This window comes from Pelatocladus sp. BLCC-F211 (assembly GCF_041928655.1).
GTDB lineage: Bacteria > Cyanobacteriota > Cyanobacteriia > Cyanobacteriales > Nostocaceae > Pelatocladus.
Map to the genome: position 1 here is coordinate 1 of NZ_JBHFLM010000010.1, position 55,697 is coordinate 55,697.

The 55,697-nt window shown below is 40.2% G+C and carries 54 protein-coding genes and 1 CRISPR repeat array; of the genes, 30 read left to right on the plus strand and 24 right to left on the minus strand.

The annotated features are described in order from the left end of the window. Positions 1–560 precede the first annotated feature (560 nt). The 3 genes from glgP (at position 561) to ACE1AT_RS00660 (ending at position 4,195) form a co-directional block, all read left to right on the plus strand. On the plus strand, positions 561–2,774 hold the full coding sequence (gene glgP / locus ACE1AT_RS00650; protein WP_374865413.1) for an alpha-glucan family phosphorylase: 2,214 nt from the start codon (positions 561–563) through the stop codon (positions 2,772–2,774). A 6-nt stretch (positions 2,775–2,780) separates the two neighbouring features. After that, a complete protein-coding gene (locus ACE1AT_RS00655; RefSeq protein WP_374865414.1) occupies positions 2,781–3,089 on the plus strand; it encodes a GxxExxY protein in 309 nt (102 codons plus the stop codon). Between the two features lie 311 nt (positions 3,090–3,400). After that, positions 3,401–4,195, plus strand: a complete 795-nt coding sequence (locus ACE1AT_RS00660) for a Tab2/Atab2 family RNA-binding protein (protein ID WP_374865415.1) — start codon at positions 3,401–3,403, stop codon at positions 4,193–4,195. Positions 4,196–4,206: 11 nt separating this feature from the next. Here ACE1AT_RS00660 and ACE1AT_RS00665 read toward each other — a convergent pair whose 3' ends face one another. Further along, positions 4,207–6,723, minus strand: a complete 2,517-nt coding sequence (locus tag ACE1AT_RS00665) for a putative PEP-binding protein (RefSeq protein ID WP_374865416.1) — start codon at positions 6,721–6,723, stop codon at positions 4,207–4,209. Between the two features lie 643 nt (positions 6,724–7,366). Here ACE1AT_RS00665 and ACE1AT_RS00670 point away from each other — a divergent pair. Together ACE1AT_RS00670 and ACE1AT_RS00675 are read left to right on the plus strand one after the other, a co-directional pair. Continuing rightward, positions 7,367–7,846 (plus strand): MgtC/SapB family protein, encoded by a 480-nt coding sequence (locus ACE1AT_RS00670; protein WP_374865417.1) that lies wholly within the window; start codon positions 7,367–7,369, stop codon positions 7,844–7,846. Between the two features lie 251 nt (positions 7,847–8,097). Beyond that, entirely contained in the window at positions 8,098–8,496 is a 399-nt protein-coding gene (locus ACE1AT_RS00675) for a hypothetical protein (RefSeq protein ID WP_374865418.1), read from the plus strand. Between the two features lie 132 nt (positions 8,497–8,628). On the opposite strand, the gene ACE1AT_RS00680 is transcribed toward ACE1AT_RS00675, so the two are convergent. Continuing rightward, the gene (locus tag ACE1AT_RS00680; RefSeq protein WP_374865419.1) at positions 8,629–9,066 is read right to left on the minus strand and encodes a peroxiredoxin; all 438 of its coding nucleotides are present in this window, start codon (positions 9,064–9,066) and stop codon (positions 8,629–8,631) included. Positions 9,067–9,210: 144 nt separating this feature from the next. Here ACE1AT_RS00680 and ACE1AT_RS00685 point away from each other — a divergent pair, with 144 nt between their 5' ends. The 3 genes from ACE1AT_RS00685 (at position 9,211) to ACE1AT_RS00695 (ending at position 11,638) form a co-directional block, all read left to right on the plus strand. Next, positions 9,211–9,615, plus strand: a complete 405-nt coding sequence (locus ACE1AT_RS00685; RefSeq protein ID WP_374865420.1) for an Npun_F0494 family protein — start codon at positions 9,211–9,213, stop codon at positions 9,613–9,615. 291 nt (positions 9,616–9,906) lie between these two features. Next, positions 9,907–11,385 (plus strand): cobyric acid synthase CobQ, encoded by a 1,479-nt coding sequence (gene cobQ, locus ACE1AT_RS00690; protein ID WP_374865421.1) that lies wholly within the window; start codon positions 9,907–9,909, stop codon positions 11,383–11,385. A gap of 13 nt (positions 11,386–11,398) precedes the next feature. Next, positions 11,399–11,638 (plus strand): 2Fe-2S iron-sulfur cluster binding domain-containing protein, encoded by a 240-nt coding sequence (locus ACE1AT_RS00695; RefSeq protein ID WP_017311526.1) that lies wholly within the window; start codon positions 11,399–11,401, stop codon positions 11,636–11,638. A gap of 123 nt (positions 11,639–11,761) precedes the next feature. On the opposite strand, the gene ACE1AT_RS00700 is transcribed toward ACE1AT_RS00695, so the two are convergent. From ACE1AT_RS00700 to ACE1AT_RS00720, 5 genes are all read right to left on the minus strand, one after another. Next, the gene (locus tag ACE1AT_RS00700; RefSeq protein WP_374865422.1) at positions 11,762–12,208 is read right to left on the minus strand and encodes an SRPBCC family protein; all 447 of its coding nucleotides are present in this window, start codon (positions 12,206–12,208) and stop codon (positions 11,762–11,764) included. A 47-nt stretch (positions 12,209–12,255) separates the two neighbouring features. Beyond that, positions 12,256–13,695 carry a 9,9'-di-cis-zeta-carotene desaturase gene (gene zds, locus ACE1AT_RS00705; protein ID WP_374865423.1) on the minus strand — a complete coding sequence of 480 codons (1,440 nt, stop codon included), beginning with the start codon at positions 13,693–13,695 and terminating at the stop codon, positions 12,256–12,258. Positions 13,696–13,914: 219 nt separating this feature from the next. After that, positions 13,915–14,085, minus strand: coding sequence for a ribbon-helix-helix protein, CopG family (locus ACE1AT_RS00710; protein ID WP_374865424.1), 171 nt, complete (start codon positions 14,083–14,085; stop codon positions 13,915–13,917). Positions 14,086–14,429: 344 nt separating this feature from the next. Next, complete coding sequence (locus tag ACE1AT_RS00715; protein ID WP_374865425.1) at positions 14,430–15,533, minus strand: hypothetical protein; 1,104 nt, start codon at positions 15,531–15,533, stop codon at positions 14,430–14,432. 1,008 nt (positions 15,534–16,541) lie between these two features. After that, a complete protein-coding gene (locus ACE1AT_RS00720; protein ID WP_374865426.1) occupies positions 16,542–18,188 on the minus strand; it encodes a hypothetical protein in 1,647 nt (548 codons plus the stop codon). A 390-nt stretch (positions 18,189–18,578) separates the two neighbouring features. Between ACE1AT_RS00720 and ACE1AT_RS00725 the strand changes: the two genes are divergently transcribed. From ACE1AT_RS00725 to ACE1AT_RS00735, 3 genes are all read left to right on the plus strand, one after another. After that, positions 18,579–18,938 carry a HesB/IscA family protein gene (locus ACE1AT_RS00725; protein ID WP_374865427.1) on the plus strand — a complete coding sequence of 120 codons (360 nt, stop codon included), beginning with the start codon at positions 18,579–18,581 and terminating at the stop codon, positions 18,936–18,938. A gap of 140 nt (positions 18,939–19,078) precedes the next feature. Next, on the plus strand, positions 19,079–19,501 hold the full coding sequence (locus ACE1AT_RS00730; protein ID WP_374865428.1) for a tetratricopeptide repeat protein: 423 nt from the start codon (positions 19,079–19,081) through the stop codon (positions 19,499–19,501). Between the two features lie 82 nt (positions 19,502–19,583). Then, positions 19,584–19,826 (plus strand): hypothetical protein, encoded by a 243-nt coding sequence (locus tag ACE1AT_RS00735; RefSeq protein ID WP_374865429.1) that lies wholly within the window; start codon positions 19,584–19,586, stop codon positions 19,824–19,826. A gap of 309 nt (positions 19,827–20,135) precedes the next feature. Here the strand turns inward: ACE1AT_RS00735 and ACE1AT_RS00740 are convergent, their stop codons facing one another. The 3 genes from ACE1AT_RS00740 to ACE1AT_RS00750 all read right to left on the minus strand — a co-directional run bounded on the left by ACE1AT_RS00740 (position 20,136) and on the right by ACE1AT_RS00750 (position 23,273). Then, complete coding sequence (locus ACE1AT_RS00740; protein WP_374865430.1) at positions 20,136–21,542, minus strand: NAD(P)(+) transhydrogenase (Re/Si-specific) subunit beta; 1,407 nt, start codon at positions 21,540–21,542, stop codon at positions 20,136–20,138. Between the two features lie 84 nt (positions 21,543–21,626). Then, a complete protein-coding gene (locus ACE1AT_RS00745) occupies positions 21,627–21,917 on the minus strand; it encodes an NAD(P) transhydrogenase subunit alpha (RefSeq protein ID WP_096675630.1) in 291 nt (96 codons plus the stop codon). A 192-nt stretch (positions 21,918–22,109) separates the two neighbouring features. Continuing rightward, positions 22,110–23,273: a Re/Si-specific NAD(P)(+) transhydrogenase subunit alpha gene (locus tag ACE1AT_RS00750; protein ID WP_374865431.1), complete on the minus strand. Its 1,164-nt coding sequence runs from the start codon at positions 23,271–23,273 to the stop codon at positions 22,110–22,112. Between the two features lie 773 nt (positions 23,274–24,046). On the opposite strand from ACE1AT_RS00750, the gene ACE1AT_RS00755 reads away from it, so the two are divergent. The 10 genes from ACE1AT_RS00755 to ACE1AT_RS00800 all read left to right on the plus strand — a co-directional run bounded on the left by ACE1AT_RS00755 (position 24,047) and on the right by ACE1AT_RS00800 (position 31,587). After that, on the plus strand, positions 24,047–24,559 hold the full coding sequence (locus ACE1AT_RS00755; RefSeq protein WP_374865432.1) for a DUF2808 domain-containing protein: 513 nt from the start codon (positions 24,047–24,049) through the stop codon (positions 24,557–24,559). A 213-nt stretch (positions 24,560–24,772) separates the two neighbouring features. Then, entirely contained in the window at positions 24,773–24,907 is a 135-nt protein-coding gene (gene rpmH / locus ACE1AT_RS00760) for a 50S ribosomal protein L34 (protein ID WP_374865433.1), read from the plus strand. Between the two features lie 24 nt (positions 24,908–24,931). Next, entirely contained in the window at positions 24,932–25,351 is a 420-nt protein-coding gene (rnpA, locus tag ACE1AT_RS00765; protein ID WP_374865434.1) for a ribonuclease P protein component, read from the plus strand. Continuing rightward, on the plus strand, positions 25,338–25,730 hold the full coding sequence (locus ACE1AT_RS00770) for a PH domain-containing protein (protein ID WP_374865435.1): 393 nt from the start codon (positions 25,338–25,340) through the stop codon (positions 25,728–25,730). The genes rnpA and ACE1AT_RS00770 overlap by 14 nt, the downstream gene beginning before the upstream one ends. Before the next feature lie 305 nt (positions 25,731–26,035). After that, entirely contained in the window at positions 26,036–27,244 is a 1,209-nt protein-coding gene (gene yidC / locus ACE1AT_RS00775; protein ID WP_374865436.1) for a membrane protein insertase YidC, read from the plus strand. Beyond that, positions 27,244–27,762, plus strand: coding sequence for a protein jag (locus ACE1AT_RS00780; protein ID WP_374865437.1), 519 nt, complete (start codon positions 27,244–27,246; stop codon positions 27,760–27,762). The genes yidC and ACE1AT_RS00780 overlap by 1 nt, the downstream gene beginning before the upstream one ends. Positions 27,763–27,907: 145 nt before the next feature. Beyond that, a complete protein-coding gene (locus ACE1AT_RS00785; RefSeq protein WP_374865438.1) occupies positions 27,908–28,414 on the plus strand; it encodes a DUF177 domain-containing protein in 507 nt (168 codons plus the stop codon). Positions 28,415–28,858: 444 nt separating this feature from the next. Then, a complete protein-coding gene (locus tag ACE1AT_RS00790; RefSeq protein WP_374865439.1) occupies positions 28,859–30,373 on the plus strand; it encodes an AAA family ATPase in 1,515 nt (504 codons plus the stop codon). Positions 30,374–30,608: 235 nt separating this feature from the next. Next, a complete protein-coding gene (locus ACE1AT_RS00795; protein WP_374865440.1) occupies positions 30,609–31,145 on the plus strand; it encodes an SH3 domain-containing protein in 537 nt (178 codons plus the stop codon). A 265-nt stretch (positions 31,146–31,410) separates the two neighbouring features. After that, the gene (locus ACE1AT_RS00800; RefSeq protein ID WP_016863191.1) at positions 31,411–31,587 is read left to right on the plus strand and encodes a hypothetical protein; all 177 of its coding nucleotides are present in this window, start codon (positions 31,411–31,413) and stop codon (positions 31,585–31,587) included. Positions 31,588–31,751: 164 nt separating this feature from the next. Here the strand turns inward: ACE1AT_RS00800 and ACE1AT_RS00805 are convergent, their stop codons facing one another. Together ACE1AT_RS00805 and petN are read right to left on the minus strand one after the other, a co-directional pair. Continuing rightward, on the minus strand, positions 31,752–31,913 hold the full coding sequence (locus tag ACE1AT_RS00805; RefSeq protein ID WP_016863190.1) for a hypothetical protein: 162 nt from the start codon (positions 31,911–31,913) through the stop codon (positions 31,752–31,754). 7 nt (positions 31,914–31,920) lie between these two features. After that, the gene (gene petN / locus ACE1AT_RS00810) at positions 31,921–32,010 is read right to left on the minus strand and encodes a cytochrome b6-f complex subunit PetN (protein ID WP_071589177.1); all 90 of its coding nucleotides are present in this window, start codon (positions 32,008–32,010) and stop codon (positions 31,921–31,923) included. A 213-nt stretch (positions 32,011–32,223) separates the two neighbouring features. Between petN and ACE1AT_RS00815 the strand changes: the two genes are divergently transcribed. From ACE1AT_RS00815 to ACE1AT_RS00825, 3 genes are all read left to right on the plus strand, one after another. Continuing rightward, complete coding sequence (locus ACE1AT_RS00815) at positions 32,224–32,700, plus strand: hypothetical protein (protein ID WP_374865441.1); 477 nt, start codon at positions 32,224–32,226, stop codon at positions 32,698–32,700. A gap of 260 nt (positions 32,701–32,960) precedes the next feature. Next, entirely contained in the window at positions 32,961–33,503 is a 543-nt protein-coding gene (locus ACE1AT_RS00820) for an exonuclease domain-containing protein (protein WP_374865442.1), read from the plus strand. Between the two features lie 158 nt (positions 33,504–33,661). Next, positions 33,662–34,024, plus strand: coding sequence for a BON domain-containing protein (locus ACE1AT_RS00825; RefSeq protein WP_374865443.1), 363 nt, complete (start codon positions 33,662–33,664; stop codon positions 34,022–34,024). Positions 34,025–34,367: 343 nt separating this feature from the next. Here ACE1AT_RS00825 and ACE1AT_RS00830 read toward each other — a convergent pair whose 3' ends face one another. Further along, positions 34,368–35,285 carry an alpha/beta fold hydrolase gene (locus ACE1AT_RS00830; protein ID WP_374865444.1) on the minus strand — a complete coding sequence of 306 codons (918 nt, stop codon included), beginning with the start codon at positions 35,283–35,285 and terminating at the stop codon, positions 34,368–34,370. A gap of 118 nt (positions 35,286–35,403) precedes the next feature. On the opposite strand from ACE1AT_RS00830, the gene ACE1AT_RS00835 reads away from it, so the two are divergent. Then, positions 35,404–35,634, plus strand: a complete 231-nt coding sequence (locus ACE1AT_RS00835) for a DUF433 domain-containing protein (protein WP_374865460.1) — start codon at positions 35,404–35,406, stop codon at positions 35,632–35,634. Beyond that, positions 35,631–36,002 (plus strand): DUF5615 family PIN-like protein, encoded by a 372-nt coding sequence (locus ACE1AT_RS00840; RefSeq protein WP_374865445.1) that lies wholly within the window; start codon positions 35,631–35,633, stop codon positions 36,000–36,002. The genes ACE1AT_RS00835 and ACE1AT_RS00840 overlap by 4 nt, the downstream gene beginning before the upstream one ends. Positions 36,003–36,012: 10 nt before the next feature. Continuing rightward, positions 36,013–37,634: a CRISPR direct-repeat array (repeat unit 37 nt; unit sequence GTTTCAATCCCTAATAGGGATTAGTAAAAGTTGCAAC). Positions 37,635–37,887: 253 nt separating this feature from the next. Here ACE1AT_RS00840 and cas2 read toward each other — a convergent pair. The 4 genes from cas2 to cas6 all read right to left on the minus strand — a co-directional run bounded on the left by cas2 (position 37,888) and on the right by cas6 (position 40,804). After that, on the minus strand, positions 37,888–38,160 hold the full coding sequence (gene cas2, locus ACE1AT_RS00845; protein WP_374865446.1) for a CRISPR-associated endonuclease Cas2: 273 nt from the start codon (positions 38,158–38,160) through the stop codon (positions 37,888–37,890). A 105-nt stretch (positions 38,161–38,265) separates the two neighbouring features. Next, positions 38,266–39,270 (minus strand): type I-D CRISPR-associated endonuclease Cas1d, encoded by a 1,005-nt coding sequence (gene cas1d / locus ACE1AT_RS00850; protein WP_374865447.1) that lies wholly within the window; start codon positions 39,268–39,270, stop codon positions 38,266–38,268. Between the two features lie 63 nt (positions 39,271–39,333). Next, positions 39,334–39,927 (minus strand): CRISPR-associated protein Cas4, encoded by a 594-nt coding sequence (gene cas4, locus ACE1AT_RS00855; protein WP_374865448.1) that lies wholly within the window; start codon positions 39,925–39,927, stop codon positions 39,334–39,336. 25 nt (positions 39,928–39,952) lie between these two features. Beyond that, the gene (gene cas6, locus ACE1AT_RS00860; RefSeq protein WP_374865449.1) at positions 39,953–40,804 is read right to left on the minus strand and encodes a CRISPR-associated endoribonuclease Cas6; all 852 of its coding nucleotides are present in this window, start codon (positions 40,802–40,804) and stop codon (positions 39,953–39,955) included. Positions 40,805–40,849: 45 nt separating this feature from the next. Between cas6 and ACE1AT_RS00865 the strand changes: the two genes are divergently transcribed. After that, complete coding sequence (locus ACE1AT_RS00865) at positions 40,850–41,254, plus strand: hypothetical protein (protein WP_374865450.1); 405 nt, start codon at positions 40,850–40,852, stop codon at positions 41,252–41,254. Here ACE1AT_RS00865 and cas5d read toward each other — a convergent pair whose 3' ends face one another. The 7 genes from cas5d to cas3 all read right to left on the minus strand — a co-directional run bounded on the left by cas5d (position 41,255) and on the right by cas3 (position 49,901). Further along, entirely contained in the window at positions 41,255–41,968 is a 714-nt protein-coding gene (cas5d, locus tag ACE1AT_RS00870; protein ID WP_374865451.1) for a type I-D CRISPR-associated protein Cas5/Csc1, read from the minus strand. A gap of 5 nt (positions 41,969–41,973) precedes the next feature. Next, positions 41,974–42,987 (minus strand): type I-D CRISPR-associated protein Cas7/Csc2, encoded by a 1,014-nt coding sequence (gene cas7d, locus ACE1AT_RS00875; RefSeq protein ID WP_374865452.1) that lies wholly within the window; start codon positions 42,985–42,987, stop codon positions 41,974–41,976. Positions 42,988–43,063: 76 nt separating this feature from the next. Continuing rightward, positions 43,064–46,399, minus strand: a complete 3,336-nt coding sequence (cas10d, locus tag ACE1AT_RS00880) for a type I-D CRISPR-associated protein Cas10d/Csc3 (RefSeq protein ID WP_374865453.1) — start codon at positions 46,397–46,399, stop codon at positions 43,064–43,066. Further along, on the minus strand, positions 46,396–46,779 hold the full coding sequence (locus tag ACE1AT_RS00885) for a DUF5615 family PIN-like protein (RefSeq protein ID WP_374865454.1): 384 nt from the start codon (positions 46,777–46,779) through the stop codon (positions 46,396–46,398). The genes cas10d and ACE1AT_RS00885 overlap by 4 nt, the downstream gene beginning before the upstream one ends. Beyond that, positions 46,776–47,036 (minus strand): DUF433 domain-containing protein, encoded by a 261-nt coding sequence (locus ACE1AT_RS00890; protein WP_374865455.1) that lies wholly within the window; start codon positions 47,034–47,036, stop codon positions 46,776–46,778. The genes ACE1AT_RS00885 and ACE1AT_RS00890 overlap by 4 nt, the downstream gene beginning before the upstream one ends. Beyond that, a complete protein-coding gene (locus ACE1AT_RS00895) occupies positions 47,029–47,523 on the minus strand; it encodes a hypothetical protein (protein WP_374865456.1) in 495 nt (164 codons plus the stop codon). The genes ACE1AT_RS00890 and ACE1AT_RS00895 overlap by 8 nt, the downstream gene beginning before the upstream one ends. A gap of 269 nt (positions 47,524–47,792) precedes the next feature. Continuing rightward, positions 47,793–49,901: a type I-D CRISPR-associated helicase Cas3' gene (cas3, locus tag ACE1AT_RS00900; RefSeq protein ID WP_374865457.1), complete on the minus strand. Its 2,109-nt coding sequence runs from the start codon at positions 49,899–49,901 to the stop codon at positions 47,793–47,795. A gap of 97 nt (positions 49,902–49,998) precedes the next feature. On the opposite strand from cas3, the gene ACE1AT_RS00905 reads away from it, so the two are divergent. The 3 genes from ACE1AT_RS00905 (at position 49,999) to ACE1AT_RS00915 (ending at position 55,411) form a co-directional block, all read left to right on the plus strand. Continuing rightward, positions 49,999–50,856, plus strand: coding sequence for a WYL domain-containing protein (locus ACE1AT_RS00905; protein WP_374865458.1), 858 nt, complete (start codon positions 49,999–50,001; stop codon positions 50,854–50,856). Positions 50,857–51,283: 427 nt separating this feature from the next. Beyond that, a complete protein-coding gene (infC, locus tag ACE1AT_RS00910; RefSeq protein ID WP_017311489.1) occupies positions 51,284–51,817 on the plus strand; it encodes a translation initiation factor IF-3 in 534 nt (177 codons plus the stop codon). A gap of 576 nt (positions 51,818–52,393) precedes the next feature. Further along, on the plus strand, positions 52,394–55,411 hold the full coding sequence (locus tag ACE1AT_RS00915) for an MFS transporter (protein ID WP_374865459.1): 3,018 nt from the start codon (positions 52,394–52,396) through the stop codon (positions 55,409–55,411). The last annotated feature ends 286 nt before the right edge of the window (positions 55,412–55,697 follow it).

The window sequence follows — 55,697 nt, forward strand, 5'->3', positions numbered from 1 at the left end:
GAAAAATAATTAACTATAGTAAAGTTTTGTAGGTTGGGTATAGCGACAGCGAAACCCAACATTATAGTCTGGTTAATGTTGGGTTACACTCCGTTCCACCCAACCTACATAATGTCCTTTTTGAAAAACTCCTCTTTTCAATATGGACGAGGTTTAATTTTAAAATTCACAATAAACTTAATTTATTTTTGCTTTTTTAATTCAATTTTATTTTTTAGGACTCTCCTGGATAAGAGTTCCTAGCTTGAATGTTGTGGAATCTTGACTTTGGGTTATTTCAAATCAGAAAATAATTAAATAAAACTTAAAAATATCAAAAATAAGTTAAAACAATGTCAATAAAATTGAAGTATAAACCTATGAAAATCGGCACAAAAAGCAGGATGATTTAATTTAAGGTAAAAACGAAACAGCAGAGACTTTGATGAAGGTTTTTTCGATAACTGATTGTATGACAAGAGATAGGTTAAAAGGTGAAATGCTCCCCGATGACTGATTAAAATAGTCGCTTTAATTGTCGTGATTGACTAGTAAACTTACAAAACTAAACAAACAATAATATGACTAAAAGGATTGCAATGACCGCAGCGCTTCGCTTGAGTGAAAAATTGCCTTTGCCACTGCGACGCTTGGCAGATTTGGCATACAACTATTGGTGGTCTTGGACTAGCGATCGCATCGCGTTATTTCAAACTATCGATCCCCAAGAATGGGAACGTTGCGGACATAACCCAGTAGCAATCTTAGAATCAGCAACCTACGAACGCCTCACCCAGCTAGCAGAAGACCCGTTTTACCTCAAGCAAATTTCTGCCCTCGCCAAAGACTTCGACGAATACATGACGCAAAAGGACACTTGGGTGAACCGAGTCGCACCGCAAGTTTCCAGCGAACATCCCATTGCTTACTTTTGCGCCGAATTTGGTATTCATGAATCCTTACCCGTCTACTCTGGCGGTTTAGGCATTCTCGCAGGCGATCACCTCAAATCTTCATCCGATTTGGGCGTACCAATGGTCGCTATTGGCTTGCTGTATCGTCAAGGTTACTTCCGACAACGGTTGAACCGTGGTGGCTGGCAGGAAGATTATTATGTGGATAATCTCTTCCACCGTATGCCCATAGAACTAATTAAAAACGAGCAAGGGCAACCACTCACCATCGAACTAGAAATTCGCCAGCGTTGGGTGAAAGTACAAATTTGGCAAGTGCGAGTTGGGCGAGTCACCCTCTATCTTTTAGATAGCGATCGCGAAGACAATGATCCCATTGATCGTTGGTTAACTGGACACCTTTATGGCGGTAATCAAGAAACTCGCATCGCCCAAGAAGTCGTTTTAGGAATTGGTGGCGTCCGTGCTTTAACAGCTTTGGGAATCCAGCCATCCGTCTATCACCTCAACGAAGGACACGCCGCCTTTTGTACCTTAGAAGTTGTCCGCCAAGAAATTGAACGTACCAATAAATCCTTCTACGACGTCGAAACAGATGTACGTAAACGCTGTGTCTTCACCACCCATACACCCGTTCCCGCCGGTCATGATGTCTTCTCTCCAGATTTAATGGACTCGTTCTTCGCCCACTACTGGCCCCAACTAAGCCTTTCCCGCGAACAATTCTTAGCATTAGGCGCACGGCGACTTGGCGATCCTTGGGAACCCTTTGGTATGACTGTTTTAGCATTGCGGATGTGTCGTACTTCCAACGGTGTCAGCGAGTTACACGGACGAGTTTCCCGCCAAATGTGGACAGTCATGTATCCCAACCGCACTGAAGATAACGTCCCCATCGGCTACATTACCAACGGAGTCCATGCACCAACTTGGACTGCTCCCCTAATAGCAGATTTGTACAATCAATATTTGGGATCTGATTGGAAAACCCATGCAGTTGATCCCAAAATGTGGGAAAAAGTAGACGATATTCCCAACGAAGAACTCTGGTGGCGACATCAAATTCTCAAAGAAAGACTTGTCGCTCACACCCGCTATAAAGTTAAAAAAGCTAGAGAAGGACGAGGCGAAGAATACCAAAACATTCAAGCCACCAACACCCTACTAGATCCCCAAGCACTCACCATCGGATTTGCGAGACGTTTCTCACCATACAAACGCGGTCATTTACTCCTGCGTGACATGGAACGCGCCCTAAGAATTTTTGGTAACGCTGACCGACCCGTACAAATTATCTTCGCCGGTAAAGCACACCCCGCCGATGAAGAAGGTAAGCGAATTATTCAACGCTTAATGGAGTGGTGCAAACACCCAGCCCTCACCAACCGCGTTGCTTTCATCGAAGACTACGACATCTACACAGCCCAAAAACTCGTCCAAGGCGTCGATGTCTGGTTAAACAACCCCCGTCGTCCCCTAGAAGCATCCGGTACAAGCGGACAAAAAGTCTGCTTCAATGGTGGTATAAATTGCAGCGTCCTCGATGGCTGGTGGTGCGAAGGCTACCAAGCCGACGCCAACGGTAAAGGCATCAACGGTTGGGCAATTGGCGAAGATGCCCACACCAGTGATCAAGAACTACAAGACCGTATTGATTCAGAATCACTGTATAAATTGTTAGAGGAAGAAATCACTCCCCTCTACTACAACCAAGATGCTAACGCCATTCCCCACGGTTGGATACAGATGATGAAAGCTTCCATCAAAACCAACGCACCACTATTTAACACCGATCGCATGATTGCTGACTACGTTTCCCAGGTATACGTCCCAGAAATTGCTGTCACAGTACCGCCAATTTTAGCGAAAGTATTGGTCTAAGAATTAATGAACCACCCTTCGGGTTCGCCACCTTGCCAAGTTCCCTCCGGGACGCTACGCGAACGTGACGGGAACCGCCAAGACGGCAAGTGGACTCACCAAGACTCTAAGACACAAAGAAAACCTATTTCCAAGGAATTGGATCAAGTGGCTACACAAGTTGTTGATGCAGCTTTTCAGGTGCATTCTACTCTAGGGCCTGGTTTGCTAGAGAGTGTCTATGAGGTTTGCTTGGAACATGAATTGATCAAGAGGGGATTTAGTGTTGAAAAGCAGGTTCCACTACCAGTACTTTGTAACCATTCCTCTGCCTAAAGGCGAGAGGCTTTATCCCCCTCCCAGAACTACCAGCAAATAGGGTGCTTACTCGTTCTGCTTGCGGAACTACGGGCGAGATGAGAATGAAACACCAAGGCTCCAAGTCACCAAGAAATCTTCGTGTCTTTGTGGTTCATTTTTTTAACATGAATGAAACACCAAGGCTCCAAGTCACCAAGAAACCTTCGTGTCTTCGTGTCTTTGTGGTTCATTTTTTTTAACATGAATGAAACACCAAGGCTCCAAGTCACCAAGAAATCTTCGTGTCTTCGTGTCTTTGTGGTTCATTTTTTTTAATATGGTGAATTATGGTAATTTGGCAAGCTGATTTTTATCATCATCGCCAACAACAGGCAGCAGGACAAGTTTTATGGGAGTTGTTGATTTGCGATCGCGATCGCAGTTTTCAGTATGAAGCAATTTGTCCTCAATCTCAGGTGAATTCTAGTTGGGTTACTGCTCAGTTGCAATTGGCTGCGGATGGGAAATTACCAGATGTAATTCAGGTGTTTCGCCCGCAATGTTTGGGTTTAATTGCGGAAGCTGGACGCAGTTTAGGTATCAATGTTGAACCGACTCGCCGCACTTTTGCACTGAAGCAGTGGTTGCAAGAAAAAAATTATCCCACGGTAGTAGACAAACCACCTCCCACACCATTACCGGAAAATCTCTGGGGGGAAGAATGGCGATTTGCAACGTTGTCAGCAGGTAAGGTGATGGAAGCGTTTGCAGAGCAGCCTATTCCCATTTTGGTGATACCAGAGTTTTTGCAACCGATTAATTTGGGTTTGGCGTCAACGGTGTCAGTTCCTGGTGTGATAATTTATGGGGGACGGCAATCAATGCGTCTAGCACGATGGTTACAACAAGCGCGTCCTGTGGAGTTAAGTTATGTTGCGGGTGCGCCGGATGGGTTGGTATTGGAAGCTAGTTTGGTAGATAGATGGATTTTAGCGACGTTTAGCGATTTAGAAGTAGCAGTCGCAGCTAAGGTTTACGAACAGCGCAAGCAGGAAAGTCAGGGGTTACATTTTTTACTGGTGCAGCCTGATGATTCGGGAATGACTTTCAGTGGTTTTTGGTTATTGCTTGGCGAAGGTTGATTAACAACTAACTATTGCATTTGTCGCCGTGCGGCTTCTAAAATGAGGCGTTGTTCAGCACGTGCGATCGCTTGATATGTCCTTGCTACTGCTTCTGGTTCTACGGAAATAGAGGTTATACCCCATTCGATGAAATGGTCTATAATTTCTGGATACAATGCGGGTGCTTGACCACAAATAGAGCAAGGTATTCCTGATTCTCTGGCTGTGTGGATTAATTGAGCTACAGCATTCATGACTGCTGGGTGACGTTCGTCAAATGCTTTTGCGAACTGTCCTTGCTCTCTGTCTATGCCTAATAGTAGTTGAGTGAGGTCATTGGTGCCAATTGAAATTCCTTGGACTCCTGCTTTGATATATTCTGGTAGCAGAAATAACACGCTTGGGACTTCTGCCATGATCCATAGTTGAAAATTGGGTATTCTATTTAACCTTGCTTCTGCTACTTTCTGACGACAAAAGTTAAATTCTTCGACTGTACGTACAAAGGGCAAAATTAAATGAATATTGGTATAACCAGATTGCTGTACATTTGCTAAAGCAGCTAATTCTAATTCAAAGACAGCTGGATTGACTAAGTAGCTGAATGTACCACGCTCTCCCAGCATAGATTGGGGTGAAGATTGTAAATTCTCGCTAGTTGATTGTAATTCACGCGATCGCCAGTCCAATGAACGATAAAAAACAGGTCGTGGGGCAAAAGCCTGGGCAAATTGTAAAATTTGTTCGTACCATCGCTCTAATAGTACATCTTGACGTCCATTGGTTAGCCAATTTAGGGGGTGCTGTCCTTCTAGAATATTGAGTACCATCAATTCTGAACGCAATAATCCTACTCCATCAATGGGCAAAGAAAGCACTTGCTCGATCAAGCTAGGCTGACTTAAGTTAACTAGCAGCCGGGTAGCAATCATGGATTCCTTTGTTGAGGAGTTAGTTGTAGATGAAGCAGAATTATGGTTTCTTGTTGGAGTATGGTGAAAACCACTATTCAAACCTGCGGAGGATTCGCCGCCATTTTGTAAAAGTGGGGAAAATCCTGCACGTAAATAATTTCTATTCTGTAAACGTTTCGCTGTTTCCCTTAGAGATGCAGACTGTTTTGAAGGTGTCGTGTCATGGGGAAAAGAGAGAAAAGACAATAATTGATCTGATTGTCTCCTGTCAGTTTCCTGTTCTTGTACCTCCGTACCGAGGCGGTAAATTTCTCCTTTATCACCATCTATTAGCAGTTGTTCACCATGATGAATCACAGTCGTAGCACTGGCTGCATTGACTACTGCTGGAATACCTAATTCTCTGGCTAGAATCGCTGCATGGCTTGTCAGACCTCCATGTTCAGTGATAATACCTGCCGCTTGTTGCAATATTGGCAACCAATTTGGTGTGATGGCTGGTGCGACTAAAATTACTCCTTTGGGTAGTTGTTCTGGTTTTTGTTGAGAATGGATGACATGAGCCGATGCTGTGATCCGTCCTGTTCCTGCCCCTAGTCCTTTGATAAAATGAATATCGGAAAGTCCTGATTGGGGTAGGTTAATTTGCGTTATGTAAAGTGTTCTCGATGAAGTTTGTTGAGAAATTGTCCACTCTAGAGTGAGGTGTTTACCTAGTTCTTTGACAAGCTGATTTGTCAATCTGATGAGTTGTTGCAAATATTCTTCTGGTAAAGCATAGGCTTGTTGTTGCGTTTCAGTCAGTAGATATACTTGCAAACCAGAATCATCTTGTTTTGGTAGTGATATTGATGTGGATTGCAAATCAACACCAGAATTTTCATGATTAATGCAATAGGCGAGTAGCTTGTATCCCAACTGTTGCTCTTGAACAAAGCTAGTTTCTGGTTGAATATAGTAGACATCTGGCAAAACTTCACCGTGGGCGATCGCAATTCCCAACCCACAAGAGGCTTGAATTTCCCAATGGGAAGAGTTGGTATTCACTAAGCCACTGGCAAGTGCATTGTGGATTGGTTGCACTAAAACTGCTAAATTAATCTGTTGGAGATCAATTCCTGCTTGTTGCCAACATAAAAGACTTCTAGCACGAAACAACTGACTCCAAGTCCGCTTGAGTGCTGAGGCGATCGCTTCTTGTTCGCAGTGACAAATTTGTGAGTCCAGCAAGCCAGATATATTCGCAACTCCGTGCTTACCTGTGGGTAGTGTTAAACTTGGGCGAAAAATCAGACACTGAGTTTCCCATGTTTGAGTTGCTTGTAAGATAGCAGTTAATAACTCAGGTGATACAGTTGCGCTAATAATTTCTTGGCGTAAACGTTCAGCTACCTGCTGAAGCTGACGCCAATTACCAACATCCAAGTGCAATGAAGAATTTGGTAAGTCAGCAATTAATGCTTCTGAACTGTTGAGATTTTCTAGAAATTCTCGCAAAACTGATGCTGGGATGACAAAACCAGACAGCACCGGATAACCACGCTGCATGATTCTGCTTAAATAAAAAGCTTTATCACCAACTTCGGCGCGATCTAGCAGTTTAATTTGCTCAAGCCAGTAGAGTTTGTCCACTCAATTAGTCAGTTGTTGGTTGTCGGTTGGTGGTTGGTGGTTGGTGGTTCCATAGACGCACTAGCAGTTTTCGTTGGAACTACCAAACAATCAACAAAGAACAAAATCCTATTAAAATTACATTTCAGCGTCTACCTGTTACTAGGACTAGCGCTATACTTTCTAGAAGTCTATCCAAGCTGAACAAATAGACAACTTGTTAACAGGTTTTCTAGCTTTCAGTGTTGCGGTTGAGTTTATAGTGAAAAATACTAAAGATTAAATTTGTATAACTTGCGTTATTATCTCCCAAAATCGCCGCAGCTTTTTCATTATTGTTAGTTAACATAATTTGTAAACTAAACAACATCTAAGCATATTCACTTATCATTAAGTTTTAATTTTTACTGCTGTAGCTTGCTGGGCATTTTAGAAACAAAAATCTACATTAAAAATCTTACCACAACACTACTATTGGCAAAGCTTTTAACACACCATTACCCAAAAGGATTATACCGTGCTAGAGAAAAACAACTGCCGAAAAATTTGGAAAACATTAACTGAACAATACCAAAAATTTGAGTATCAGCCGTTAAATTTGGTAATTTAGTTAAAATGGCTACGCTTACATACTGCAAATTATTGCTGACATCAGTATAGGTGCATGATATCACATTTTTTAGTATCACCAAATACATTTTTTCTTGCACCTAATGATTGGGCTAACATTGCTTTTAGACTATGCCTAGCAGTATTTTTTGGCGGGGTAATTGGCTTAGAACGTGAGCGCAGACGCAAACCAGCTGGCTTAAGAACTCATATGTTGGTAAGTGTTGCTTCAGCAATGTTTGTCCTCGTCATCTTACAAATAGACGAACCGCGAGATTACAATGGACTCAGCCGCGTTATTCAGGGTATAGCTGCGGGTGTAGGATTTCTGGGTGCTGGGGAAATTTTGCGAGAAAATTCAGACGAACAATCCTCAAGAATAGAAGTTCGTGGACTCACTTCCGCAGCAGCTATTTGGACTTCGTCTGGCTTGGGGATTATAGCTGGCTGTGGTTTGTGGCAATTAGGACTACTTAGTATTCTTGTGTCTTTTTTTATTCTTTATATTATGAAAAAATATGAAAGGCATATATAAACCAATACGGTTCAGTTAAGAAGAAATGTAGGTTGGGTTTCGCTTGCACTCAACCCAACCTACGCTAGTTTTAGTTTTTAGCCTTAACTGAACCGTATTGATATATAAACTATATGGTGAATAGCTCTCAAACTCTTCCCTCTTTGATTCCCCAGTCTTAGAACTGAGTCCTTACCGACAAACAAGGATTTGAGTTATTTAAAATAGAAATATGATGAAGTTAATTAAAACTATGTGGGGGGTAAATCTGCATGAAAATCTCATTTCTGCCACTCAAACTACTTGTTGTTAGCACTTTAGCAGGAATTGGCTTTATTTCTGTGCTGATGCCAAAACCTAGCCTTGCTGAACCAAGCGAAACACCAAACTTCCAAAATTACGATCCGCAGAACAACACAGACGACCCATACAATAGCAACAATAATCCTTTTTCTAGCTCCAACACAAATGATGGTTTTGGTGTGTTCAATTTAATTCATCGTGCTAATTTGAGTGTGCCGGATTTAGATGTAAATGCACAAAACCAACAACTTGATGAAGCAGCAGCAGCTTTTAAAGCTAGACAAAGAGCATTAACACAACAAAATAAACAGCAGACGCCTGGTTTGCAGATAATTAGTCCAAGAGTGAATACTACTCCTACTCCATAAAAATTAGAGCTGTAAACTTTATTTGGTTTGTTTTAGGCAAGTCAAGAGTCCATAGTTTGAACTCTTGACTTTTAGAACACTAAGTAAAATTGTGTAGTAACACTAGTTCTTTTTAAGTCTATGTGATGAAATTTACAATCCCAAGGCAGCTAGAACATCACTGGCATGGGTAGAGGTATTGACACTAGAGTCAACATAAACAATTTTACCGTTGCCATCAATGATGTAGGTAACACGCTTGGCATAACCACCACCATCAACATCGTAGGCTTTAATTAAGCTGCCGTTGGTATCAGCTAGTAATGGAAAGTTGAGATTATATTTTTGGGTGAATGCTTGGTGCGAGGCTTCATCATCTGCACTTACCCCTAGTACGACGATATCTTTGCTTGTATACTGCTCGTTAGCATCACGGAAACTACAAGCTTGCTTGGTGCAGCCTGGAGTGTCGTCTTTGGGGTAAAAATACAGAACTACTGTTTTACCTTTGAAATCAGATAAAGAAACTGTGTTGCCGTTAGTGTCTTTAACGGTAAACGCAGGTGCATCTGTCCCAACTGCTAGAGGCATAGTTTACCTTTCCTAAATTTGAAATTACTGATGCACTTGAAATTTTACAATAATTTACAATCATTACAGGACAATAAAAAAAGAAATCAGTTACTAGTGATCAATTTGTAACTGTTAACTGATAATTGATAACTGGAAACCAAAATGTCTGCTGTTGATGCTCAGAATCAGAAAACCCTGACATATCCACCTAAGACCATAGAAAGAGCCAAGCGATCGCTACTTTGTTGTCCTTTTAACTTTGGTTTATTTGCAGCCATGCTTTCACAGAGGGTAGCGATGAGTGAAATTGTTGGCAATTCTGGTGTTAACAAAGGCTACACCAAAGCTTCTTTGTCTGAATTAAGAGCAGACAACACCTTAGCATGGTTAATTCAAGTAGGTGTACTGCGACGTGAAGTTGATGGTCAAGGAATAACAGATAGTTTTCGCCTCACACCCCTTGGTCGTCAGATAGTAGAACAATGGAAACACCAACCATTGCCGACTGTAACATGGGGCGATCGCATTTTAAATTTTGTGGCTCGTTGGTTCAGACTGCCATTTTAGCTCTATCCACCAACCAATTTTCAGGTGAAAAGTTAGGAGTCGCACTGAGACGGGAACAATATGTACGGAAGTCTCAACTGCATTTATGAAGTCTTTACTATGTCTTTGTAAAGTGATGTGAGATATTGCGTAAGATTGACGTTTGCCCTACGTCATTAGTCATTTGTACAACACTAATGACCAATGACCAATGACCAATGACTATTTAAGAGCAATATCATCACTCAACCAGCATAGCCATATCAGGCTTCATGCTTTTAATATCACACCGGATTGGAAAAACAGTTGAATATGAAAGCAATTATGGTAGTGGGAACAACATCCCACGCAGGGAAATCACTATTAACGGCGGCTATTTGTCGTATTTTGTCGCGGCGCGGCTGGCGAGTGGCTCCCTTTAAAGGTCAGAATATGGCTTTAAATGCCTATGTCACAGCTAATGGTGGAGAAATTGGTTACGCTCAAGCAGTACAAGCCTGGGCGGCTGGGGTTATACCTTGGGTAGAAATGAACCCGATTTTACTCAAACCCCAGGGTGATATGACTTCCCAGGTGATTATTAAGGGTAAAGCTGTGGGAAAAGTCAGTGCTGCGGATTATTACGAGCAATATTTTGAACTGGGATGGCGGTCAATCGAAGAGTCTCTACAGCATTTGTCAACAGAATTTGACTTGCTGGTTTGTGAAGGTGCTGGGAGTCCGGCGGAAATCAATCTCAAGCACCGTGATTTAACTAATATGCGAGTAGCAAAATATTTAAATGCCCCAACTTTACTAGTAGTTGATATTGATCGGGGTGGTGCTTTTGCTCATGTAGTTGGAACCTTAGAATTGCTGGAACCAGAAGAACGCGCTCTGATTCGTGGTGTCGTGATTAACAAGTTCCGAGGACAGCGATCGCTGCTGGAACCTGGTATAAAATGGTTAGAAGAACGGACAAAAATTCCGGTAATTGGTGTAATTCCATACTTAGAAACTGTCTTCCCCGCAGAAGATTCCTTAGATTTGTTAGAACGTAGATCATATAAATCCAGTACAGACCTAAGTATTAGTGTGATTCGCTTACCCAGAATATCTAATTTTACCGATTTTGATCCGTTGGAATCGGAATCAACAGTGATGGTAAAATACTTAAGTCCCAAGCAAGAATTAGGACATCCAGACGCCGTAATTCTCCCAGGTACGAAAACATCAATTGCTGACTTGCTGTTACTACAAAGAACTGGTATGGCAGAGGCAATTCAAAACTATGCGGCAGCAGGTGGTACAGTTTTGGGTATCTGCGGTGGTTTTCAAATCCTTGGTCAAATGATTGCTGATCCAGAAGGTATAGAAGGGCAAGCAGGAAGATTTCAAGGTTTAGGACTATTACCTATTAAAACAGTCATCACAGGACAAAAAATTGCTCGCCAACGTCAAGTCACCTCAAATCATCCCCAAATGGGTTTACCCGTAACTGGGTTTGAAATTCATCAAGGGCGATCGCGCATCGAAACCCAAGGTATAGATTCCCAATCCTACTATCCTCTATTTGACGACCCAAATTTAGGATTAGTGGATAATTGCCAATCAGTTTGGGGTACTTATCTCCACGGAATATTTGACAATGGCCCCTGGCGTCGTGCTTGGTTAAATCGCCTGCGTCAACAACGAGGTTTAAAATCTCTCCCCACAGGTGTTGCCAACTATCGAGATCAGCGCGAAAATCTACTAGATTCCCTGGCTACAGAAATTGAACAGCACCTAGATTTGACTCCTTTGTTGTCGTAGTAAGCTAAAAATTATGACTGTGCGCGTTAATTTTTTACCAGATGATGTTACAGTTGACGCCCAAGTGGGAGAACCCTTGCTCGATGTTGCTGATCGAGCAGGGGTGATGATTCCCACTGGTTGTCTGATGGGTACTTGTCACGCTTGTACAGTAGAGCTAGACAATGGAGAAATCATTCGTGCTTGCATTAGCGCAGTTCCAGACGGATGCGAAGAATTAGAAATCAATTTGTTTAGCGATCCAACGTGGTAAAGAAGCATGAAGGATGCAGACGCCCTTGAAGGCGGCTTCCTGTAGGTGATAATGAGGTTTGAAGTATTTTTGATCTTTAATTTTTTACTCTTCATCTCATGTTTAACCTTCAGCTTTTAACCTTCATCCTTCAGCCTTTGTTTTTAAAGCGTATTGCTTAAATCGCTCTAAATCGGCGTGCAGAGTTGATTCTACTATTCGTCCCAAAAATAAATTATCCATGATTTTGCCAAGGATACCAGGGATAGCATAGGCAGCAGTAAGTTTAACAATACTACTGGTATGGCGATCGTAAAAACGAATAGCTCCCCGATTCGGTAAACCATCGACAGATTCCCATTGGATGATTTGATGAGGAATTACCTTGAGAATTCGGGATTTCCAAGTAAATTCAAAACCCCCAGATTTCAATGTCCACAATGATATATCTGGGTTATCTTCAGGAACTTTCACTGAATCAATCCACTTCATCCAGCGAGGCATTTGCTCCAAATCAGACCAGAGACCCCATGCTAAATCTATAGGAACCTCTACTTCCACTTGCACCGTATGTTCTAACCAATCAGACATTATATTTTAGATTTTAGATTTTGGATTTTGGATTTTGGATTAGCAAACTATTGTTTCATAGTCTCCAAAATAGCTTTTGCTGCAAGCATTCCCGAAATCGTTGCTCCTTCCATGCTATCGATATAATCTTGCTGTGTATAACTCCCTGCTAAGAAGAAATTAGCCACAGGGGTTTTTTGACGGGGACGATAAATATCCATCCCTGGTGCTTCTCTGTACAAAGACTGAGCCAGCTTAACCACACTGTACCAAGTCATATTTAGTTCCCTTGATGATGGGAACAACTCATGTACTTGTGCCAAAACGTGTTGAGCAATTTCTTCATTGCTTTTTTTAATAAACGGATCTCCCGGCGTCAGCACTAACTGCAACAAAGACCCTTGCCCTTGTCGATAATAATCAGCAGGGCTAGTTAAAGCTAAATCAGCAAAACAAGAAAAATCTGCATCGGCAGTATATAACAAATTATCAATTCCTGCTGCGTGATTTAGCTGTTTGCGTGCCTCTACATCTTGCAGTTCTGTTACCCAACCATCAAACCGTAGCTGCACCGTTGCTACAGGAACTGCATCCAACTTGTAAATATTGTCAAATTCTGACCACTGACGCCATTGTTGAGGTAACAGACGCTGAATTCCAGGCAGATCACAAGCTGCTACATAGGCATCTGCGGTAATTTTTTCTTCTGTGTCACCGTCAGCAATAACTAAACCAGTGACACAGGTTTGTTCTTTTTCCTCAGCAAATAGAACTTCTCGTACTCTGCGGCGAGTATGAATTTTTGTTCCTCTCGCTTCTAGATATTCCAAAATCGGTTTATGCAAATATTCATAGGGCGATCCTTTCAGCATCCGCAGTTTTGAGGCTTCGGTTCTCACTGCGAATAACTGAAAAATCGTCAACATACAACGAGCAGATATGTTCTCGCAATCAATAAAACCCAAAGCATAAGCAATGGGGTTCCACATCCGCTTAATACTGCCGTTGCTACCACCATGACTACGGAACCACTCAGCAAAGCTAACTTTGTCTAAGTTGCGGATATCTTGCATTGCACCTTCAAAGTCAACTAAACCCCTGACAACTGGACTAGTCGAAAGTGCTACAGCATTCTGTAACTTATCTAGTAATGAGAGTTGAGAGGTAGTAAAAAATGCCTTTAAACCATTGAAAGGCGCACCCACAAAGAAACGAAAATCAAGCGCACCAGTCTTTCCTCCTTTATTGATGAAGTTATGAATGTGTTCTTTAGGAAGCAGGTTTTCAAAGGCTCCCATCTTCTTCATCAATTTCAACAACTGATTGTAGTTGCCAAAGAAGACATGCAATCCCATTTCGATATGGTTGCCATCTCCATCTACCCAGCTGCTAACTTTACCACCAACAAACGGACGGGACTCAAAAATCTGGACTTCACAGCCAGCATCAGCTAAATCTACAGCGGTTGCTAGCCCAGCCAGTCCCGCACCTATGATTGCAACGCGCATTCCGTCCTTCCTTTTCAATTTCTTTACAAATTGTAACTGGGTTGGTGTCGGAATTTGCTACTCGTATTCTATTTAGAGTCCTAGAGTCAAAAGATTCAAAAAGCACCCTGCCAAGTTTGTAAAAGAGTCAAACAAAGTAGAAAGTAGAAGACAAAAACAAATTTTCTCTTCTTGATTATTCTTTTTTCCTTGTACTCTTAATCTATAAATTCTGCCTGCCTATCTATCGCCATCTTTTGTATCTTCAGCTACAGATAATCCTCGGATCAACTCCCGAATCACATCAGTTGCTGGTCTACCAGTTTGCTCACAATACTTTTCCAGTTTTTCGGCCTCCTGTGCTGCTAAATTCACAGTGATACGTTTTACAGCCCATTTTTTATTAGTCATTTGATTGTGTTATTTGCTGCTTATCAACATTGTGTACAAAATGTTAGTGAGGATGAAAGAGTTAAGAATATCAGAGTTTTTGTCAGGAAACAAGCAATCCTTTGTGTAAAAAATTTGCTTTGCTTGAAGTATTCTTCATTTTTTATATAGAATCAAAAAAACAAATGAACAAAGTGTTGTTGTGTCAGAAGCAATAGCGTATATTATCTATTACACAACAGAAACTATCTCAAGGAAGAATCAAGCTTGAACAAAAATTTTATTACCTGGCAAAGATAATTGCTGCTAGCTAAAGAACTATTTATTAGACAATAGCAATGTCAAAGGAACTTGACCTATCTCTATCACCCAATTTGACCAAATATGTTTGGGGAAAACATGTGCCATAACACTTGTAGATATGGTATTAATGTGTTCGCTTGTTTGTGATTTAGATGCTGAGATATTTCTTGCTCTAGCAAGTGCAGCATACAGCGAATAATTTCCCAGTGAACTTTTAATCTTGGGTAGAGCATTGCACACAATGGGAACAATTCTTGTTGAATAGCATTCACGCTTCCCTCCAAACTACAAACCCAAAGATAAACTTGGAACATTTCTATATCCCTGAGACTGGAAGGTCTAACTAGGGATTCACTTAATAAACCAGACCGGGAATGATAACTAGGGTAAAGATTAATTATCTTTTGGCAAATTTTATTGGCTATTTGTGTACTCACAGGCAAAAGCTGTTGAACTGCTTTTAAAGAATGAGAATCAAAATCATGTTCCGCTGCTGCATTATAAGCACGTTGTAGTGGCATATACAGATGGTCATCTATGACTTTTAAGTAACTGCCAAGTACAATTTGTTCCAAAGGCGAAAGAGTTTGTAGTAAGCCAAGGTTAGTATAGTGAAACTGCAAACTCACAAAGGCAATCACTCTAGGATCATTTTGTGTATATTTCTGTCGCAGCAAACCAACATTTGTGCTGATGATTGTTGCCGTTTGAGTTGATGCACCATGCAGTGCTTCCATCTGCTGAATGTTTTCAAACGATGGGATTTGTATAGGTGAGCTTTGACTTGATACTTGCTGAGTGTATAGATGCAATGCTTGTTCGTATATCCCAAAAGAATCTGCTGTTATTTCCCAAGGATTTATTAATTTGGGGTCAATACGATGCCTTTTGATTTCTTCTGATAACAATGCTTCTGTTTTGTTCCAAGCTTGTAAACTCACAGTACGCAAAGAATTCATCAGCTTTTGCGATGTTGTTTTTCTGCCTTCACAAGATAATATCTTTTTCAAGCTCACAGCATCTTGCTTATCTTCATACAAGTAGTTCAATTCTAAATTATGCAAATACTTTTTAGCCCATTGTTGAGCTAAATATGAAACAGTAGATTCTTTTTCTAGTTGTAGTAAACCATTGGAATTACTATCTGAATTGTCGTTCATCTCCATATATTAATAATGTCGATATAGCGTATAAACACCCTGTTTATTAATGTACTTATTGTATATGTTTTACCGCTTGTTTCTATGGCTTTATTGAAACTTTAACGAAAATCTACTGAAAGTTAGAGTTGGATTTTTGTAAAATCTTTAATAAGAAATAGTAAAAAAATTACATTTAATTATGTAGATAGCAAAAACATCCATAAGATCGAAAAAATAACAATCAGAAAAAATATGATTTTATAAACCATATTAAGTTTGGATTTATATTAGTTGTAAAACATTTTAAGTCTATTTTTATACTTTATTTTTCTCAAAAAATGGATTAAACAGTTACTGTAAATAGCTAATTTGTAAATATTGTTACTTGTTTTCTCAAGTGTTTTATGGAAGAATAGTTAATTTTATATACAGAGAGTTTAAAAAAAGCAAAATACACCTTAATATTAAGTAAAACAATGAAAATTTTAGACGTATTCAAGTAAATAGTAAATTTTGTTTAAGTTGCGATTCTTAATAATTAATTTTTAAAATGTTTAAATAATAAACTTTCAGACAACAAGCAAAATAGAATACACAACCATGTAAAGTAGGTTGAACGCTCAAGACACCTTACAATTCAGCAAAATTCTTGTAAGGTGAAGATTTCCCGTTCATCTAATACCAATTTGAAAAAAGAATGCGACAGATAGACTTACATAACCTTATGCACAAAGAGTTTCCCAATCCAAAATCTATAGACGCACGAAGTGCGGCTACCTTTGGTAGGTGCGTTAGCGACAGGCGTGCAAGTAGACAGGGAGTGTCTACTCGACAGAGTAATCTAAAATCCAAAAATCCAAAATTGTATAAGTTGGAAAGATTGGAGATATTAATTTTGAATCAGTTTGGTTATGTCAAGATTAGGGCTGCTACATAAGTGTTAAATAAGCCCATTAATTGCTCACAGCTATTCATTATGATTGAGCAAGACAAAACTTGTGTTTTGAAGCACAAAGCTACATGTTCAGTTTGCTATTCAAATTGCAGTTGCGGCATCAGCTGGAGAGTACCAATGCCTAAGTCTTTAGGTGAAAGCGATCGCGCCTCAAATAAAGCCATCATATCTCGCAACTGAGGATTACCACGAGCTGCGCCAGTCAGTCCTTTGGCAATAATTAAACCGCAATAGCCTTTGGTATTTTTACAGCGTTGATTCCATTTTTTTCTGGCTTCAACGTGAGTGGGGTCATCATCTAAAAATTCACCAAACAAAAACAATTCCCCATTTTGAGTTTGTAGTAAACCCAAATCATAGCGATCGCCACCAAAAGGATCTGCACCAGGATTAAAACAAATAGCTTTGAGACCTCCAGCTTTTTCTATATTTTCAATTACGGTCTTAGCCTTGGGACGGGAAGTTTGAATTAAAATTACTGGCAGACCATCACCTACTGGCTCAATTTCCCCTGCTTGATGGTAACTAACTCCTTGACGTAAGTACTCCAACATTTCCCAAGACACCACACCTAAACTAAGGAAAGAGTCTTCTGGGATTAAGTCATCTCGCAATGACCTAAACATCGGCGTAGAATCCGATTCGATGTCCTCCTCGTCTTCTTCATCCTCGTAGCCTGCCATTTCCTCTAACTCTGCTGCCAACTCCGGCATACTAGAAACAGTAATAGATACTGATTTGTTTTGTTCTTCACAAGAATCTGGTAGGGAAATGCGATAGCGACGACTCAAAGCAGGAAAAGAATCCCTATCCAATTGACGACGGTGATCGCGAATAAAACGGTTGAGGCTTTCTAGGGCAACATATACTATCAGTGCCTCTTCATCGTATAAAACTGAGCGTAGACCCTCTAGAGGATGAATATTGCCAAAGGTGGGTTCAATTTCAGACAATGGTAGTTCTGCTAAATCTTCAAATTCTTCCTCTTCATCTGTTTCGTCAGCATGTTCAAAAGTCAAAAATAGACAATCTTGTTTCAGGAAAGCTTCTTCTAAATGCCCTTGTGATTCGTCTTCTCTTAAAATTGTGGCGCGAAAATGCTTCAGTGAATCTTCGGAACGATACAAAAGTATGCCATATTCCATCCCCAGCATCCCCATCATTGAGGCGTAGAGTGTACCAACATCCCACTTATTGATCTCTATTGACAAAATTTGCTGTTCTTCTAACAATTCCCAAGGAGCAGCTTGCCAAATTGCTAATGCTTTTTCTCGCAAAGCTTTTGCATACTGCGGAGGTAATTCGGGAACTTGAGAGTCGAGAATTTCGGCAAACCCACGAAACAGTTCATCAATCAGAGGTAAATCAGGTGAGTAATCAATAGCAATATCTAAATCTTGCAATACTCCACGTAAGTAGAATTGTATTTCTCGGTCTCTGACCACAATTCTTTGGGGACGAGCAGGTTTAGCAGGACTATGGGGATTTTCCATTGCTCGCATCAAAGTCCGAACAATAGCTTCTGGCCCACTTTCTGGAGGTACTACGTCCATTCCCCGTACGATACCTTGTGTACCATCCACCCAAAGAATACATTCGCCTTTAGTCTCGGAGTCTGATAGCTGGGTTGGTGATGACAATGGACGACGATCGCCCTCCCATAAAGAAGGAATTTGAGTTAATTTCCGCAAACGACGGCTGGTAGAGCGATTAAAACTTGTCATAGAGTAAGTGGATCAAAACAAGCGATTTGCAATTAGACTTTTAAGTTAGGGCTAGCCTCCGATGAAAACTCTTTTAGCTTTTTAATTAAGAGTAATCGTGATTGTGGGCTGCCAAAGGTCGAAACTCCAAAAATAGCGAATCTCTAAAACACATTGAATCTCTCAATTCTAGAATAAAAATCTTTGCTTGCTTTTGACGGAGTCTTTACAATTTGGCAACCTGGAACATCAATATCGCTAAAATGGATAAACAAAGTTATTTACAGACGTGTGGTTGGAAAGCGTTTGTGAAAATTTTCGGGGCTACCCAATGACGAAACTTTTGGGTTAAAGGTTCCCGCTTTGCTTGTATAGGGTAATCGATAACCGCACAAGGAGTTAAAAAAGCAGATGACACAGGCAACTCAGTCTTCACAACGGGGAATTCAGTTAAGCGAAACTGCATTGCGGCAAGTGAAATTGTTGCAGGAAAAACAAGTTGGTAAAGACTTGTGCTTGCGAGTGGGAGTACGTCAAGGCGGTTGCTCCGGAATGTCTTACTTGATGGACTTTGAAGACCCCAGCAAGATTACACCAAATGATGATGTTTTTGATTATGACGGCTTCAAAATAGTTTGCGATCGCAAAAGCTTATTATATCTCTATGGGTTAATGCTTGATTATAGCGATGCCATGATCGGCGGTGGCTTTCAATTCACTAACCCCAATGCCAGCCAAACCTGTGGTTGTGGGAAGTCATTTGGGGTTTAGTCAAGTGTCAAGTGTCCATTGTCAAATGTTCAGAGTTGTAAAAACGCCTCAAACAGCGCGTCTATACATTTAGTTTATTGATCATTGACAATTGACCACTGACCATTGACCATTGACAATTGACCATTGACAATTGACCAATGACTAACACAGTTGAATCCCTGTTTGATACAGGTTTAGAACGCTATAAAGCTGGGGAATCAGCAGAGACTTTGATTCCTATTTTTAAAGAGGTTTGCGATCGCGCTCCCAAAAGTAGTGCTGCTTGGACTTGTTTAGCGTGGTTGTATTTGTTGGATAACAAACCCAACTCCGCTATTAAGGCTGCACAAAAAGCAGTAAAGTTAAATCCACAAGATGCACAAGCAAGGGTAAATCTCGCCCTTGGGATGTTGGAAACTAATCAAAAAGGCTTACGGCAACACATTGATGCTGCTAGTAAATTATTAACTCTTAGCCCCGAATGGCAAGAGGAAATTAAAGACAGCATTGAAGATGGTTTTAAAAGAAAACCAGATTGGCAGAGTTTGGCAAAAGTCAAAAATTGGCTATTTGAAAATTAGGAGTATTGTTGTTTGTTGGTTGTTGCTGGTTATTAGTTCCAAACAACCAACAAACAACCATTAATATTATTCACATTAAGCTATGAAAGCAAAATTTTTAAGTTGGCTTAACCTAATTTTGGTAGTGGATGTCTTTCTTGTTCTGTTTGGTTTTGGGTGGTTAGCGATCGCTGCGATCGGTAAAGCATCAGGGGTACCCTTGGGTTTAGATTTATGGTATAAACTCTGGCAACCTGTTTTCAACCCAGCAATTGGCATCCTCATGGGTGGTGCAATTCTCAGTGGTATCATCAATTGGATTTCACGCAAATTCCAATCTAGTTAGTGCATACTAGTAGTCTGGCAAGTCAACTTTGCTAGGTTTGTAGTGTAGACGCTCGTAAGAGCGGCTACTTTCAGAAGCCACTTTGTGTCTACCCGCAGGGTGGACTTTAGTCCTCATTTAAGCACCAAGCGTGCTTACTACGAACTCCTTTAGCCTTTTATTGCTGTAACTTCTCTGCAAGGGGATAAAAGCAGGAGTATTCCAAATTTTTCAAAATACGAAAATTTATATAGCGAAAAAAATTGTAGAGACGTTGCATTGCAACATCTCTACAAATCAAGAAAGCAGATCAATAACCTTAACTGAACCCTATAACTGCTTCACCTCAGAAACCAACTTCGCCACCATATCTTTGGCACTACCAAAAAGCATTGTGGTTTTATTTTTGTAGAACAACTCATTATCTACGCCAGCAAAACCTGCACTCATCCCCCGCTTGATCACAATTGTTTGCTTCGCCCGGTCTACTTCCAAAATCGGCATTCCGTAAATTGGGCTGTTGGTATCGCTGCGTGCAGCTGGATTTACCACATCATTTGCCCCAATTACCAGCGCTACATCTGTTTGCTCAAACTGGGGATTGATATCTTCCATATCGTGCAGTTGCTCATAAGGAACGTTGGCTTCTGCTAGCAAGACGTTCATATGTCCGGGCATTCTGCCAGCTACAGGGTGAATGGCATACTTAACATCAACACCCATACGTTCAAGTTGATCTGCCAATTCGCGTACACTATGCTGTGCTTGCGCTACCGCCATTCCATAACCAGGAACAATCACTACAGAACGGGCATAACCCAGCATCATCGCGCCTTCTTCTGGATCAATACTGCGGACGGCTTGATCAGTTTTAGCACCACCAGCTGCACCGACGCTTGCACCTCCACTGCTGCCAAAAGCATCAAACAAAACGCTGATCAAAGAGCGATTCATCGCTTTACACATAATTTCGGTGAGGATAATCCCAGATGCTCCCACCAATGCACCAGCGATGATCAGCATGTTGTTCATCACCACAAAACCAGCAGCAGCCGCAGCTAAACCAGAAAAAGAGTTTAACAGCGAAATTACCACTGGCATATCACCGCCACCAATGGGAATGACAAACATCACACCCAAGATTAGGGAAACTACAACAATTCCCAAAAATGCAGGTAGATTGTGTGGTTGCATGAGTAGAAAACCACTACCCACTACATAGGAACCCAACAACAAAGCGTTGAATGGTTGCTGCAAGGGAAATGTAATTGGCGAACCACTCATAATCCCTTGCAGTTTGGCAAAGGCAATCATACTACCCGTGAAGGTGACGCCACCAATTAACACATCCAATAACATAGAAATGTTGGCATCCAGGGGTACTGTCTGGGCATGTTGTAGCAAGCGCCAAAATTCTGCAACTGCCACAAGGGCAGAAGCAGAACCGCCTAAACCGTTGAGCAAACCCACCATTTGTGGCATGTCTGTCATTTGGACTTTATAGGCTGCGATCGCACCGAGTACCGATCCAATTGCCAATCCCACCAAAATCATCTCGTAGTTCAACACATGCTGATCCAGCAATGTTGCCACAATTGCTAACAACATTCCCACAGCCGCGACAACATTACCTTTTCGTGCTGTCGCAGGTGAACCCAGTTGCTTCAAACCCAAAATAAATAAAGACGCAGCGACTAAATAGGTCAGTTGAATCCCAGTCGGAAGAAAATCAGTCATAAATTAAGTGCGGTAATTGGTAATTGGTAATTGGTAATTGGTAATTGGTAATTGGTAATTTTCTTTCCCATTACCTATTACCTATTACCCATTTGCCTTCTTCTTAAACATTTGCAACATCCGATCTGTGACGAGGAAACCACCCACCACGTTGATAGTTGCTAGTACAACGGCGATCAAACCGAGAATGACTGATACATTCCACTCTCTGGCACCGGAAGCAACAATTGCTCCTAATACAGCAATTCCAGAAATCGCGTTTGAGCCTGACATCAAGGGCGTATGCAAAGTTGGCGGTACTTTGTTGATCACTTCAAATCCGGTAAACGATGCCAAGACAAATACAAACAAAGCTGCAATTAATGCTTCTGTCATCTTGAAAAATCCTTGAAGATTGGGGAAAGGGGATCGGGGAAGGTGGGGCCCCCTCTGGGGATAAGGGGCAACGGGGATCGGGGATTGGGGACACGGAGGACAAGGAAGCCCTTCGCAGGGAGCAGGGAGACGCACTAGACGCGGAGAAAAAAACCAATCAATGCTCAACGCCTGATCCCCGCTCCCCGATCCCTAACTGACTGCTGAACTTATAGCTTGCAACGCTTCTTTAATTCGTGCAGAGCGAATTTCACCGGCGTGGGTAATACAAGCTGCATCAACAATGTCGTCGGCAAAGTTGATTTCTACAGCTTTATCTTTGATGAGTAGTTGCATTAAAGATGTCAAGTTCTTTGCATACAACTGACTGGCGTGGACTGGTTGAGAAGATGGTAAATTAATTGGGCCGATGACGGTGACGCCGTGAGCAACAATGTCTCTACCAGGATCAGTGCAAGCGCAGTTACCACCTTGTTCGGCGGCGATATCTACAATTACTGAACCTGGTTTCATCTGCTTAACCATATCTTCTGTGACTAGAAGAGGGGCTTTTTTGCCAGGAACTTGAGCTGTGGTGATGACTACATCAGCATTTTTGATGTGTTCGGTGACAAGTTCTTGGGTGCGCTTTTTGCTGTCTTCGGAAATTTCTTTGGCGTAACCACCAGCGGCTGTTGTTTCTTCGTCTAATTTAACTTCTACAAATTTTGCTCCCAGACTTTGCACTTCTTCTTTGACGGCGGGACGAATATCAAAAGCTTCTACCACTGCTCCCAGACGTCTGGCGGTGGCGATCGCTTGCAAGCCAGCAACACCAGCACCCATAATAAATATTTTGGCGGGGGCGATCGTACCAGCAGCAGTTGTCAGCATGGGGAAATATTTTGGTAGTGCTGCGGCGGCGATGAGTACGGCTTTGTAACCTGCGATTGATGCTTGTGATGATAAAGCATCCATACTCTGCGCCCTAGTAGTACGGGGAATCATCTCTATACTCAAGGCTGTGACTTTGCGATTTGCCAGTTTCTGAGCTATGACTGGATTTCCTAAAGGATTGAGAAAGCTAATTAGTACAGCCCCTTCTTTGAGTAAGTCTATTTCTGAGCGCCCGTCTTCTCGCTCTTGTGGCGGGCTAACTTTGAGGAGAATGTCTGCTTCTGACCATAATTTGTTAGTATCGGCAATTATTGTGGCTCCAGCAGCTTCGTAAGCAGCATCATTAAAGAATGCTCGTTCACCAGCATCAGTTTCTATCCAAACCTCTAAACCTTGTTTAACCAACCGCGCTACGATGTCGGGAACTAATGCCACACGACGTTCACACACTTCAATTTCTTTAGCAACTGCTATTCTCATGTAATCTCCTTGAGATTAAATACTTATTTCTGATGCAAGTTGTGAAACTTTTGCAATGAGTATTTAGACGTACTCTTAACTTTGGGGTGGGGCTATCAGCTATTGGCTTTTCTTAATTTAGTTACCTTTACGCTTTCCCACTCTGGCTATCTAGACAAAGCCTAACTGTGCCGTTCTCTGGATGTTGCAATTACATATACTTGCATTTATAGGTTATTTATTGCACATCCTATGCTGATCCCCAGCTTTTACATCTATGTCTTCAAATTCTTTTAGGGATTGCAAAATATTGTTGTGTCTTGTTTACATAGTGCAATATCGATTCATTTCTCACCAAATAATTCCTCACATGATTAGAAATTTTTTCTGCTGTGAGTAATGCTTACTGCCACCAATCTAGCTTAAGTTTGCTGGCGATCGCTCTATTAAATCGCATAATTTTTATAACAAAAATCTTAATTTTAGATAAACTTGTACATATTTAGAAATATAAGTTGACTTTAATGACTTTTTGATCGCTGGTAAAACTATCAGCAAACAAGTAATGATTAAAACTTTCTATATCTCAGAATATCGCTAGACTTTCAGTAGAGTTTTTTGTAAATTAAAATACTATTTTCAAAGTAGGGATTTTCCTAAATCTAGACAGGACGGCACTTTTGTTGAGGATTTGACGTCTAAAATCTAAATAAAGTCAGTAGTAAAGTTTAGTTGTGAACCTTTACTCCCAGTTACTGAAACATCACCTTTATTTATGCCACAGGAGCTTGACTATGCGACGTTTATTTTCTGCCTTAGCGGTGACTGGCTTGTTACTGACAGGTTTACCAGCAATGAGTTGGGCGCAGAGTTTGCCAGGTTTTACGCTGTTTAGCGGTGTCAAAAGTGAAAATCAATTGCCTTTCCGATTGGACTTTGGTGGACAAACCAATGCTTGGGACAGGTACCGTTTAAAAATCCCCGCTAAAAAGATGAAATTCGCCGCTTCCCAATTTGTTGTTAACTATCCCAATTACTACAAAGGAACCATAGATCCCAAGAAAATTGAAGTCCGCGTCAAAGACAAAAAAGTCCCACTGTCTGATGTGCAATGGGATAGAGAAAATCGCGTGATTCAAATTTACCCTCAAGAAGCCATCCCAGCAGGTAGCAATGTTGAAATAGTGTTATCAAATGTCAAAAATCCAGCTTTTGGAGGCATTTTCTATTGGAACTGCTCGATTCAAACTCCTGGTGATGTCCCATTAGCGCGTTATTTGGGAACTTGGATTCTTAGTATTAGTTAGTGAATGTTTAGGGGTGTGTGGGTTTAGGGGAGTAAGGGTGTAGGAAGAAGATGTTGTATCCCTACATCCGACACGGTACAGCCCCCCTACTTGTAATATGTATTCCCCTACACCCCTATACCCTTACCCCTCTATACCCCTATTTCTTGACAAAAAAGTGATACGATTATAGATTGTGGCTTTTTATAAAATTTTGCCGAAGAGGATAAAGGTATGCGGAGAACTTTAGAAGGAACAAACCGAAAGAGGAAGAGAACATCTGGTTTTCGTGCCAGAATGCGAACACCAGATGGTAGAAACGTAATTCAAGCTAGAAGAAAAAGAGGACGTTATCGCCTAAGCGTATAGGCTAAGGAAACTTAGACAGCAGTTGTGGCTTTGCCCAAAGCAAATCGGCTTAAATCCCGAAAAGACTTTCAGGCAGTTTTCCGGGAAGGTACTCGCCGTCATGGTTCTTATTTCACCTTGAGAGCCTTACGGCCATCATCTATGAAAAAACCTTCTCCTGATACTGCCCAAACTAATGTAAAACTAACAAACTCGGTGCTTTTTCCAGTCAAAATTGGTATTTCGATTAGCACCAAAGTCAGTAAACGAGCAGTAATTCGTAACCGCCTCAAGCGGCAAATATCGGCAGCTTTGCATAAATTGTTGCCTCAATTGTCACCAGGATGGCGGTTAGTTGTAGTTGTAAAACCAACGGCCGCAGAATCTAAGTGCGTAACCCAACAATTTCTGCAAGAATTAGAGCAGTTGTTGGCACAAGCTGAGGTATTAAATGGGCATTCGTGAAGAAGTTTATTTTGAAGGTGGCCCCCATATCGGGGATTTAATAATCAACATACTTATTGGCTTGACGATTGTAGGTTTACCGTTGACGGTAGGAGCAATTGTAAGAGCATTGTGGCTGCGTTATAGGATCACCGATCGCCGAGTTTCTGTAACTGGTGGTTGGATGGGACGCGATCGCAGCGACGTTATTTACTCAGAAGTTGTCAAAATCGTCAAAGTTCCCCGTGGTATTGGCATATGGGGAGATATGGTATTAACCCTCAAAGATGGTAGTCGTCTAGAACTACGGGCTGTTCCTAAGTTCCGGGAGATTTATGACTACATCACTGAACGAGTCACCGCCAAAAATCCCAATTTTAATGTTACTGCGAAAAAATAATGGGAATTGGGCATTGGGGATCTCCAATCCCCAATGCCCAATTCCCAATGCCCAATTCCCAACAATGTGCGGCTATCCGTAGTTGAGTTACAGTCGCAGACAGATCCTGATTTTCGATAAATTATATTCAGTCAGCCGATTTTCAAATTTTGGTGATTAGTTGCTGCTTAATTGTTGATGATTGGTAGTTGATAGTTGGTAATTGTCAATAATTCTTCCAACCAACAACCAACAACCAACAACCAACCAACAATCAATATAAAATCGGTAGTTAATTTACATTACCTCAGGTTGAATTCAGAATAATGGATTTTGGTATCGGGTTTTTTTCAAACAACGTAATGTTGCCAATCATAGACTTGTTCTATAGTATTGTGCCGAGCTATGGATTGGCGATCGTTGCTTTGACGTTAATTATTCGTTTTGCACTATATCCTCTAAGTGCTGGTTCAATTCGCAACATGCGACGGATGCGAGTCGTCCAACCTTTGATGCAAAAGCGGATGCAAGAAATTAAAGAACGTTTTAAAGATGATCCGCAAAAGCAGCAAGAAGAAATGATGAATGTCCAAAAGGAATTTGGTAATCCTTTAGCTGGATGTTTACCATTACTGTTGCAAATGCCAGTGTTATTAGCACTATTTGCGACCTTGCGGGGTTCGCCTTTTGCTGGTGTTAACTATACTGTTAACTTGCAAGTTCTTCCTGCTGAACAAATCGAAAGAATTCAACCCCAAGCCTTTGTCACTCCTCCCCAAAACATCTATGTTGCTGATGGGGAACACCTTAAGGTAAGTGCCATTCTCCCTGGAGGTAGCAAATTAGCCGTAGGAGAACATACCAAGATTCAATATCAGACTCCTGAAGGTAAGCCATTTCAGGAGTTATTGGTAGAACACCCAGATACCAACTTAGTTCCCCAATGGAAAATTACCAAAGGGGAAGAAAGAATCACAATTGATGAGCAAGGTAATATCGAAGCCCTCCAGCCCGGAGATGTCACCATCACTGGAACGATTCCAGGGCTAGCAGCAGACAAAGGATTTTTGTTTATTGAGGCTTTAGGTAGAGTCGGAGCTACTGATCCGGATGGCACAATTCATTGGGATATTGTGGCGATGGTAGTATTGTTTGGTATTACTCTCTACGTCAGCCAAATCCTTTCGGGGCAGAATTCTAGTGGTGGGAATCCCCAACAGGATACAGTCAACAAAATCACTCCCGTAATCTTTTCCGGGATGTTTTTGTTCTTCCCCTTGCCGGCTGGGGTGTTGATGTATATGGTGATTGGTAATATTTTCCAAACTCTACAAACTTACATCCTTTCGCGTGAACCCCTGCCAGAGGAACTACAAAAAATTGTAGATACCCAAGAAAAGCAGACGGAAGCACAACAAAAAACATTACCGTTTGAGCCAAAAAGTTCTAAGAAAGTTGAACCAAAGAGTTCTAATGAACCAAAAAGTTCTAAGAAAGTTGAACCAAAGAGTTCTAAGAAAAAGGCTACAGGTTGATGATGACTGACTCTCCGATGGAAAGAGGGCAGCAGTGGTTAAAAACACTGCTGCAATTTACTGGGATAAATACTGAAATTAAAGGCAATTTAGAAGTAGCGAAGATTGCTGAGGGCGAGTCTCAAGAACCAGATAATTACTGGTTGACTATTGATCATATCAATATGACAGCAGAACAAATTCAGGTTTTGATTGGGCCTGATGGTGTAGTGCTAGATGCAATTCAGTATCTAGCAAATTCTACTCTCAACTTAAATCAACCTCATGAGGGACAAGCCTCATACACCGTGGAATTAAACGGTTATCGTATTAAGAGACAAGCAGAAATTCAAGCGATCGCTGAAGCTGCTGCTGAACAAGTGCGGGTAACAGCACAAGAAGTGGAAATAAAATCCCTCAGTTCGGCTGAACGTCGCCAAGTCCATACCTTTTTAAAAGAGTTTAGGGATCTAGAAACCTTCAGCCGGGGTAAAGAGCCACATCGTAATTTGGTTGTACGCTTGGCATTTCCTGAATAATCAAATTGTTGATGGTTGATGGTTGCTGGTTGATGGTTCCAAACAACTAACAACTAACAACCCAAAAAAGTTAGACTAAAGGAGTATTATCAGCTATTTTGCTGATAGAAAAGCTCATTTTCGGTGAGGATGTCTCACAAATCCTATGGACGCAATTTATATTCCGCAGCTAACCAAAGCGCCGGAGCGGACAGAGGAGATCCAGGTTAAAGAGTTTCTGTCTGGTTTGGATACCTTGACACCAGTTCGCGGGCGTGTTCGTGTGCAACATCAGGGTAATTACTTAGAATTATCTGGAAAAGCAGAAACAATTATTACTTGTACCTGCAACCGCTGCTTGCAAAACTACAATCATCGTTTAGTGGTTGATACCTCCGAAATCATCTGGTTAGACGAAGCCGCAGAGCAAGAAGTATCTTTACCCCTAGAACGGGAAATAGCTGTGGAAGATTTAGTAGAAACTTTATCACCCCACGGATATTTTGACCCTGGTGAATGGTTATATGAGCAAGTATGCCTAGCAATTCCTCAGCGCCAACTCTGTGATCAAAATTGTCCAGGTATTCAACCAAGTCATGATCAAGACTCTACTCGCGCTGTAGATCGTCGTTGGGCTTCTTTGGAAGCTTTGAAAAAGCAACTTCCATCTTAGTCATTGGTCATTGGTCATTGGTCATTAGTCATTAGTCATTAGTGATTTGGCTATTTCTTCGTTCCCAGTCTCTGGCTGGGAATAATTTTTGGGAGGCTCTGTTATACGATTTTGGATTTTGGATTACTCTCCCTTGAAGCCACCCATAGACGCCTTGCGGCTACCTACGGGAGCCACTCCGTGTCTACCCGTTAGGGTAGGGCGTCTATGGGTTTTGGATTGGGAAACTGTTTGTGCATAAGAGTTTTGTAAATCTATCTGTCGCATTCTTGTTTCAAATTGGTATTACTTGAAGTGAAACAGAAGCGATCGCTTTTGATATATTCACTTTATATAGAGAAAAAAAAGATAAATAAAGATCAAAACAGTTGTGAAGAGGAGTACAAACCTTAAAAATGAAAGAACTACATCAAATAACAACTCACTAATAACATCCAAAATATCATGAGCTTTCGTGAAGAGTTCAAACTACTGCTCCGCGCTCGCTATCCGCTCATCTATATTCCCACCTACGAGGAAGAACGTTTAGAAGGCGCAATTCGGGAAGAAGCAGCAAATCAGGGTAATCGTCCGGTTTACACTTGGGATTTTGTCGATGGGTATCAAGGAAACCCCAATGATCAAGGTTTTGGGCGACGTAATCCTTTGCAAGCTTTAGAATTTGTCGAAAAAATTCCCGCCACAGCACCGGGAGTATTTATCCTGCGGGACTATCATCGTTTTTTAGACGATGTGGCTATTTCTCGCAAACTCCGCAATTTAGCGAGACTCCTCAAGTCACAACCAAAAAATATCATCCTGTTGTCGCCGAGAGTTGCGATTCCAGATGATTTAACCGAAGTTTTGACAGTTGTAGAGTTCCCTTTACCCAGCGCCGCCGAAATTCGCTCAGAAGTAGAACGCTTGTTAATCGCTACTGGTCATTCTCCCTCCAGCAAATTTTTAGATGACTTGGTGCGCTCTTGTCAAGGGCTATCAATGGAAAGGATACGCCGGGTATTAGCAAAAGCGATCGCCACTCACGGTGAATTACAACCGGAAGATGTGGATCTGGTTTTAGAAGAAAAACGCCAAACTATCCGCCAAACCCAGATTCTCGATTTTATCCCCGCAACCGAGCAAATTTCTGACATCGGCGGATTGGATAATCTCAAAGATTGGTTACTGCGTCGGGGAGGTGCGTTTACAGAACGAGCGAGACAGTACGGATTACCGCACCCGCGTGGTTTGCTGTTAGTAGGTATCCAGGGAACTGGTAAATCATTAACAGCCAAAGCGATCGCTCATCATTGGCACTTACCTCTACTGCGCTTGGATGTGGGACGATTATTTGCAGGTTTAGTGGGTGAATCAGAATCCCGCACACGCCAAATGATCCAAGTAGCCGAAGCCCTCGCCCCTTGTGTATTGTGGATAGACGAGATCGATAAAGCCTTTTCGGGACTAGGTAGCAAAGGTGATGCGGGAACAACTAGCCGTGTTTTCGGTACATTTATTACCTGGTTAGCCGAGAAAACCTCACCCGTATTTGTAGTTTCTACCGCTAACGATATCCAAGCCCTACCGCCAGAAATGCTAAGAAAAGGGCGATTTGATGAAATTTTCTTCGTTGGTTTACCTACCCAGGAAGAAAGAAAAGCTATTTTCAATGTGCATTTATCAAGACTACGGGCCCATAACATTAAAAGTTATGATATCGACAGGTTGGCGTATGAAACACCCGATTTTTCTGGTGCAGAAATTGAACAAACTTTAATTGAAGCCATGCACATCGGTTTTAGCCAAAACCGCGACTTTACTACCGATGACATTTTAGAAGCTGCCAGCCAAATCATACCCTTAGCCCGCACCGCCACCGAACAAATTCAACAACTACAAGAATGGGCCGCAGCTGGGAGGGCGCGTTTAGCATCTAAACACAGTCCTTTGAGCGATCGCATCCAACGCCAGTTAAAATAGCTAGTTGTGGTTTGGTTAGTAGGTAGTTGGACAAAATTAAATTCATTCGTGGAGATAGGGAACAGAAAAACAATGTGTGTAATTAATTCTGTCTAAGTACTTATTTAGTGGTTAGTTGTTAGTGGTTAGTGTTATTTGTTAGTGGATGATAGTTAACCACTATTCCCGATCCCTGATCCCCGATCCCCCAAAAACAACACGAAAAATACATTTATTTATGCCGAAGTTCTAAATTATGGTGATTCAAGTATTTAAATATATATTCGGGTTTATATTAGCGATCGCGATTTTAATTGGTGGCGGGTTTGCTATGGCGCTGTATTTTATGAATCGAGTTTCTGCACCTCCGCCTAAACCAATTTATGCCAATGATCAACCTCTGGTGAAGACACAAGCACCAAAATCTCAAACATCAAAAACGAATCAAGTCTCTTTAGAAAAATCTTCATCAACTCCCGATGCTCAAAAAACTCCCAAAGAAACGCCTAAGCCAGAGGAATCACCAGAAGCACTACCACCAGGAGCATATAAAGCGCGTGTAACCTGGAAACAGGGCTTACGTCTGCGAAAAGAACCAACTCCCGACGCTGAACGTGTTGGAGGAGCTGCTTTTAATCAAAAAGTCATAGTTTTAGAAGAAAGCAGCGATAACGATTGGCAAAAAATTCGTTTAGAAAATAGTGATCAAGAAGGTTGGGTAAAATCGGGTAATGTCGCGAAAATTGACGAACAAGATGATACTCAAACAACAGACGACACAGAACAACAATAGAGAGTTTACTGCTTAATTGCATTAATTATGATGGGTAAATGCGTTTGTAGTTAGGACTTTAGTCCTACAATATTCAAGCACTAAAGTGCTTACTACAAACTCTAATTAAATTTTGCCTTAAGTTTTATTTACTTTGTAAGCAAAAGTAAAGCTTAATTGCGATATTTATTAAAAGGTCAAAATCCCAAAAACCGGATGTTACTTTGAGGGAGATATATACAGCTTGAATTGAATCAATTCATCCTCAAAGATCAAAGATAAAATTATGTATAATCGCAATTCCAAATCTGACTTAGTTACTGCTGCTGTTACTGCTGCTTTGGGTGCTGGTGTAGTTACATCCTTTGCAGTCAGTCAAGGACAAAACCCTCTCCATGCTTTGGCAATTACTGGTTTAGCAGTACTGATTGCATTAGTTTGGGATTACTACCAGAAGCAATAATTTTCAGCAATAATTTTTGTCTATCAAGCAAAATCTACTAGCAAAAATATAACCTGTAGAGACGCTCCATTCTTATCAGTCATAAGTTATTAGTCAACACAGATAAACCTGATAACTGATAACTGACAACTGATAACTGTTGAAGCGTCTCTAGTTGTAGATTTTCATCGTCGCTTCGGATTGCTGCGTCGAACTTCGCGTTTTTCTTGTTCTTGAAGACGGCGATCGCGCCAATCGGCTAGCGTTAGATAACCAACTCCTCCGGTAACTACCACTAATAGCACCAGAGCAACCAAAGCCAAAATACTTAGGAGTGGACTTTCCACGATACCTCTACAATCCGTTACGACCCCAAACTACCATTGCAATTGACCAGGTGAAAACAGCCAGCAGTGAAACCCATCCTAGTGTCAAAATCTCCATAGTTCTACTTCTTAATTTATTTTACAAAACTACTCTAATATTTATAATACTGGGAATTGGTTGTTGGTTGGTCAATAGGCATTGGGCATGAATCAGTGATCAGTTATCAGTTATCAGTTATCAAATTAAACTGGTAACTGTTAACTGTCAACTGATAATTGAGAAATTGTCTCCCTTGTCCCCCTTCCCTTATCCCCCTTCCCCAGCTTGTGAATGAATAATACTTCAGATAATTTAATGGCAGAACGCCTAGAATCTATCAAGGTTGGGATTTTGGCAGCTTTGTGTTTACTCTCAGCTTTCCTGATCACTTCGTTGATTAACAATCTGGTTTTAGCAAAATATTTTCCTGAACTTCGCACTCTAGCAGTTGAACTCTTCAATTTACAGTTTCTGCTGAGTGGCGCAATAGCAAGTTTCTCTGGGTTGTTATTTGGCGCTACTTATCGTTATATCATCCGTCAAGATCAAAACCCGCACCTCAAGGCTGGTGGAGTGTTAGCTTTCGGTTTGGTACGAGGATTAGCCCAGATAGATGTTGGTGTTGCTTGTACTGGTGATGTGCTACCGTTTGTGATTTTGACTTTCGAGGGTGTGCTGTGGTTTGAAATCGCTGCGATCGCTCTTGATGTAGCTATCCAACAAGGTTGGGTTAAACCTTTTTTATCTAACTTTAATACACATAATTAGCTTATTGTCAATAATACTTAGAGAAAATTATAATTAGTAATTATAATTTAAAATATGACGGATAATTCCAATTAGGGTACAAGAAAGCGGATTTATCCGTGAAATTAGTAGGTGGGCGCTAAAAAACACAACTAGATTAAGAAATGTAAATCTCTTAAAAGCTTAATATTCAAAGCGTTTCTGATGTTTTACATAAGTTTATATAGTTCGGTTTAATTGTGCCTACCTACTTTAATCCAAAATCTAAAATCCAAAATCGGATGACTCAATATTTTCTCATAGTCGATATAGAGGCTACTTGCTCTAATGACAATAGTATTCCCAGGCATGAAACAGAAATCATCGAAATTGGTGCAGTGATGTTGAATGGCTCAACATGGCAAATTGACTCAGAATATCAGCAATTTATTCAACCTGTGAGAAATCCACAACTTACGGATTTTTGTACGGAATTAACTACTATTCGTCAGCAAGATGTAGATACTGCTGCGAAATTTCCAGAGGTGATTTCTTCTTTTAAAGAATGGATATATTCATTTCCTAATCATACTTTTTGTTCTTGGGGAGAGTACGATAAAAACCAGTTTCTCAGAGATTGTAAATTTCACAATGTCCCCTATCCTTTTAATTCAGAACATAGAAATATTAAAAAAGAATTTTCAGAATATTGTGGAACGTCACAAAAATTTGGCATGGCGCAAGCTCTGCAACATTTGGGGATAGAATTACAAGGCACACATCATCGTGGTATTGATGATGCACGAAATATTGCAGCTATATTTCGATATATGAATAAACAATAATAGTTCAAGACTTTTTTACTACCAAGACACAAAGATCATAATTTTTCATCCCATAGTATCAGTCTTTTGAACTCAACATCAGAACATAGATAGATGTAAATCCGATGTTTTAGTTTTTATATTGCAAATAGTTATTAATATTATAGGAGACAAAGTTTATGGGTTGGTTAAAAAGACTTTTTGGATTAGAAAAACCACAAAATGCTCAAGTAAATCCTGCTCCCCAAGCAGTACAACAACAACAGGCTGCTACACCTGCTGCTACTCAACAAATTTCTCCAGAACGGATGGGGTTGAATGGAGAATATGATCAGAGTGGTTTAGCAAAGCGTGTAGCATTAGCATTTGATCAAGATAATCAATTAGATGATATCGATACTCTTTGGGTTGCTCAAACTGGTAGCACTGTTGTATTAAAAGGTAAAGTCCCTAGCCAAGATATTCTCAACAAAATGGTTTCTGTGGCGCGAAATGTGAATGGGGCGACTGCTGTTGATATCAATCAAGTTACGATTGGCTAATTTGTAGTGGTGATCTGTCTAGTTTAAAATAAAGTTCGTAGTAAGGACTTTAGTCCTTATTTTTTAAGCACTAAAGTCCTTACTACAAACCCTTAATGGCTGGTTGAATATATGATGCTTGAGTGCTGTACGTGCAGCGTTCCGGCAGGGTAGCACTTACTAGGAACTGGACAATTTAAGGTTTTTGGGCTGAACTAATAGACCTCTTGCAAAAATATTTTTACCCCACCCTAACCCTCCCCGTAAACGGGGAGGGAACTAAATCTTTTCCCCGTTCATGAGGGGATTGAGGGGAGTTCATTCGACTTTTGCAAGAGGTCTAATATCTAGTACAGAGTTATTTTTATTTTGGCGATCGCGAGAGTGAATTAATCCAATCTAAAATTGCTTGGTTGATAATTTCTGGATTCTCATCGTGGGGACAATGACCGACATCTTCTAGACTTAGCAATTGTAAATTATCGTTATACTGAGCAAATTCATTCGCAAGTGCTGGTGGCACAAATTTATCTTTTTGTCCCCAAATCAACAACATGGGAATTGTTAAGTTAGGCAACATAGACTTGACACTCATGCCAAAATTGGCACTAATTGTTGCTTTAAATAAAGCACTAAAAGCACGCGCCGAACCTCTGTCTTGGGGGGGGCCTGCTAATATTTCTACTAGTTCATCGGTGATCGCTTCTGGATTAGCGTAGGCAAGAGCAGCCCAACGTCGTAGTATATTTGGTCGGCGAACAAAATAAAATAGGGGTTTCATTAATAATGGTGAAGCCACCATATTTTTAATTGTGGCAACAACAGGATGCAAAAAAGCAGGAATCGCTTCTTGCTCTAAAGATGGGTCTGGTAAACTCATCATTACCACACCCTGTACCATCTCTGGATAAGTAGCAGCCGCAGCTAAGGAAACCAGCGAACCGAGGGAGTTACCCACTAAAATTACAGGCTGACGGATAAATGTTTTCCAAAAGTCATATACTTGTTCTACCCAAAGCTGGATGTTATAATTGGCACACGCTTTTTCGGAAGCTCCAAAACCCAACATGTCTAGCGCGTAGACTGTATGCTGTTCTCCCAACACTTCTAAATTGTGTCGCCAATGTCCTATGGAAGCACCAAACCCATGCAGCAATATTAGGGGGGTTGAGTTATGGTGATTTTGGCTAGGGCGAATATAAGTATAGCGAGTTTGCCAACCCCGCCATACCCAATCTCTTTGATTCCCTACTCGTTGTTGCCAGTGAACTATACTGTTCACATTCGTCTCCCTGTTGATATTCCTATTTTCTAGCTTAATCGCTGTGTCTCCAGTTGTTGACAAGTTTCAATCCCTAATAGGGATTAATATGGATGAAACAGCACAAGCAATAACAGCTATGCAAAACCTCACTAGAATTACCCGTAACCCAGAAGTCATGGGTGGGAAACCCTGCATTAGAGGAATGCGTGTCACCGTTGGCACAATTGTTGGTTTAATGGCATCTGGACATAGTCCCAGCGATATTATCAAAGCATATCCTTACCTGGAAGAGGCAGATATTTACGAGGCACTTGCTTATGCAGCTTGGCGGGCTGAAGAAATTGAAGTACCCCTAAAAACTGCATGAAAATCCTAATAGATATGAATTTATCCCCAGATTGGGTTGTGGTTTTTGAAAGGTACAATATTGAATCTGTTCATTGGTCTAGTGTTGGTAATCCCCACGAACGGGATACAGTTATTATGGAGTGGGCAAAGGCTTATGGATACATCGTTTTTACTCATGATTTAGACTTTGGTTCTCTGCTAGCTGCAAGTCAAGCTGAAACACCAAGCGTAATTCAAGTTCGTACCCAAGATGTTTTACCTGTCAGCATAGAAAATCTTGTGATTTCTGCTTTACAACAATTTGAATGTGAATTAAAGTTAGGCGCTTTAGTTACTATTGATAAAGCACAATATCGGGTGCGAATTTTGCCAATTAGACGTGGATAATTAAATATAGATATCAGTCCTTAATAGGGATTAATGTTAGTTGCAACGTAGCCCAATCACTCATAATTTTTGATGAAGCTCGGTTTCAATCCCTAATAGGGATTAGTAAAAGTTGCAACAAGGGCGGCAGTATGTTCATGTAGTCGCGATCGCTCAATTGGTTTCAATCCCTAATAGGGATTAGTAAAAGTTGCAACTTGACGGACTTTGTCTGATCTGTCATCTTTTGAGTTTCAATCCCTAATAGGGATTAGTAAAAGTTGCAACTGCGGGACATCGTTGCAAGACGGGTGGGTTTTGGCGTTTCAATCCCTAATAGGGATTAGTAAAAGTTGCAACGCGTAAGCCAATGGGGCGATTGATTCAGCAAGTGTTTCAATCCCTAATAGGGATTAGTAAAAGTTGCAACCCTAATCCAAGATGCCTTGGCTCTCCCAACGACTGTTTCAATCCCTAATAGGGATTAGTAAAAGTTGCAACAATTTCGTTAAAGTTGTACAAGCTTTGCGCGTGGTTTCAATCCCTAATAGGGATTAGTAAAAGTTGCAACTTAAAGTGAATACAGAGTTGGGAGATATGAGCTTTGTTTCAATCCCTAATAGGGATTAGTAAAAGTTGCAACAGGAGCTTTTGTTTTGCAACGAGGGTCTTCCACGTGTTTCAATCCCTAATAGGGATTAGTAAAAGTTGCAACGATTCACTGGTAATACACCCTGCTTATTAATCAATGTTTCAATCCCTAATAGGGATTAGTAAAAGTTGCAACTTTAAGTATGGGCATCTCGTCCATAATCCCAAGTTTCAATCCCTAATAGGGATTAGTAAAAGTTGCAACACATGGCATTGAATAATTTGGATATGTCACGTAAATGTTTCAATCCCTAATAGGGATTAGTAAAAGTTGCAACGTAGTGAACACAATGTACAACAATATCTCTTGCATGTTTCAATCCCTAATAGGGATTAGTAAAAGTTGCAACCATGATTACCTCAAAAGCCAAATGTATCACCTCCTGTTTCAATCCCTAATAGGGATTAGTAAAAGTTGCAACACAACGAGCCAACCTACGAACCAACAATCAGCGTTTCAATCCCTAATAGGGATTAGTAAAAGTTGCAACGAATCAATATTTAATGCGATTGGTGCTGCTGTAGATCGTTTCAATCCCTAATAGGGATTAGTAAAAGTTGCAACCCGAGCCTATACCAGATGGGGTTGCTCCTGTTCTAGGTTTCAATCCCTAATAGGGATTAGTAAAAGTTGCAACTTGGGTAAATAGTAATCCATGTACCATTGAGCATATGGTTTCAATCCCTAATAGGGATTAGTAAAAGTTGCAACACGATACTAGGCCAGCGAAAAAAACTTCCAATCAGTTTCAATCCCTAATAGGGATTAGTAAAAGTTGCAACCTTAACGTTACAACCTGGATGGTATTGGCTAGCTGCAGTTTCAATCCCTAATAGGGATTAGTAAAAGTTGCAACCTTATTTTCTCTTTGTAATTCTGCAATCTGATTTTTTGTTTCAATCCCTAATAGGGATTAGTAAAAGTTGCAACGATAAATGCTTGACATATTATGGAATTAGTCTTAGTTTCAATCCCTAATAGGGATTAGTAAAAGTTGCAACTGCTCGGTTTAAAAGCCTTGCTGTATTTGGTTTTCAAGGTTCAATTCCGTCAATCTGTGGTTAATATAGCTTTTCAGACGTTGGAGTGTCAAGGTGATGTTTGTAAAAATAGACTCAAAAGCTTGACTAGTAAGCATTTCAGGATTTGCGTCAACCTCATTTTGGTGTGATCAGTTTCAAATGTAGAATTGGTAAGGCTTTGAGCCATAAAATTAGACTTCTGATCTCAAACACCTACAGGTTGACGCAAACACTAAGCAAAAAACACTGTAGTATCCATTGGCATTTCGCCGCCAATGCGCTCAATCTTACCCTGACAGCAAGCACAAAGAAAATAGAAGCGGATGCTGTCTTCATCAGCTTTAATGAGTTTTGCCAACCGCGCCCTCAGTTTAGCATACTGGGTTTCCGTCAGATTGCACTCAAATACAGAATACTGCATCCACTGTCCATAAGACTTGAGAACTTTGTGAATTTTGGTGCGACGCTTATCTTCCGGGATATCGTAACTGACAACAATAAACATGGGACAAGGGAGACACGGGGGACAAGGAGGACAAGGGAGACAAGGGAGAGAATAAACACCAATGACAAATGACAAATGACAAATAACAAATGACAATTGACCAAATTACTTCATTACCAATGGTGGATATTTTTCAATTTCGCCCATGAGGTATTTTGCAAGTAATCTTGCTTGTAATTCAAAGGATTCTTGATAAGTGTATTGCTTTTGCATGACGGGATGCTTAAATTTTGTTTGCTTCTTTTCTTGATAAAGTCGTAAAAATTTATGTAACCCTTCTTTAGTAAGAGAAACAGCATTACTAACTGGTTCAGCAATAAAATCTGTGGGTGAAAGAATACGGCGATTGATAGCATTTAAAACTACTGCATCGACAATTAGAGGACGAAATTCTTCCATTAAATCTAGTGCTAATGATGGTCTTCCATAACGCTCTGTATGTAGATATCCTAAATATGGATCGAAGCCAACAATATTAATTGCACTTTGGACATCATGACGTAATAATGCATAACCCAAACTCAACAAAGAGTTGGCGGGATCAGTAGGGGGACGACGGTTGCGAGTGTGGAATTGAAAATTCTCAACGCGAATTAGTTGATTAAAACAACCAAAATACGCCGCACTACCAGCACCTTCTAAACCTCGGATAGAATTAATAGATGTGGCTTGTTCAAGATTTGCGATCGCAGTTTCTAATTGATTGATTCCAGCATATAAATTAAGTTCTGTATATCGGCGTTGTGCTTGTAATAAACTTTGGCGATAGTTTTTTAACTTTCCTCTGACAAAACCTTTGCTAGCATGAATAGCTTGTGTTGATTCTCCCACAGCTTTCCACTGGGCAGAACGTAAGAAAATATTCTTACTCATTTCTGGTTCTAAGCGGGCTATATATTTACCATTATTTGTTAAGAAAGTCAGAGGAATTTTGTGATTAACTAACTCAGCAACAGTAGCAGGTGAAATACTTGCTCTTCCCAGAACTACCAAACCATCAATTTTGATTAAAGGCACATCTAAAATAGTTTTTTTCTCATGTTTAACATTGAGCCTTTCATCAACTTTACCAATAAATGCATCTTCCTGTGTGATATATACTGTACCCATGCTTGACTCCAAAATTAATTAGATAAATGAAAAATCCGATTTATTGTTATCCTCTCTAATTACCTATTGTCCTTCTTCATACCGCCTAATTTTTTCTGAAACTTGCGGTAAACATTGTTGATAAAAACTACAATTGTGACAACGTTTGCTATAGGTTGCTATTGGCATAATGCCCGTTGCTATGAGGTTTTGTACTGATTTAATAGTTGCGATCGCACTCTGTTTTAATTCTTCTGAAATCTCCACTAATTGACGTTGATGAGAGTGGGCATAATAAATATATCCAGTTGTGACTGGTTTTCCTGTCATCTCTTCTAAACACAAAGCTTGGGCGCATACTTGTAACTCATCGTTATCCCATTCACCTTTACGTCCTCGCTTATATTCCACGGGATACCATTCACCATTTTCTAATTCAATCAAATCTGATTTACCAATTAATTGATATTTATCAGACTTTAAATAAATTGCTCGCACTTGCCAAGTTTCTTCCCGATTTCCCTCTCCCAAAGTATGTACACGCTCATGTAAACTTGTACCTTCAATTGTGTATTGGTTATCAACAAATTCTTCTGCACAAAACATCCGCCAACAGCGATGCGGACAATAAGCATATTGATTTAATGCCGCAATCGGAATATATTCTGTATTGTTCATCGTGGTAAAAACAAAATATTGTCAATTAAATTCTGCGTGTTATACCCATACCCATTGTTGTTTTTCTTCCAACGCCGGCATATAAAGCAAAATCAGCTAAAGTATTAATTTGCTTAATTGTCATGGGTTCAATTTCTCCCAAAATTCGATAATTAACTTCTCCAATAATGCCAATAAACTTACTACGAGAATCAGCCAATATTTCAGTGTGAATATTAACAAAACTGGGAAAAATTGCATCAAGAGAAATATTGTCAACCTCAATTCCACTATATTTATTCCAACGCGCTAATAAAGAATTAAATACACATTCTCTAGTAGGTAAAGTAGTATCATATTTACCTTGACGGAAAGCGGTAGGTGTGGAGAAGGTAAGAGAAATTGTGCGATCGCTCTCTGACGCTTGCTCGTATAATTGTTGATAAGTACAAGCATTCGCCCAAGGTTGAGTAGATTGGGGAGTACCGAGAATACTAGTGATGTACAAATCTCCAGAACCTAAGTGCCAAGCATGTTCAGGATTAATATTTAGCCACAATGGCGTGAGTTGACTAAATAGGGTGTCATCTAACAGAGAAATCCGCCACCAACACGGAGTACCTGGAGTAATTGGTTTATTCTGTTCCCATTGCAAAATGTAATTTTTGTGGCTAAAATGTCCTCGCTTGCCACTACCATTACCTGTGTAACTTGTTTGTACTTGTAACGGAGAAAGAGTAAAAGCTTTATCGGCGGTGGAGTCGTGGAGTAAATCACCCAATTTTTTATCTACCGAACTCACAAGATTTAAAAATAGCGCGTGGTAATGTCTGCCAGTAAGATAATTAGGGTAAATCGGAGACTGGGGAATCAAATTGAGAACAAGACTGTGTGGCATGAGATGCTTTGAAATTAGGAGTAAATCATCAAAGGAGAAATATAGATGATTATTGACGATTATGATGCAGCAGTTGCCCTAACAGAAAAATTGCAAGAAACTTTACCAATTAAAGCACGAGCGGGGAAAGAGTTTCTCAAAACTTTGAAAGAACGAGGAGAGGTAGCAAATCCCAACAAAGAATTTGTGATTGAAAATGTGAAGTATTCTGGAGATATGGGTGGAATTATGTGTGTTTTAGCATCCAATCCAGAAGAAGAAGAACGTTATGTTGTCTCCATTACTCATCTCAATATTGATTCCAGTCATCCCCTCGCCACTGAGGTACAGAAATACCAACGCCAGCGCACCCGCAAATTGATGTTGGAACATCAAGGAGGTTTTAGTGCAGAGTTGCTGGCGCAAGCATCAGCGAAGAAAAGAAAACGTAGTTCGGGTTTTGGGAAGTGATTAATTTTTAAAACGATATGCCATTTGCACAGGAATTTTGAGTTCTTTGATATCCTCAAAATAGTAGTATTGTCCCTGCATTTGCACATTTTGAATTAGACTAACTGGAGGCATATTTACCACATCATAGCTAATCACTTGATTAGTAAACATGACATCCAAAGGATTTAAAGGATGAGTGCAAGTGAATATACCTTCAGTAAATTTGGGTTTTGGTAATTGTTGAACTGTAACTTCAGCTTTACTCATCCATTTACCCAAGCGAATCCATTTTGGTAACAAATCTTTGATGTCTTTTTGAGAAATCACAAAAAACTCAAATTGACTTTCGGGTGCAATTTCTTTGGCTCTACCAAAACTAGGAATGTTTTTTTGGGTTTTTTCCATCTCAACATGATAGTTATTATTTGCATATTTCCAAGTGTTGAGAATGGCAGTATAATTGAGCGATCGCGCTGGAGTAATGTAGATTCCCTGTTGATTTAGCGGCGTTAAATGTTCCTCATATTTAGGAACTTGTTCGGGACAAAAGTAGCGGTAGGAATCTTTTTCAGGAACAGTTGTTGAATATTTTTCGCTATCAACTAATCCTAGTGCATAACACAGGGCGTAATTGTGAATTACTGGCTCTGTTTCATAAAGTCTTCCGATTTCACGCGTGGCATGATATAAACTATCATGTAATTCGATTTGACAACGGTAAATAATTGCCATTGTTTTTACTCAACTGCTGCACTTGCTTTTTTACCTTTCTTAGCTTTATCAGAACTCTTAAAGATGTGTTTCTGTGCATAAGCAGATGACTCTAAATTCGCTTGAGTTAGTAATTCCTTGAGTTTATCTTCGTCACTAGTAATAGACTTGATTTCATTGACGAGAGGTAGAAAGCGATCACCAATATAATCAGTGTGGGAAATAAACTCTTGAGTCATGAGTTCAGTAATGGCTTTGTTTGCAGCATCACGAACATCATCTTCATTCAATGGATCGGGAGGCTGCATTTTTCCTGCAAAGCTCAATAAATCGTAAATTTTTTGAGTCAACCTTAGATTGCTGATAATTTCGCCATCCGCAAATATAACCCCAATTAATTCATTTCTGACTCTTCCGGTACGGGTGGTTTGTGCGCCATAGTGACGAGTTCTAATGATGTTATTGAAAACATACAAAAATCCGGCTTCAGTAGGATCTTTGAGTGTCACAATACTAGGGAAGAAAACTTGGGGTAAGATATGATCTTGGCTATTAATTCTACTGGTAACTTCCCCGTTTCTACTCATAGTTCCGTTCTCAAATGGTGCATTCAGGGTGAAGTTCAAGTGAGAGTCTTCAAAGGGAGTGATTGAATAAGCAGTGTCCACAACTACTTTTGATTTTTCAGAACCAGCATCACCAATTGCAAAACCATAGAGAATACAATCAGGAGTTGTTTTGCTAAAATCTACGTTGTAGTCGCACTTTTCCCAGTCACCAATTTTATAGTTACGCAGTAATTCTCGTCCGGTTAAACGTTCTGGTGTAGATTGTTTACGCTTAAACATTGCCAAGCGGCTAATGGGTTCTTTTTGTTCAATTCCCGCACGCACTTTGGCTTTATTTAATTCTCCGTCAGTCTGAAACAATGGGTAAGATTCGGTGATGCGAATTGTAATGAAATGTGCATATTTGCCCATTGGTTTTGCAGGGATTTCATTGTGGAAGAATTTAGCGTCAACGGTTTTCAGAAAGTTCATATTTTCTCCAAGAGTTAAGGTTAAACAAAAATACGGGATTTATTGTAGAGACGTGATATATCGCGTCTCCAGATATTTAAGCTGCATCTTCAACATCCAAATCAGGAATATCTTCGGGTTCTGCTTGGGAAATATTCTTGCGTTCTTCGTCGTCTGCGAGGCGATAAAGGTATTCACAGGTATCTCGAATCAGATTGAGTTGTGTACCTGCTAAACGTGCGCGATCGCTTTTAAAACTTCCCTCAAATATTTCTTTGACAAAATATCTAGCAAACTCATAAACTGCTTGACGTTCTTCTTCTGGAGTTAGTGCAGGTTTCCACTTTCCATCTACTAAAGTTAGGGTGGGTTTTCCTTCTGCTGCTTTTCGACGTACATTATTCATCAATTTCGATAAACGTGCTGCGACAATATCTGTTAAAGAATCAGTGTCACTCGCTATAGATTTATCAATTTTCAGAAGTACATCCGCAGCTTCATCAATGGGTTTAAGAATTGCATTGGCTTTGGCATATTGACTCTTAGAACGGTAAAACCGACGGTAGAGTTCTGTTAATTGACGTAATTGATTCACAGTTTTTCCTTCTGGTTCAAAGTAGTAGTAAAAATCTAAATACAAGCGCATTTTGGCGATAGATACTGACTCGATTTTGTCCTGTTTTCGTAACCATTTATTGAGGTAGTGAAAGACATAAAGCGGACTAGTTGCTAAATCCCGCGCCAAGTCTGCTAACTTACCCCAATCTGGATCGCCGTCTTTTTTCCGATTGACTTCTAGGTGAATTGAGTAAGCAGCAGTTAGTGTATTTAATGGTGAAAACTCTCCTGATTTACGAGGTAAGATACTATCTAAGCGATAATTATCTTTTTTAATCAGAGAATGAATCGCTTGATGTTCGCCATCTAATAACACCGTTTCTTCAAATTCTGCACCACTAATAAATGGTGGAACTGGTGACTCGGATGCAACAACTTTTACATCCATAACTAGTGGTAAGGTTAATGCTAGCCATGCAGGTGTTACCCAAGATTCGGTGTCTGTTGGTTCTCTTCCTGGGGGTAATCCTAAGAAGAAAAATGTTAGAGTTTCTTTTTCAGGAAAGCTGATTTTAAAAGTGCGATCGTCATCTGGTTGTAAATTCTCTTTAATCAGCAGTGTATCGACTTGCTGATAATTTTGAATGCTGAATTTTGCTATTTGTTTATCAGTGATGAAATGTTTTCGCAACTCAGCATCAAATCGCGTTCTTGCAAATTGATTGTAGGCTAATTGCAAGAATTTATTGGTTTCTGGTGTGAAAAAGTAGGTGGGATAAAGATAAAGATAGCGATATTTGCGACTTTCAAAATCTCCACCAATAGCATTAGTTTGATTCATCAAAATCTGTCTCAACATGATTTCAATTGACCAAATTGAGCAGATTTGCCGTTTCGCAGCCTGCGCGTTAAATAAAATCTGACGGTTGCTGTAAACTTGTGGTGCAAATAAAGTTGCTGACTCCATCTGTTCAGTGACAGTATAAGCAGAACTCGACATTGCACAAACGCTTTCTCTTCCTCTTCCCGTTATTTTTGCGGCATTGTAACGTTTTAATTCCAGTAAAAATGGTTCGGTTTCTGGTGCTAAAACTGCTCCTGTTGGTAATGATATTACACGGTTAACGTAGGTTTTTAAATCCTCCCAACCATCAGGAATATCTTGAAAATCTTTGATAATTGCCTCAATTAAACTTGCAGCATGATTTACCATTCCTCGCATAACTTCCAAGATTTCAGCAAAATATTTACCGGGATGCTTGTGTAAATACTGTGCTGCAAGATAGTACCAATCAAGCGGAACACCACCAGTTTTCTTTAGGGATTGAATTTGTCTGACTGCTGGTATTTCTTCTGATAATTCTAAGTATTCAGCTAGCTTTTGAGTTAAATCTAACTCTGGAGGTATTTTTCTTTTTGTTTTTGGTAATTCTTTTTGTGCTTCATGAACTCGTTCCCGCCAAGTACCCCAAATTCCCCGACACAAAATATCGCCAAATTCAGCCAAGCGGTCAATGCGAATGTCGTTGATAAATTGTAGATTTAAATTTTCAGGCAATTCGCCTTGAGTTTGATAGCTTTGTAAACTCTCACTTCGCTTCCCACTCGAAGCATTTTTTGCATCTGGAAGTAATCTGCAAGCTGCATCAATACTGACTTTCATTAATCCGACAACATCAAAGAATAGCCAGTAATAATCGGCAAACTTTAAACCTTTTCCATCACGGTTAAATCCAGTTTGTCTTTCGCCTAACTTCTCAGCACAAAGACTTTTGATTTTATCAACAACACTTTCAGGAATTGTATCAGTAGTGATGGTTGGTGCATTTGTATGTGCTAAGTAGACAACACCATCAGGAAGATAAAGCAATGGTGTATAAAATTCTTCTGGGTGTGCTTCAATTAATGAATTGTTAAGGATATTAGTAAGAACACCACGATTTTCTGAAAGAGAATGGTAGGTAAGTTTTAATTGATGGTTACTGAGTCTGCTAATTAGATTCGGTAAGCGACCAGTTTCTACATCTCTAGGATGTTTGATGACAGAAGCAAATAAATCAGATAGTGAAACTAGGTCGATTAAAACCTGCCGAATTCTACTATCTATCCTTTCATCATCTAAGGTTTTTAATCCACGAGTAGCCAGACCTAAATCGGAGTCGTGTTTAACACCAGAATTATTACTAATTTCTATGATATCGTCAATAAAATCTTGCCAATCATCACATAATAAATAATGCAAGCCAAAGTCTAGTATTTTTTTGGTGATGTATTCACGTCCTAAATTGGGTGCATCTTCTTTTTTAGGTGTGTCTAATTCCCAATCGCGATCGCTAAATTTACCTTCTTTGTCATTGGCAATCAACCAAGCTTGATAGTCTGGGAATTTTTCATAATCATGCAGTAGATAAGCAGTGATGAAAATACAAGCTTGTAAATCTTCACAATTTCGCTTGACAGGATTTGTTTCTTTTGCTGTTTGCAGTTTCCTTAAAATCCGATAAGTGGGAAACAAACCATTGAGTAAATGTGCAACTATCGATTGATCGCCTGCATTTCTTCTATCAACAGGTGGTTTACCTTCACAAGCACGTTTGGCATTAATTTTTGGAACTGTGACATCAAAGAACTTACCACCCTTTGCAGTTGCACCCGCTAACTGTTGAATGAGATTGGGTAAGACATATTCTGCAAACTTTTCTAAAATTGTATCTCCTTGATTATCTCTCGATTTTTTCACTGCTTGTTTGAACAAGCGTATTGTTAGCAGTTCTTTTTTTATCGGCGATTCATCATCGTCATCATCTGTGGAATCAAAATCTGGTACATCTTCCGCTTTCGGTAAATCGTCAAAATTATCTTCAAAATCTGTCATGAATCTTTTTCCTCTGATTCAAGTGGTTGATATTCTTGAACTTTCCCTTGCTGGATAATCCACAATTTTCCTGTGACATCTGCTGCTTCTAATCCAGCAATTAATGTCTCAATCGTTTCACGCCAGTCTGCAAATGTGTAACGTGGGGGTAGGCGAATAATTACAATTCCTGAATAGTCTGATGGATTATATTTCAAACGATTACCAAATCCTCTGTCGCACGTAACTAAACATCTACCCTCACTGCGACAAACTTCAATCAATTCCTCATCCGGTGCTGAACTTAAACCTTGTCCTGGTACAGTTGCAACATCGTGTCCCGCTAATCGCAACAAAGTTACAACACGTATGTCGATATTTTCATCTAGCTTTAACTTCATGCACTCGCTTCTTTTTTTTTGTCTAGAGGAAGTTCCACAAAAGCGCCTCGCGCCATTTCTGAACCATAAGCGATACAAGCAAGCACATCTTCGCGTTCGATACTTGGGTATGCTTCAAGAACTTCCTCAATTGTTGTACCGCTTGCAAGATAATCAAGAATCAGAGAAACCCAAATACGATGTCCGCGAATGCAAGGTTTACCGAAACAGATATTTGGATCAATGGAAATGCGAGAGAGTAAATCATTTCTAATCATTGGTGTTTCTCCAAATTTGTCGTAATTCTTCTAAACGAATCCATTGGTCGTTTTTCTTTACTTCGATGTATTCCCACCCATTAGCTGCACCACCGTTAACCTTTGCTGCTAGAGGACTTGGTTTATCAAATTCTTCACCGTTATAGACAATAGTTCCTTTGACGGAAATTTCTAGACCGTTAATATAGTCTCGCTGCAATTTTTTTGCCACTCCCCGCTTAAGCTTAACTCGCACAGACATTCCCTTCTTGGTGATACCTGCATCGAATAGTTGACTCAGCTTTACCTGTGAGTGTTCTGCATTCTCCTCTGACATCCTACTTTCAAAGATATCTAACTGCTTGACTGGAACTTTGATTTCACGTTGCAAATTCGCTGGTACACGTTCAAATTGCAAGTGCTTGGTCTTGAAAACCCAGTCTAGTAGCTGAGTGCGTAAATTTTGTGGCATCCGAGAGAAATCATCAGCGTCGAGGTGAATATGCATAGAAGTACTCCATGAGGTGTTTGTTGTCACTATTCTGCCACGCACCTTCCTAAAAATGCAATAGTTACTGTAGCATTTTGATTAAAAACTATTTTCAATCACGTGATTCGCCTTTTTCTTCTGAACAGGCACAATATCGTGTACCTTATATATAAGGAGAAAGGAACGCAGCGCAGTACTGCATAAGTAGAAATACCACATAATACCTCTTAGGGATTGAAACACTGTAGCCTTCTGATTTCGGGCAAAGCCCTTTCTCCACAATCTTTTTAACATATCCATCCTTCATCATCCTTGGGTTTCCAATGCCAGGTTAGGGTTTCTAACAACAACGCATCCTGTCCAAAGGCTATGGAATACCAGGAACCTCGATTTTCTGGTTCATTGGTGAGGGGGTAAACTTGAAAGTGCATTGGTAGTCTGAGGATAGCGCGTAAATAGTTGCGATCGCGATCCGAAATAAAGCACACTAATTTACGCCGACTTACTGCATCACTTATTTGTTGGATACCGTAACCGTGGGGTTGGCAAATCTCCAAATCTTTAAGAACTTGCACCTTACTGGTTTTCGCCAATTCACGGATATTTCCTGGATAGTAAAAATGCCAATCTTCCCGCACTTCTCGAAAATCTTTTAACTTCAAATAACACAAAGCCTTTTCAAATCTTTTGGTTGTTACTCCTGTTTTCTTCGCTTTTTCCATAAAGCTTTTCTCATCCCACAACTCAAAAATAAAGTTGCTGAGAATACCAGGAAGGTTATACATTTTAAACCTATCTGCTTCTGGTTCATCAGGATTAGTTAAATCGTAAATCGCACAATCTAATTGACTACTACCTCTAAAACTCCTCGCCTCATCAATAATTCTTGTTTTTCCTTCATTTTGACAGCGATAAAACTGTCCGTTCATTTGTTTGATACTAATTTCTAATGCTTTTTGAATATCTGTACCAAACTTTTTCGCCACATCGGGATATTTTTCTTTCATGTGCGGATTACCTTGCAGCTTAGAGTAAATGTAAGCTGACTGTATCCCACCCCATCGCTTCGGATATCTTTCAAATTCGTTTCTGTCTATCCACGAACTACGAATAGCGTTCGTAAAAGTTATTCGGTCATAAGTTTCACCCTCCTGTAATGGATGGGATTGATCTTCAAATAACCTCGCAACTAAAAAATTCGGAATTAATGCATAAGCTTGATAGGTTTCAAAACCTTCATGTCTGCCAATTCTGCCAAAACGCTGAATAAAATTACCCGCATCCGCAGCTTCAAAAACTAAGAAATTAATCTTAAAATCAACTCCAACGTCAATTGTCGAAGTTCCAAGGAGTAAATCAGCTTCTGCAACTGAATCTCTTTTTTTAGTTTCCCCTGTTAATCCCGTATTTTCTCTCACCTGCCATCGCGGTTCAAAAATAGCCTTAAACTTAGGCAATAATTTTTTCACTGCTGCAATCGAATTGAGAATAATTGCACCTTTACTGTTGGGATAGTCTTGGAAAAATTTCAAAATAACTTTTTCAGCATTTTCTTCTAGCCATTCGTAACTCGAACGCAAATTCGGTTCCAAGCTTTGGGGAAAAGTTAAATTTATTGGCTGACTAATCTGTCGCCAACCTTGATTTTCAGTATCACCATCAAATTTATATGCACCAACATCTACCGGGTTAATAATTTTTGGTGTTATTCCAGCTTTTTCTAGAAAGCCTTGTAATAATTTATTCGGTGTAGCAGACAGAAATAGAAACTTCTTTGGATGGTTTGCTGTATTTTTAATTAGCAGGATAGTATTAATTACACTCGCAATCTGTGGAGATGAAAAGATATGAAACTCGTCGTAAATAAACAGTTTGTATCTCTCATCAATCCGGCGAAATAACCTATCTGGGTTATCTATCTTACCTCGCAGATAGTAGAAATTATGAATGTAGTGAAATAGGTCTGGGTTAGTTAAGAGTATTTCATACAAAGTCGAAATATTATCAAGTCCTTCCAGCTTAGAAGGTAACTTCCCTGTATCCACATAGTCTTCCAAAATCGCTGCTGTAAGGCGATGTATCTGCGGGTCATACTTTGGCTGAAACTGCGCTTTATACCCTTGCACCTGTTTTTCTTGATCTCGCGCCAGTTCATTTGTTGGGTACATTGCCAAAGTGTACGTACGATTATTCATCGCTGACAGAAAAGCCGCCAAACTCTTGCCATCACCAGTCATCGCCGTGTTGAAGATGACTTCAATATTTGGATCTTGTAGTGCTTTAAAAGTTTCGACTTGATGCCAAGAAAGCGACCAATTCCCAGGTAATTTCAAACCTTCAGGCGTTGACACAGTCTGGGAATATACAGGCTTAAGCGAAATACTGTAATTGGACATATCCTTAAAGAGTGTCCGTAAGTTGTTGTTAAATCCTATATTGGCACTCAAAATAGAGATTGACAAGATATGTCCATATAAAAGTGTCCGTATAAAAATGAGTCGAAAAGGTCAGTCGATAACACTGTCACTTGGCGATCGCGATAAAGCCGAATTAGAAAACCTAGCGCGGGAATTCGGTATGATGTGGGGCGATCGCCCAAACATCTCTAAACTAGTAGAAGCGATCGCTCGTCATCAGTTAACCATCGGTAAAAATCATGATTGGTCAGAAACACGCATCAGAGTGCTGGATCGAGCTATGCGTGCATTAACTGATATTGGTCAAAATGAGCAAGCACAAGAAATTGCTAAGTTGCTTCTTGAACGCAGTGAACTATCAATCCCACTGCGAACTGAAATAGAGCGTTTTTTAGAAAATTTACCCCCTCCTTGGCGTTTAGAGATCGACCGCTTCATCCTACGTCAACAACCATTTCAGCTTTCCTATCAAGACGCAGCACAGCGAGTATGGAACTTTACTGTTCGTTATGCTAAAGTTACACCCCACGAAAAGCGTCAATATCTTGATTGCTGGTGCGAAGAGACACAAGGAAATTTGGATGTAGAAGAGTTAAGAAATAATTGGAGTCTGCGTTTAGATAGAATCCAAGATGCTGCTATTATCGCAATTGCTGGTGAATGGCGATCGCACTTGGCACAAATTGAGGTAGAAATGCACTTGTTTAACGGTTTAGCCTTTGCTTACCAGGCTAAACCAGAAGACATATTAAATGAATGGCTACCAGATAAACAACGAGTGCGGCGAGTGATCAGACGTGTATCTAGTACCTTTTGGTTTATCCGCGAAGTCATGCAGTACGCACCAGACTGCGTGGTTGTGTCATCAGAAAACGTGCGATCGCTCATCCGTGAAAAGCTCCAAACCCTTTGTCAGCATTATGGTCTAAATTGAAAAAAGGGATCGGGGAAAGGGGGACAACTTCTCAGTTATCAGTTAACAATTAACAGTTACCAGGTTAATTTGATAACTGATAACTGATTCATGCCCAATGCCCCATTCCCAAATTATGATTTTGCATCTACCGTTACTAGTGAATATACTGAGGCGTTCACATATATAAGGTGTTAATAATACGATAGACAAATGCTAAAATAGTTAATAAATGCTGCGGATGTGTAATTTAGGTTAACTATTGGATAGAAATTCTTTCAGAATGAGTAGAATGACAGAATAGGTACAATTGTCCAAAGAATATCCTATGGATTAGCTACCTTAGATTGTAGACCTTGAATTTGAGTCCTCAGATATTTTTAATCATTCTGAGGCAGATTACACAATACCAAACACTATTCTTAACAAAGAGCTGCCACAAATCATAATGCCAGTGACTGAGAAAAAAAGAACTCGCGATTTGCCCCAAATTAATGAAAGGATTCGCTTTCCGAAAATTCGGGTCATCGATACTGATGGAGCCCAATTGGGGATTCTGTCCCCACAGGAAGCGCTGCAACTAGCCGAGGAAAAAGAGCTAGATTTAGTGTTGCTCAGTGACAAGGCTGATCCGCCCGTTTGTCGGATCATGGACTATGGAAAATACAAATTTGAACAGGAGAAGAAAGCACGAGAAGCCAGGAAAAAGCAGCACACTGCTGACGTTAAAGAAGTGAAAATGCGCTACAAGATTGAAGAACATGATTACAACGTCCGTGTTAAGCAAGCAGAACGTTTTCTCAAGGATGGCGATAAAGTGAAAGCCACTGTCATGTTTCGGGGTCGAGAAATACAACACAGCGATTTAGCAGAAGATTTACTCAAACGGATGGCGACTGATCTAGAAGCACTCGCAGAGGTGCAGCAAGCACCCAAAAAAGAAGGGCGAAACATGATGATGCTTCTTTCTCCGAAAAAATAATTTAATTTAGTTAGTGGTTAGTAGTTAGTGGATAGTGGTCAAAAACCAACTATTTAATTACTAACCATCAACAACCAAAAAATTCCAATAATATTGATAATCCTGAGTTCTGAGTGGGAAAAATAATACTCAGTTACTCAGGGTTTTTGCTATGTACTCATTTTGAGGTTAAAGGATAAAGGGGTCTAATACCAATTTTGGATTTGAGATTTTGGATTAAAAGCCTAGATTAATAGCCTATTACAGAGCTTTGAAACAAGACTACCTATCTCAATTTGGTCTGATTCATAAATCCTTTTCCTTAGTTGACTATCGGATTAGTTTTGAGGAGTTCGTAGTGAGTGCTACCCTGCGGGAACGCTGCGCGTACAGCACTCTGTTGAATCTAGGACTAAAGTCCTTACTACGAAAGCATTTACTATGAAAATTAATGCGATCGCAAAAAGTCTAATACTAGTCATGCAGAACTGAGTAACTAAGTTTGTGTGTTGTGTGTTGTCTAGTGTTTGGAATACCAACCACCAAAAATCAACCAGCAACCACCAACAAATTCAAGGTGTAACACAGTCAAACTGCATGGAACTGAAAAATTACTGGACTGCTCCCAAAAAAGGTATTCTGTCACACTTACTCAAGTGGGTAAATCTCCGACCGGAGGAAAGCGATCGCACTTGGTTAATGTTCGCTTTTTATACAAGTGCATCAATCGGGTTGCGGTGGTCAGAAGACTCGACAGTGGCGCTGTTTTTGGATGAGTACGGGTCTAAATCCTTACCTTGGATTTATATCGCCAGTGCAATTATGGGTGCAGCCTTGGTAATTTTATACTCGCGGTTGCAAAAGATTTTTCCCTTACGGCGCGTTATTGTGGCGATCGCGCCTTGCATGTTCATACCATTAGTTCTATTTAGTTTAGGTTTACACGTTTCCTATCTTTCCGTATTTATTATATTTGTCCTGCGGTTATGGGTAGATGCATTCTATGTGATCAACGACCTCAACACTTCGATCACAGCGAATCAACTATTCAACATTCGGGAGATCAAACGCGCCTTTCCCCTAATTAGTAGCGGTATTTTAGTTGCTGATGTGATCAGTGGCTTTAGTTTACCGTTTTTATTGCTATTTGTAGGACTAGATAACGTGATTATGCCCATAGCTGGTGTATTCATCAGCTTAGGGGCTTTTATTCTTTTCTATCTGAGTCAAAATTATCCCCAAGCCTTTCCTGATACTCCCCAAATAGAAATAGAAGCAGCACAATACTCTCAAAAACGGCGCCTGTTTGGACCAATCAAGCGTTACGCGTGGTTATTATTTGCATTTTTTGCTCTTTTACAAGCAATAGGAGTCTTAATCGATTTTCAATATCTTACCCAGTTGAAATCAAATTTTCAGGGTAAAGATATTGCTACTTTTTTAGGCTTATTAGGTGGAATTACGGGATTGTGCGAGTTAGCAATGCAGTTATTTATTTCCAGTCGCGCTCTCGAACGCTTTGGAGTATTTGTTACTGCTGCAACATTACCAATCACCGTAGGTTTGTTAATGCCTCTCACTATACCTTTGTTAGGATTATTGCCTTGGGGTAATTCCCATAATCTTTTATGGGGTTTAGTGATTCTCAAATTTCTAGACGAACTTTTGCGTTACACCTTTGTTGTCAGTAGTGGACCTTTACTTTTCCAACCAATCCCAGATAAGATTCGCAGCCATGTCCAATCATTAGCTGGAGGTGTAGCAGATGCTTTTGGTGCAGGGACAGCAGGTTTTGTAATTTTAATTACCTTGTGGTTTGGCAGAAGACTGCTACCAACACCCATACATGAATCAATTATGGTGGCAGAAACCGTACTTGTGGCTTTATGCTGCTTGCTAGTGATTTGGTTTTTGCGATCGCGCTACGTGAATCTGTTAGTTTTAAGTGCAGGACAAGGACAATTTAGTGGTGCAGATGTAGATTTACGTGCATTCAAGCAAGCAGTAATTAAAGCCTTGGGAGAAAAAGGAACTGACACAGATAAACGTTCTTGTATTGAACTTTTATCACAAATTGATCCCAAAGGTGTAAGTGAAGTCTTAGCCCCCCTATTAGTCAAGCTATCTCCTGAATTGCAGAAACCCAGTTTGGAAGTCATGCTAGCAGCAGGTGTAAATCCTGCTTACTTACCAGAAATCCGTACTTTCTTAAAACTACCCCAAAATAGTGTCACTCCAGAAGTATTTGCTCTTACTTTACGCTACGTTTGGTTGGCTGAGTCAGATCCAGATGTCAATCTATTAGAAAAGTACCTTAGAGAAGACCAACATTCAATCATCCGTGCGACAGCCGCCGCCTTATTGCTGCGTCAGGGAGAAGCTATGCACAAAGTAGCAGCCACCAGAACTTTACGGCGGATGCTGACTCACCAACAAGAAAAAGAACGGATGAACGCAGTCAAAGCCCTGAGTGAAGCAGTTCACCTACAAGCACTGCGAATTCATATTCCCAATTTATTGCAAGATGATTCCCTGCGAGTACGTTTTGCTGTCATAGAAATGATCGCCGCAACTCGCTTAGAAGAGTACTATCCAGCCTTGTTGGGGGGACTTTATTACAAATCAACCCGAAATGCAGCTATGCAAGCCTTGGTAAAACTGGAAAACGAAGCCCTACCAATGCTGGTTGAGTTAGCTACTAATGTCTATAAGCCAGAAATAGTCCGAATTTATGCTTGGCGTACGATTAGTCAAATTCCCACCTTAGAAGCGATAGAAACCTTGTGGCAATTTTTAGAAACATCGCGGGGTAATAGTAGAGATCACATTCTCCGTCCTTTATTAAAAAGATTACAAAAAGAAGGACTTCTGGGTTCAGTAGAACAGTTTTATGAAACAAAAATCAAGAAATTTATTGAGCAAGAACTAAATTTTATTAGTGAAATTTATGCCGCTTATATAGATTTTCAAAATCAACTAGAAAGCTATAATAATTATATAGATTTCAAAACCCAAGAAACCCTAGATACATATAATTCTGGCATCAGGACTATTGCTGTTATATCTTTACTCAACCGCGCCATTTTAGAACTAGAAAATGATATTAAAGAACGATTATTATTACTTTTGCAGCTACTTTATCCGATAGAAAGCATCCAAGCAGCAGCTTTTAATTTACGGTCAGAATCAGTAGTCAATTTAGCACGGGGATTGGAAATTTTAGAACACACAGTAAAATTGCAGCATAAATCTTTGCTAATCAATATTTTAGATAGGCGATCGCCAGCAGAAAAACTACAATATCTCATCGCCGCAGAGATGGCAGAATATCAACAAATGTCAGTTAATGAACGTACCCGTAGTTTATTAATGCATAAAAACTTACTTTCTGATTGGTGCTTGGCTTGTTGTTTCCACTTTGCTCAAGTTGCGCGTATCCGACTCACCACAGAACAAGTTTTAGAAAGCTTGAGTCATCCCACAGGCTTTGTTCGAGAAGCTGCGATCGCCTATTTGAATGTAGTATCACCCCGCATTTTGATCAAAATTCTGCCCCAACTGCAAAAAGATCCACATCCCCTAATCGCTAATCAAGTTAAAGAGTTAATTAAGTAAGTCGGCATAAATGTAGAGACGTGCCATGGCACGTCTCTACTAGTTGGGGTCGTTATTTGTCATTTGTCATTGGTAAGGGTTTGGTGCATATTTACTTTTCGTAACTCCCGCTATGTTTATAAGAGCGTAGGTTGAAAACCCTGTAGCTTGAGCCACGGGATGAAAGCCACCAGTGAAGGATTTATCCTTCCACGACACAAAGTTTTCAGTATCTTCACACAGATATTATGCACGATGTGTTAACATAAAAGAGTAGTTGGTTAGGTCGAAACCGATGATAATTTAC

Excerpts from the sequence above, each read along its gene's own strand:
- ACE1AT_RS00655 (WP_374865414.1), top strand. The coding sequence starts at position 2,781 with ATGAACCACCCTTCGGGTTCGCCACCTTGCCAAGTTCCCTCCGGGACG.
- cas2 (WP_374865446.1), bottom strand. The coding sequence starts at position 38,160 with ATGTTTATTGTTGTCAGTTACGATATCCCGGAAGATAAGCGTCGCACC.
- ACE1AT_RS00905 (WP_374865458.1), top strand. The coding sequence starts at position 49,999 with ATGAGTCGAAAAGGTCAGTCGATAACACTGTCACTTGGCGATCGCGAT.
- ACE1AT_RS00835 (WP_374865460.1), top strand. The coding sequence starts at position 35,404 with ATGCAAAACCTCACTAGAATTACCCGTAACCCAGAAGTCATGGGTGGG.
- ACE1AT_RS00820 (WP_374865442.1), top strand. The coding sequence starts at position 32,961 with ATGACTCAATATTTTCTCATAGTCGATATAGAGGCTACTTGCTCTAAT.
- ACE1AT_RS00695 (WP_017311526.1), top strand. The coding sequence starts at position 11,399 with ATGACTGTGCGCGTTAATTTTTTACCAGATGATGTTACAGTTGACGCC.
- ACE1AT_RS00730 (WP_374865428.1), top strand. The coding sequence starts at position 19,079 with ATGACTAACACAGTTGAATCCCTGTTTGATACAGGTTTAGAACGCTAT.
- ACE1AT_RS00800 (WP_016863191.1), top strand. The coding sequence starts at position 31,411 with ATGTATAATCGCAATTCCAAATCTGACTTAGTTACTGCTGCTGTTACT.
- petN (WP_071589177.1), bottom strand. The coding sequence starts at position 32,010 with ATGGAGATTTTGACACTAGGATGGGTTTCACTGCTGGCTGTTTTCACC.
- cas3 (WP_374865457.1), bottom strand. The coding sequence starts at position 49,901 with ATGTCCAATTACAGTATTTCGCTTAAGCCTGTATATTCCCAGACTGTG.
- cas5d (WP_374865451.1), bottom strand. The coding sequence starts at position 41,968 with ATGGCAATTATTTACCGTTGTCAAATCGAATTACATGATAGTTTATAT.
- ACE1AT_RS00750 (WP_374865431.1), bottom strand. The coding sequence starts at position 23,273 with ATGAGAATAGCAGTTGCTAAAGAAATTGAAGTGTGTGAACGTCGTGTG.
- ACE1AT_RS00680 (WP_374865419.1), bottom strand. The coding sequence starts at position 9,066 with ATGCCTCTAGCAGTTGGGACAGATGCACCTGCGTTTACCGTTAAAGAC.
- cas6 (WP_374865449.1), bottom strand. The coding sequence starts at position 40,804 with ATGCCACACAGTCTTGTTCTCAATTTGATTCCCCAGTCTCCGATTTAC.
- ACE1AT_RS00660 (WP_374865415.1), top strand. The coding sequence starts at position 3,401 with ATGGTAATTTGGCAAGCTGATTTTTATCATCATCGCCAACAACAGGCA.
- ACE1AT_RS00885 (WP_374865454.1), bottom strand. The coding sequence starts at position 46,779 with ATGAAGTTAAAGCTAGATGAAAATATCGACATACGTGTTGTAACTTTG.
- ACE1AT_RS00745 (WP_096675630.1), bottom strand. The coding sequence starts at position 21,917 with ATGACAGAAGCATTAATTGCAGCTTTGTTTGTATTTGTCTTGGCATCG.
- ACE1AT_RS00670 (WP_374865417.1), top strand. The coding sequence starts at position 7,367 with ATGATATCACATTTTTTAGTATCACCAAATACATTTTTTCTTGCACCT.
- ACE1AT_RS00685 (WP_374865420.1), top strand. The coding sequence starts at position 9,211 with ATGTCTGCTGTTGATGCTCAGAATCAGAAAACCCTGACATATCCACCT.
- cobQ (WP_374865421.1), top strand. The coding sequence starts at position 9,907 with ATGAAAGCAATTATGGTAGTGGGAACAACATCCCACGCAGGGAAATCA.
- zds (WP_374865423.1), bottom strand. The coding sequence starts at position 13,695 with ATGCGCGTTGCAATCATAGGTGCGGGACTGGCTGGGCTAGCAACCGCT.
- ACE1AT_RS00785 (WP_374865438.1), top strand. The coding sequence starts at position 27,908 with ATGGACGCAATTTATATTCCGCAGCTAACCAAAGCGCCGGAGCGGACA.
- ACE1AT_RS00840 (WP_374865445.1), top strand. The coding sequence starts at position 35,631 with ATGAAAATCCTAATAGATATGAATTTATCCCCAGATTGGGTTGTGGTT.
- ACE1AT_RS00795 (WP_374865440.1), top strand. The coding sequence starts at position 30,609 with ATGGTGATTCAAGTATTTAAATATATATTCGGGTTTATATTAGCGATC.
- yidC (WP_374865436.1), top strand. The coding sequence starts at position 26,036 with ATGGATTTTGGTATCGGGTTTTTTTCAAACAACGTAATGTTGCCAATC.
- ACE1AT_RS00720 (WP_374865426.1), bottom strand. The coding sequence starts at position 18,188 with ATGACAAGTTTTAATCGCTCTACCAGCCGTCGTTTGCGGAAATTAACT.
- rpmH (WP_374865433.1), top strand. The coding sequence starts at position 24,773 with ATGCGGAGAACTTTAGAAGGAACAAACCGAAAGAGGAAGAGAACATCT.
- ACE1AT_RS00740 (WP_374865430.1), bottom strand. The coding sequence starts at position 21,542 with ATGACTGATTTTCTTCCGACTGGGATTCAACTGACCTATTTAGTCGCT.
- ACE1AT_RS00815 (WP_374865441.1), top strand. The coding sequence starts at position 32,224 with ATGAATAATACTTCAGATAATTTAATGGCAGAACGCCTAGAATCTATC.
- ACE1AT_RS00725 (WP_374865427.1), top strand. The coding sequence starts at position 18,579 with ATGACACAGGCAACTCAGTCTTCACAACGGGGAATTCAGTTAAGCGAA.
- ACE1AT_RS00735 (WP_374865429.1), top strand. The coding sequence starts at position 19,584 with ATGAAAGCAAAATTTTTAAGTTGGCTTAACCTAATTTTGGTAGTGGAT.
- ACE1AT_RS00915 (WP_374865459.1), top strand. The coding sequence starts at position 52,394 with ATGGAACTGAAAAATTACTGGACTGCTCCCAAAAAAGGTATTCTGTCA.
- glgP (WP_374865413.1), top strand. The coding sequence starts at position 561 with ATGACTAAAAGGATTGCAATGACCGCAGCGCTTCGCTTGAGTGAAAAA.
- cas4 (WP_374865448.1), bottom strand. The coding sequence starts at position 39,927 with ATGAACAATACAGAATATATTCCGATTGCGGCATTAAATCAATATGCT.
- ACE1AT_RS00895 (WP_374865456.1), bottom strand. The coding sequence starts at position 47,523 with ATGCATATTCACCTCGACGCTGATGATTTCTCTCGGATGCCACAAAAT.
- ACE1AT_RS00825 (WP_374865443.1), top strand. The coding sequence starts at position 33,662 with ATGGGTTGGTTAAAAAGACTTTTTGGATTAGAAAAACCACAAAATGCT.
- ACE1AT_RS00675 (WP_374865418.1), top strand. The coding sequence starts at position 8,098 with ATGAAAATCTCATTTCTGCCACTCAAACTACTTGTTGTTAGCACTTTA.
- ACE1AT_RS00890 (WP_374865455.1), bottom strand. The coding sequence starts at position 47,036 with ATGATTAGAAATGATTTACTCTCTCGCATTTCCATTGATCCAAATATC.
- ACE1AT_RS00865 (WP_374865450.1), top strand. The coding sequence starts at position 40,850 with ATGATTATTGACGATTATGATGCAGCAGTTGCCCTAACAGAAAAATTG.
- ACE1AT_RS00700 (WP_374865422.1), bottom strand. The coding sequence starts at position 12,208 with ATGTCTGATTGGTTAGAACATACGGTGCAAGTGGAAGTAGAGGTTCCT.
- cas10d (WP_374865453.1), bottom strand. The coding sequence starts at position 46,399 with ATGACAGATTTTGAAGATAATTTTGACGATTTACCGAAAGCGGAAGAT.
- ACE1AT_RS00780 (WP_374865437.1), top strand. The coding sequence starts at position 27,244 with ATGATGACTGACTCTCCGATGGAAAGAGGGCAGCAGTGGTTAAAAACA.
- ACE1AT_RS00770 (WP_374865435.1), top strand. The coding sequence starts at position 25,338 with ATGGGCATTCGTGAAGAAGTTTATTTTGAAGGTGGCCCCCATATCGGG.
- ACE1AT_RS00755 (WP_374865432.1), top strand. The coding sequence starts at position 24,047 with ATGCGACGTTTATTTTCTGCCTTAGCGGTGACTGGCTTGTTACTGACA.
- infC (WP_017311489.1), top strand. The coding sequence starts at position 51,284 with ATGCCAGTGACTGAGAAAAAAAGAACTCGCGATTTGCCCCAAATTAAT.
- ACE1AT_RS00715 (WP_374865425.1), bottom strand. The coding sequence starts at position 15,533 with ATGGAGATGAACGACAATTCAGATAGTAATTCCAATGGTTTACTACAA.
- cas1d (WP_374865447.1), bottom strand. The coding sequence starts at position 39,270 with ATGGGTACAGTATATATCACACAGGAAGATGCATTTATTGGTAAAGTT.
- cas7d (WP_374865452.1), bottom strand. The coding sequence starts at position 42,987 with ATGAACTTTCTGAAAACCGTTGACGCTAAATTCTTCCACAATGAAATC.
- ACE1AT_RS00790 (WP_374865439.1), top strand. The coding sequence starts at position 28,859 with ATGAGCTTTCGTGAAGAGTTCAAACTACTGCTCCGCGCTCGCTATCCG.
- ACE1AT_RS00710 (WP_374865424.1), bottom strand. The coding sequence starts at position 14,085 with ATGACTAATAAAAAATGGGCTGTAAAACGTATCACTGTGAATTTAGCA.